The organism is Streptomyces sp. NPDC036815 (assembly GCF_055609205.1).
The window spans coordinates 1-55,007 of sequence record NZ_JBVJPW010000025.1; the positions used below are offsets into that span (position 1 = coordinate 1).

At 69.0% G+C, this 55,007-nt stretch carries 57 protein-coding genes and 4 pseudogenes; 27 read left to right on the forward strand and 34 right to left on the reverse strand.

The genetic code is table 11. From position 1 onward, the window contains the following. A pseudogene (locus ACZ69I_RS33715) lies at window positions 1-195 on the forward strand (ABC transporter substrate-binding protein); the annotation flags it as partial. Between the two features lie 538 nt (window positions 196-733). Here the strand turns inward: ACZ69I_RS33715 and ACZ69I_RS33720 are convergent. Next, window positions 734-1,189, reverse strand: a complete 456-nt coding sequence (locus ACZ69I_RS33720; RefSeq protein ID WP_467681655.1) for a hypothetical protein — start codon at window positions 1,187-1,189, stop codon at window positions 734-736. A 110-nt stretch (window positions 1,190-1,299) separates the two neighbouring features. Between ACZ69I_RS33720 and ACZ69I_RS33725 the strand changes: the two genes are divergently transcribed. After that, window positions 1,300-1,503, forward strand: coding sequence for a hypothetical protein (locus ACZ69I_RS33725; RefSeq protein ID WP_470836402.1), 204 nt, complete (start codon window positions 1,300-1,302; stop codon window positions 1,501-1,503). Window positions 1,504-1,615: 112 nt separating this feature from the next. Here the strand turns inward: ACZ69I_RS33725 and ACZ69I_RS33730 are convergent, their stop codons facing one another. The 4 genes from ACZ69I_RS33730 to ACZ69I_RS33745 form a co-directional block, all read right to left on the reverse strand. After that, the gene (locus ACZ69I_RS33730) at window positions 1,616-2,143 is read right to left on the reverse strand and encodes a GNAT family N-acetyltransferase (RefSeq protein WP_467681657.1); all 528 of its coding nucleotides are present in this window, start codon (window positions 2,141-2,143) and stop codon (window positions 1,616-1,618) included. Window positions 2,144-3,429: 1,286 nt separating this feature from the next. Continuing rightward, the gene (locus ACZ69I_RS33735; RefSeq protein WP_470836403.1) at window positions 3,430-4,245 is read right to left on the reverse strand and encodes an RNA polymerase sigma factor; all 816 of its coding nucleotides are present in this window, start codon (window positions 4,243-4,245) and stop codon (window positions 3,430-3,432) included. Between the two features lie 132 nt (window positions 4,246-4,377). After that, window positions 4,378-5,067, reverse strand: a complete 690-nt coding sequence (locus tag ACZ69I_RS33740) for a response regulator (protein WP_467681661.1) — start codon at window positions 5,065-5,067, stop codon at window positions 4,378-4,380. Beyond that, entirely contained in the window at window positions 5,064-5,267 is a 204-nt protein-coding gene (locus ACZ69I_RS33745) for a hypothetical protein (RefSeq protein ID WP_467681663.1), read from the reverse strand. The genes ACZ69I_RS33740 and ACZ69I_RS33745 overlap by 4 nt, the downstream gene beginning before the upstream one ends. Window positions 5,268-6,264: 997 nt before the next feature. Here ACZ69I_RS33745 and ACZ69I_RS33750 point away from each other — a divergent pair. Next, window positions 6,265-7,320, forward strand: coding sequence for a PucR family transcriptional regulator (locus ACZ69I_RS33750; protein WP_467681665.1), 1,056 nt, complete (start codon window positions 6,265-6,267; stop codon window positions 7,318-7,320). Window positions 7,321-7,942: 622 nt separating this feature from the next. Here ACZ69I_RS33750 and ACZ69I_RS33755 read toward each other — a convergent pair. The 3 genes from ACZ69I_RS33755 to ACZ69I_RS33765 all read right to left on the reverse strand — a co-directional run bounded on the left by ACZ69I_RS33755 (window position 7,943) and on the right by ACZ69I_RS33765 (window position 10,367). After that, the gene (locus tag ACZ69I_RS33755) at window positions 7,943-8,731 is read right to left on the reverse strand and encodes a hypothetical protein (protein ID WP_467681667.1); all 789 of its coding nucleotides are present in this window, start codon (window positions 8,729-8,731) and stop codon (window positions 7,943-7,945) included. 290 nt (window positions 8,732-9,021) lie between these two features. Then, window positions 9,022-9,777, reverse strand: a complete 756-nt coding sequence (locus ACZ69I_RS33760; protein ID WP_467681671.1) for a hypothetical protein — start codon at window positions 9,775-9,777, stop codon at window positions 9,022-9,024. A 47-nt stretch (window positions 9,778-9,824) separates the two neighbouring features. Beyond that, a complete protein-coding gene (locus ACZ69I_RS33765) occupies window positions 9,825-10,367 on the reverse strand; it encodes a hypothetical protein (protein WP_467681673.1) in 543 nt (180 codons plus the stop codon). A gap of 350 nt (window positions 10,368-10,717) precedes the next feature. Between ACZ69I_RS33765 and ACZ69I_RS33770 the strand changes: the two genes are divergently transcribed. Continuing rightward, window positions 10,718-11,206, forward strand: coding sequence for a hypothetical protein (locus ACZ69I_RS33770; RefSeq protein WP_470836405.1), 489 nt, complete (start codon window positions 10,718-10,720; stop codon window positions 11,204-11,206). A 47-nt stretch (window positions 11,207-11,253) separates the two neighbouring features. Here ACZ69I_RS33770 and ACZ69I_RS33775 read toward each other — a convergent pair whose 3' ends face one another. Beyond that, complete coding sequence (locus tag ACZ69I_RS33775; protein ID WP_467681677.1) at window positions 11,254-11,544, reverse strand: hypothetical protein; 291 nt, start codon at window positions 11,542-11,544, stop codon at window positions 11,254-11,256. A gap of 112 nt (window positions 11,545-11,656) precedes the next feature. Beyond that, complete coding sequence (locus ACZ69I_RS33780) at window positions 11,657-11,905, reverse strand: hypothetical protein (protein WP_467681679.1); 249 nt, start codon at window positions 11,903-11,905, stop codon at window positions 11,657-11,659. Window positions 11,906-12,524: 619 nt separating this feature from the next. Here ACZ69I_RS33780 and ACZ69I_RS33785 point away from each other — a divergent pair. Both ACZ69I_RS33785 and ACZ69I_RS33790 read left to right on the forward strand, forming a co-directional pair. Continuing rightward, on the forward strand, window positions 12,525-12,839 hold the full coding sequence (locus ACZ69I_RS33785) for a DUF6907 domain-containing protein (protein WP_467681681.1): 315 nt from the start codon (window positions 12,525-12,527) through the stop codon (window positions 12,837-12,839). A 166-nt stretch (window positions 12,840-13,005) separates the two neighbouring features. Then, complete coding sequence (locus ACZ69I_RS33790) at window positions 13,006-13,188, forward strand: hypothetical protein (RefSeq protein ID WP_467681683.1); 183 nt, start codon at window positions 13,006-13,008, stop codon at window positions 13,186-13,188. Window positions 13,189-13,405: 217 nt separating this feature from the next. On the opposite strand, the gene ACZ69I_RS33795 is transcribed toward ACZ69I_RS33790, so the two are convergent. The 5 genes and pseudogenes from ACZ69I_RS33795 to ACZ69I_RS33815 all read right to left on the reverse strand — a co-directional run. Next, window positions 13,406-13,795 carry a hypothetical protein gene (locus ACZ69I_RS33795; RefSeq protein ID WP_467681685.1) on the reverse strand — a complete coding sequence of 130 codons (390 nt, stop codon included), beginning with the start codon at window positions 13,793-13,795 and terminating at the stop codon, window positions 13,406-13,408. A 9-nt stretch (window positions 13,796-13,804) separates the two neighbouring features. Next, window positions 13,805-13,987, reverse strand: coding sequence for a hypothetical protein (locus tag ACZ69I_RS33800; protein WP_467681687.1), 183 nt, complete (start codon window positions 13,985-13,987; stop codon window positions 13,805-13,807). Window positions 13,988-14,110: 123 nt separating this feature from the next. After that, window positions 14,111-14,416, reverse strand: coding sequence for a hypothetical protein (locus tag ACZ69I_RS33805; protein WP_467681689.1), 306 nt, complete (start codon window positions 14,414-14,416; stop codon window positions 14,111-14,113). A gap of 237 nt (window positions 14,417-14,653) precedes the next feature. After that, the gene (locus ACZ69I_RS33810; protein ID WP_467681691.1) at window positions 14,654-14,905 is read right to left on the reverse strand and encodes a hypothetical protein; all 252 of its coding nucleotides are present in this window, start codon (window positions 14,903-14,905) and stop codon (window positions 14,654-14,656) included. Window positions 14,906-15,071: 166 nt separating this feature from the next. Then, window positions 15,072-15,881: pseudogene (locus ACZ69I_RS33815) on the reverse strand (glycosyltransferase family 2 protein); the annotation flags it as partial. Window positions 15,882-16,854: 973 nt separating this feature from the next. Here ACZ69I_RS33815 and ACZ69I_RS33820 point away from each other — a divergent pair. The 9 genes and pseudogenes from ACZ69I_RS33820 (at window position 16,855) to ACZ69I_RS33860 (ending at window position 21,257) form a co-directional block, all read left to right on the forward strand. Further along, a complete protein-coding gene (locus ACZ69I_RS33820) occupies window positions 16,855-17,097 on the forward strand; it encodes a hypothetical protein (protein ID WP_467681693.1) in 243 nt (80 codons plus the stop codon). Then, complete coding sequence (locus tag ACZ69I_RS33825; RefSeq protein WP_470836406.1) at window positions 17,094-17,570, forward strand: aminotransferase class III-fold pyridoxal phosphate-dependent enzyme; 477 nt, start codon at window positions 17,094-17,096, stop codon at window positions 17,568-17,570. The genes ACZ69I_RS33820 and ACZ69I_RS33825 overlap by 4 nt, the downstream gene beginning before the upstream one ends. Beyond that, on the forward strand, window positions 17,570-17,725 hold the full coding sequence (locus ACZ69I_RS33830; protein WP_467681697.1) for an aminotransferase class III-fold pyridoxal phosphate-dependent enzyme: 156 nt from the start codon (window positions 17,570-17,572) through the stop codon (window positions 17,723-17,725). Before ACZ69I_RS33825 ends, ACZ69I_RS33830 begins: the two co-directional genes overlap by 1 nt. Next, window positions 17,706-17,831 (forward strand): annotated as a pseudogene (locus ACZ69I_RS33835) (hypothetical protein); the annotation flags it as partial. The gene ACZ69I_RS33830 and the pseudogene ACZ69I_RS33835, both read left to right, overlap by 20 nt. A 145-nt stretch (window positions 17,832-17,976) precedes the next feature. Beyond that, the gene (locus tag ACZ69I_RS33840) at window positions 17,977-18,240 is read left to right on the forward strand and encodes an aminotransferase class III-fold pyridoxal phosphate-dependent enzyme (protein WP_467681877.1); all 264 of its coding nucleotides are present in this window, start codon (window positions 17,977-17,979) and stop codon (window positions 18,238-18,240) included. Continuing rightward, complete coding sequence (locus tag ACZ69I_RS33845; protein ID WP_467681879.1) at window positions 18,237-18,983, forward strand: hypothetical protein; 747 nt, start codon at window positions 18,237-18,239, stop codon at window positions 18,981-18,983. The genes ACZ69I_RS33840 and ACZ69I_RS33845 overlap by 4 nt, the downstream gene beginning before the upstream one ends. A 48-nt stretch (window positions 18,984-19,031) precedes the next feature. Then, window positions 19,032-20,213: a glycosyltransferase family protein gene (locus ACZ69I_RS33850; RefSeq protein WP_467681699.1), complete on the forward strand. Its 1,182-nt coding sequence runs from the start codon at window positions 19,032-19,034 to the stop codon at window positions 20,211-20,213. 18 nt (window positions 20,214-20,231) lie between these two features. Further along, on the forward strand, window positions 20,232-20,966 hold the full coding sequence (locus ACZ69I_RS33855) for a TauD/TfdA family dioxygenase (protein ID WP_467681701.1): 735 nt from the start codon (window positions 20,232-20,234) through the stop codon (window positions 20,964-20,966). Between the two features lie 51 nt (window positions 20,967-21,017). Further along, complete coding sequence (locus ACZ69I_RS33860) at window positions 21,018-21,257, forward strand: hypothetical protein (protein WP_467681703.1); 240 nt, start codon at window positions 21,018-21,020, stop codon at window positions 21,255-21,257. A gap of 134 nt (window positions 21,258-21,391) precedes the next feature. Here the strand turns inward: ACZ69I_RS33860 and ACZ69I_RS33865 are convergent, their stop codons facing one another. The 5 genes from ACZ69I_RS33865 to ACZ69I_RS33885 form a co-directional block, all read right to left on the reverse strand. Next, complete coding sequence (locus ACZ69I_RS33865) at window positions 21,392-21,895, reverse strand: hypothetical protein (RefSeq protein WP_467681705.1); 504 nt, start codon at window positions 21,893-21,895, stop codon at window positions 21,392-21,394. A 240-nt stretch (window positions 21,896-22,135) separates the two neighbouring features. Then, window positions 22,136-22,711, reverse strand: coding sequence for a hypothetical protein (locus ACZ69I_RS33870; protein WP_470836408.1), 576 nt, complete (start codon window positions 22,709-22,711; stop codon window positions 22,136-22,138). A 778-nt stretch (window positions 22,712-23,489) separates the two neighbouring features. Next, on the reverse strand, window positions 23,490-23,642 hold the full coding sequence (locus ACZ69I_RS33875; RefSeq protein WP_467681709.1) for a hypothetical protein: 153 nt from the start codon (window positions 23,640-23,642) through the stop codon (window positions 23,490-23,492). A 531-nt stretch (window positions 23,643-24,173) separates the two neighbouring features. Next, a complete protein-coding gene (locus ACZ69I_RS33880; RefSeq protein WP_467681711.1) occupies window positions 24,174-24,413 on the reverse strand; it encodes a hypothetical protein in 240 nt (79 codons plus the stop codon). A 269-nt stretch (window positions 24,414-24,682) separates the two neighbouring features. Then, complete coding sequence (locus ACZ69I_RS33885; RefSeq protein ID WP_467681713.1) at window positions 24,683-25,174, reverse strand: hypothetical protein; 492 nt, start codon at window positions 25,172-25,174, stop codon at window positions 24,683-24,685. Window positions 25,175-25,631: 457 nt separating this feature from the next. On the opposite strand from ACZ69I_RS33885, the gene ACZ69I_RS33890 reads away from it, so the two are divergent. Further along, window positions 25,632-26,315, forward strand: a complete 684-nt coding sequence (locus tag ACZ69I_RS33890; RefSeq protein ID WP_467681715.1) for a hypothetical protein — start codon at window positions 25,632-25,634, stop codon at window positions 26,313-26,315. Window positions 26,316-26,382: 67 nt separating this feature from the next. Here the strand turns inward: ACZ69I_RS33890 and ACZ69I_RS33895 are convergent, their stop codons facing one another. The 4 genes from ACZ69I_RS33895 to ACZ69I_RS33910 all read right to left on the reverse strand — a co-directional run bounded on the left by ACZ69I_RS33895 (window position 26,383) and on the right by ACZ69I_RS33910 (window position 31,611). Then, window positions 26,383-28,686 (reverse strand): hypothetical protein, encoded by a 2,304-nt coding sequence (locus ACZ69I_RS33895; protein ID WP_467681717.1) that lies wholly within the window; start codon window positions 28,684-28,686, stop codon window positions 26,383-26,385. A 1,032-nt stretch (window positions 28,687-29,718) separates the two neighbouring features. Further along, a complete protein-coding gene (locus tag ACZ69I_RS33900) occupies window positions 29,719-30,492 on the reverse strand; it encodes a DUF998 domain-containing protein (RefSeq protein ID WP_467681719.1) in 774 nt (257 codons plus the stop codon). 151 nt (window positions 30,493-30,643) lie between these two features. Further along, complete coding sequence (locus tag ACZ69I_RS33905; protein WP_467681721.1) at window positions 30,644-31,090, reverse strand: hypothetical protein; 447 nt, start codon at window positions 31,088-31,090, stop codon at window positions 30,644-30,646. Continuing rightward, window positions 30,979-31,611 (reverse strand): hypothetical protein, encoded by a 633-nt coding sequence (locus tag ACZ69I_RS33910; protein WP_467681723.1) that lies wholly within the window; start codon window positions 31,609-31,611, stop codon window positions 30,979-30,981. Before ACZ69I_RS33910 ends, ACZ69I_RS33905 begins: the two co-directional genes overlap by 112 nt. A 486-nt stretch (window positions 31,612-32,097) precedes the next feature. On the opposite strand from ACZ69I_RS33910, the gene ACZ69I_RS33915 reads away from it, so the two are divergent. The 3 genes from ACZ69I_RS33915 (at window position 32,098) to ACZ69I_RS33925 (ending at window position 35,316) form a co-directional block, all read left to right on the forward strand. After that, on the forward strand, window positions 32,098-32,676 hold the full coding sequence (locus ACZ69I_RS33915) for an HPP family protein (protein ID WP_467681725.1): 579 nt from the start codon (window positions 32,098-32,100) through the stop codon (window positions 32,674-32,676). A gap of 87 nt (window positions 32,677-32,763) precedes the next feature. After that, window positions 32,764-33,804: an NAD(P)/FAD-dependent oxidoreductase gene (locus ACZ69I_RS33920; RefSeq protein WP_467681727.1), complete on the forward strand. Its 1,041-nt coding sequence runs from the start codon at window positions 32,764-32,766 to the stop codon at window positions 33,802-33,804. Window positions 33,805-34,059: 255 nt separating this feature from the next. Continuing rightward, window positions 34,060-35,316: an alanine--tRNA ligase-related protein gene (locus ACZ69I_RS33925; protein ID WP_467681729.1), complete on the forward strand. Its 1,257-nt coding sequence runs from the start codon at window positions 34,060-34,062 to the stop codon at window positions 35,314-35,316. A 35-nt stretch (window positions 35,317-35,351) separates the two neighbouring features. On the opposite strand, the gene ACZ69I_RS33930 is transcribed toward ACZ69I_RS33925, so the two are convergent. Next, window positions 35,352-36,191: a helix-turn-helix domain-containing protein gene (locus ACZ69I_RS33930; protein ID WP_467681731.1), complete on the reverse strand. Its 840-nt coding sequence runs from the start codon at window positions 36,189-36,191 to the stop codon at window positions 35,352-35,354. Window positions 36,192-36,332: 141 nt separating this feature from the next. Between ACZ69I_RS33930 and ACZ69I_RS33935 the strand changes: the two genes are divergently transcribed. Together ACZ69I_RS33935 and ACZ69I_RS33940 are read left to right on the forward strand one after the other, a co-directional pair. Next, complete coding sequence (locus ACZ69I_RS33935; RefSeq protein ID WP_467681733.1) at window positions 36,333-36,569, forward strand: Atu4866 domain-containing protein; 237 nt, start codon at window positions 36,333-36,335, stop codon at window positions 36,567-36,569. 65 nt (window positions 36,570-36,634) lie between these two features. Then, window positions 36,635-37,393 carry an SDR family NAD(P)-dependent oxidoreductase gene (locus tag ACZ69I_RS33940; protein WP_467681735.1) on the forward strand — a complete coding sequence of 253 codons (759 nt, stop codon included), beginning with the start codon at window positions 36,635-36,637 and terminating at the stop codon, window positions 37,391-37,393. Window positions 37,394-37,457: 64 nt separating this feature from the next. Here the strand turns inward: ACZ69I_RS33940 and ACZ69I_RS33945 are convergent, their stop codons facing one another. Further along, on the reverse strand, window positions 37,458-38,105 hold the full coding sequence (locus tag ACZ69I_RS33945; RefSeq protein WP_467681737.1) for a TOPRIM nucleotidyl transferase/hydrolase domain-containing protein: 648 nt from the start codon (window positions 38,103-38,105) through the stop codon (window positions 37,458-37,460). Window positions 38,106-38,214: 109 nt separating this feature from the next. After that, window positions 38,215-38,751 carry a putative immunity protein gene (locus ACZ69I_RS33950; protein WP_470836410.1) on the reverse strand — a complete coding sequence of 179 codons (537 nt, stop codon included), beginning with the start codon at window positions 38,749-38,751 and terminating at the stop codon, window positions 38,215-38,217. A 212-nt stretch (window positions 38,752-38,963) separates the two neighbouring features. Here ACZ69I_RS33950 and ACZ69I_RS33955 point away from each other — a divergent pair, with 212 nt between their 5' ends. Beyond that, window positions 38,964-39,293, forward strand: a complete 330-nt coding sequence (locus ACZ69I_RS33955; protein ID WP_467681741.1) for a hypothetical protein — start codon at window positions 38,964-38,966, stop codon at window positions 39,291-39,293. Window positions 39,294-39,324: 31 nt separating this feature from the next. On the opposite strand, the pseudogene ACZ69I_RS33960 reads toward ACZ69I_RS33955, so the two are convergent. The 4 genes and pseudogenes from ACZ69I_RS33960 to ACZ69I_RS33975 form a co-directional block, all read right to left on the reverse strand. Beyond that, window positions 39,325-39,490, reverse strand: a pseudogene (locus tag ACZ69I_RS33960) (IS5/IS1182 family transposase); the annotation flags it as partial. A gap of 55 nt (window positions 39,491-39,545) precedes the next feature. Continuing rightward, entirely contained in the window at window positions 39,546-40,358 is an 813-nt protein-coding gene (locus tag ACZ69I_RS33965) for a class I SAM-dependent methyltransferase (protein ID WP_470836411.1), read from the reverse strand. Between the two features lie 481 nt (window positions 40,359-40,839). Then, a complete protein-coding gene (locus tag ACZ69I_RS33970; protein WP_467681745.1) occupies window positions 40,840-41,619 on the reverse strand; it encodes a DJ-1/PfpI family protein in 780 nt (259 codons plus the stop codon). Window positions 41,620-41,712: 93 nt separating this feature from the next. After that, entirely contained in the window at window positions 41,713-42,222 is a 510-nt protein-coding gene (locus ACZ69I_RS33975; RefSeq protein WP_467681747.1) for an RICIN domain-containing protein, read from the reverse strand. Window positions 42,223-42,572: 350 nt separating this feature from the next. On the opposite strand from ACZ69I_RS33975, the gene ACZ69I_RS33980 reads away from it, so the two are divergent. Next, on the forward strand, window positions 42,573-43,394 hold the full coding sequence (locus tag ACZ69I_RS33980) for an alpha/beta fold hydrolase (RefSeq protein ID WP_467681749.1): 822 nt from the start codon (window positions 42,573-42,575) through the stop codon (window positions 43,392-43,394). A gap of 122 nt (window positions 43,395-43,516) precedes the next feature. Here the strand turns inward: ACZ69I_RS33980 and ACZ69I_RS33985 are convergent, their stop codons facing one another. Further along, on the reverse strand, window positions 43,517-44,278 hold the full coding sequence (locus ACZ69I_RS33985) for a MerR family transcriptional regulator (protein ID WP_467681751.1): 762 nt from the start codon (window positions 44,276-44,278) through the stop codon (window positions 43,517-43,519). A gap of 295 nt (window positions 44,279-44,573) precedes the next feature. On the opposite strand from ACZ69I_RS33985, the gene ACZ69I_RS33990 reads away from it, so the two are divergent. Then, entirely contained in the window at window positions 44,574-45,194 is a 621-nt protein-coding gene (locus tag ACZ69I_RS33990) for an L-threonylcarbamoyladenylate synthase (RefSeq protein ID WP_467681753.1), read from the forward strand. Window positions 45,195-45,279: 85 nt separating this feature from the next. Here ACZ69I_RS33990 and ACZ69I_RS33995 read toward each other — a convergent pair whose 3' ends face one another. Continuing rightward, window positions 45,280-48,495, reverse strand: coding sequence for an amidohydrolase family protein (locus tag ACZ69I_RS33995; RefSeq protein WP_467681755.1), 3,216 nt, complete (start codon window positions 48,493-48,495; stop codon window positions 45,280-45,282). 236 nt (window positions 48,496-48,731) lie between these two features. Between ACZ69I_RS33995 and ACZ69I_RS34000 the strand changes: the two genes are divergently transcribed. Together ACZ69I_RS34000 and ACZ69I_RS34005 are read left to right on the forward strand one after the other, a co-directional pair. Then, window positions 48,732-49,940 (forward strand): alpha/beta hydrolase family protein, encoded by a 1,209-nt coding sequence (locus ACZ69I_RS34000; protein WP_467681757.1) that lies wholly within the window; start codon window positions 48,732-48,734, stop codon window positions 49,938-49,940. Window positions 49,941-50,117: 177 nt separating this feature from the next. Next, on the forward strand, window positions 50,118-51,707 hold the full coding sequence (locus ACZ69I_RS34005; protein ID WP_470836413.1) for a sigma-70 family RNA polymerase sigma factor: 1,590 nt from the start codon (window positions 50,118-50,120) through the stop codon (window positions 51,705-51,707). Window positions 51,708-51,716: 9 nt separating this feature from the next. Here the strand turns inward: ACZ69I_RS34005 and ACZ69I_RS34010 are convergent, their stop codons facing one another. Next, on the reverse strand, window positions 51,717-52,829 hold the full coding sequence (locus ACZ69I_RS34010; protein ID WP_470836414.1) for a hypothetical protein: 1,113 nt from the start codon (window positions 52,827-52,829) through the stop codon (window positions 51,717-51,719). Window positions 52,830-53,124: 295 nt separating this feature from the next. Between ACZ69I_RS34010 and ACZ69I_RS34015 the strand changes: the two genes are divergently transcribed. Then, window positions 53,125-54,747: a PucR family transcriptional regulator gene (locus tag ACZ69I_RS34015; protein WP_470836415.1), complete on the forward strand. Its 1,623-nt coding sequence runs from the start codon at window positions 53,125-53,127 to the stop codon at window positions 54,745-54,747. Window positions 54,748-55,007 lie beyond the last annotated feature (260 nt).

The window sequence follows — 55,007 nt, forward strand, 5'->3', positions numbered from 1 at the left end:
ACCGCCACGGAGAGCGACCGCACCAAGACCGACAAGCAGTACGGCGAGCTGCAGGACATCGTGGCTCAGCAGCTGCCCGTCCTGCCGGTCTGGCAAGCCAAGCAGTACGCGGTCGTCCGCGACAGCGTCTACGGCCTGGAGTCCTGCCTCGACGCGTCGACGGTCTTCCGCTTCTGGGAGATCAGCAAGGGCTGACACGTCGACCGACGGCGAAGGGCGGCTGCCCTCCGTTTCTGCCTTCGTGGCCCCGCAACGGAGTTACCAGCCTTCGGAGTTGGCATTCCCTAATTCCCCTTGTCGAGTGCATGACCTGGGGATGGTGTAACCAGCTCCTAAGGCGCTATCAGACCGCTGATAGGCCGCAGATCCAGCATGCCAGGAAACCAACAGGCCCGCCCCATGCGGTCCTTACTCGTATCCCGGATGGGTGCAGCTCCTTTGGAGGGACGACCTTGCCTGCATGAAATGCGGCTTCAGGCGTGCCCGTGCGATCGACTTGACCCCCGCAGCGGGTCACGCCGTGACCCACACCGCCTGCGCTGTCGATCTTGATTCGACGAATGGGCGTGACTTGTCAGTAGGCAAATCTGTTTCCGTGGTCGTGCCCATGCCGGTGTGCGACATCCCGAAGCTGCCACGAAGTGACAAGTAGCTCCGGCGTGACCACTTTCGGCTCTACTGTTGCGGCAGGGGATTCCGCGGTGACGCGCTCCAGCCTCTGTGACGCATGGGCTTACGCGTAGGGGGGGAGGGCTGCTGCCAGGCGGCGGGCCGCCGCATAGGGAGGATTCTCCAAGCCGGGGAATTCTGTATCGAGCCAGGCGAAGTACTTCTGAACCTCGGGGTTATTCAAGACCTGCGGCATATCCATTTGGAGCATGGTCATGTGGGCAGGTCGGAGCAGACCGGACTCGACGAAGCGCTGGACCATGTCGAAGGTGTGGAGCAGCCGATCGAGCAGCTCTTCTTCGGGGCTAAGCCTGAAGGTGTCGGGATCGAACGTCCACCTGTTGTAGTCGAGGCGGTAGTAGAAGGCACGGACGGCTGGGTCGGAGAGTAACCAAACGTTGGTGTCGAAGAGGAACTGCGCTTGCCGCTCGCGGCGGTTCAGCACCAACTGGTAGCCGGCGAACGCAACGGAGGCGGCGGTCAGGAGCGATCCGGAGATCGTGAGGATGTTGATCAGCATGAATGACTCCTATAAATTCCGCTCTGATGCTCCCCAAAGAGTCCCGCTCCAGAACCCTGAAACGATACGGGTGCGTCTTTTCTGCAGTGAGCTGGTGATGCCGTGCGCCGTTGCCGTTCGTGCTCGGAGGGCGGATCGTCGTGTCCCAGGACGTGGTCTTGGAGGCGGCAATGGTGTCGTGGCTAGAGGAGCTCGACCGGCGGGAGGCCGCTGCACGGGAGGAGATCGTCCAACTGCGCGACCAGATCGAGGAATTAATCAGGCGTCTCGCTGACCGGGAGGAGGTGTTGTCCCGGCTGGAGATCACGCGGTAAACGATGACCGAGATCTTGTCCGGCGATGAGGCGGTCTCGGTCACTGGGGCGGACGCGGGCGAGGCGGGTGTGGAGGAGGACTCGTCCCCGGCGGGATCACCGGTGGGGGTGCCTACGCCCCTGTGGCGGTCAGGGATAGCTCGTAGCGCACCTCTGGTACGAAGGTTCCGTCGATGTCGGAGCTCTCCTCGTTGCCATCGAGGCGGAAGCCCTTCCACTCGTAGAAGCGCCGTGCGGGGGCGTTTCTCTGGAGGACCCAGAGCCTTACCCAGAGCAGGCCACGGCGGTGGGCCTCGGAGACGACCTTGTCCATCAGCGCCGTACCGACCCCTGTGGATTGCTGCTCAGGCAGCACGTACATGGCGTACAACTCGCCGCCGCGCGGCGGCCCTTCGGGCTCCGAGTGAGGCCCGAAGCAGGCCCACCCCACGACCTGACCCGCACGTTCGGCGACCCAGTTGGCCATGGCACCGGTGCCGCGTTCCAGGAACACACGGCGCTGCTTGGCGTCTTCCGTCACGGACATCGAATCCAGATAGGGCTGCGGCATTAGTCCCGTATAGGCAGCCTGCCAGCCGCGCACCCGCACTTCGGCCACTGCGTCGACATCGTCCAGTGTCATCTCGCGTATGAGAAGCATGCGGCGATGTTAACGAATGCTTCACCATCTGCCGCAATGCAGGTGCCGGGATCCCCCAGCCCAACCCGACAGGAACCTTCAGGTTCGCCTTTCATAATTATGAAACTTTGCCACAACAGAAGAAGTTGACATGCGCCTTGAAGGGAGGGCAAGGCGATCATGGATGCCGGATTCCGTGAAAAGAAAATGCGACCCCGTTCGCGCAAATCGAGAGGAATGCCCATGGATGCTCAGCTGCGAGAGAATGATGCACGCGCCAAGGGGCAATTAAAGGAGTCTCTTCGGAATTTGAGCTGGAGCTTTCCGAGATCCATCCTATTGCAGCCCTGAAGCAAGGCTGTGTGTGCCCGCCCGAGGGGATGCTCCTGAAGCAGAGCTGCCTGCGCCTGCATGGGCAGCCCTGATGGAGTCGGACAATAATCCGGGCCCCAGTCTTCCGGTGCAACCCCCTCGGCATCCCTCATTCCTTACAGCATCTGTTCGGGCGTACTTCTCCTTGGGTGATGCGGATGACATATAGAGAATCCGGAGCTTCCCGGAACGACTGGGACCATGGCTTTTCAGAGAGTACGCGGAATGCGAATACGACGATCCTTATCCGGCTATTCAGTCGACGAGCGTGCCGTCGCTTCGAAAATCGGTAACGCGCGGCTGCTCAACCCTGCTATGGCCTTCATTCTTTTGTCTTGAGGGCCCGGAAGAGACTCGCCGGTGAAGTATTCACTCAATGAGTTCATGCGCATCCGGCTGGAGGAACGGCCAGTATGCGACCTCCTGTTGGAAGGGCGGACGTTCCGGCTGCCCGACGCGCGCTGCCTCCCTGTGCTCACCGGCATCGAGGAGCCGGTGGACCGAAACTGGCTGGTTGCCCGCTTCGCGCGGGAACTGTCCCGGGACACTGATGATGCGGCCGAGTTCGTCGACCGGCTCGTCGAGACCCGTATTCTGCGGCCCGCGGACAGCCTGGTGCCGTTGGTGAAAGCCCCGGCCCGCACGACCGTGCCGAACACGCGGCTCTCCAAGCTCAGCCAGACCGGCTACCCGGCCGGCCCGTGGGCACTGGTCTCCCGGCGGACCAGAATGCGGTTGGCGGGGTCGGCCAGCCAGGAACGGACCTGCGCATCCGGGTCCGCAGGCCGCCGGTTGCGGACCCGGACGGACCGAGGGATATCGCCGAGTGCCGCCCGGCTCTCACTGGCCGTGATGGGACGCATCCGGTCGGCATCCACCAGCCGCTGCACCCTGTTCGGACAGCGCAGACATGGGAGGCGACCCGCCTCAACCGCCTACCAGTCGCCCCGGCTGCTTTGGCTCGGCAGCTCAGCGTTGATGTCGTACAAATGCAGACGCCCCTCTCGGCACGCCGCGCAGCCACGGAGGTGCAGGGCAACGGCCGTGGCATGCCGCCGTGGTGAACGTCCCCGCAGGACCGCCACGACCCGGTCCATGATGTCCGCGCATTCCGCGCTCGCGGGGCTCACATGACGGCGCAAAAACTCTGCACGTAATACCTCTTTGGACCGATAGATAAGAGAGGACGCAGCGGACGAAGTGATACCAAACCAGTCACCGACCCGACCCGCCTTCTCCCCTTCCAGGGCAAACAGCCGTATCACGGTGCGACGCTGTTCGGGGAGCACGAGATAAGCCTCCCATGCACAGGCAGCGTCGAAGTATGCAGTCTCCCAGCTGCTGTTGTCACTAGGCCGTTCGGGAAGTTCGGCGACGGGAACCTCGCGGTGTCGCTGTTCGGTGACACGGGCGGCCGCACGGCGGACGGAGACCCTCACATAGGCCGCGACGTGCCCCTCAGGGCCGTGACCGCGACGCAGTGCCAGCAACAGGCCGAGCATGGCCTCGGAAACGGCATCGTCGGCATCGGCTGTATTACCGCGCGTACAGCGCAGAGCGCATTGGTTCGCCGTTCGCAGATGCCGCTCCCACAGTGCGTGGAATGCATTCGGATCTCCGTGGCGAACCAGGTCGCATAATTCGCTGTCTCCCATGGTCTCGGTGGCTCCTGGGTCTTCGCAGTTGCCGAGCTCGACGGCTTCGTTGGCGTCCGCGACTCCTTGAACCTTCCCGACGCTCTCGACATGCACGGCAGCTCCCTTCGGTTGTACGGAACTGGCCCCCCGATTCAGCGTTCCGCTCACCGAACAACCCCAGGCTCCACCAAGGGAGACAGCCCACCTCAAAGGGAGACAGTCACCGTCAACTTTTGTCCGGCCCGATCAGCGCGGGAGCCACCCTCGCCGCGCCCCCTCCTCCGTGAGCCCCAGCTCATACGCGAGGATCGCGGCTTGTGTCCGATTGTCGAGCCCGAGCCGCCGCAGGATCCGCGACACGTACGTCTTGACACTGGTCAGCGACAGGTGCAACGCATCGGATATCTCCTTGTTGCTCATCCCCGCCCCGACCAGCGCGAGGACCTTCGCCTCGCCCTCGCCGAACGACGCAACTTTCGCGGCCAGTTCCGTCGCCATTGGAATCCGCGCGCCCACCGCGGGGCGGCTCACGAAGCGCTTCATCACGGCGTACGAGAGAACACTTGTACCGGCTGCCACGGAGCGCACAGATGAGATGATTTCCCGGGGCGTCGACGTCTTCAGGAGAAGCCCTGCCGCACCGGCCTGCAATGCACCGAGCACTAACTCGTCGGAGTCATAGTTCGTCAGCACGAGGACCCGCGTGGAAGACACAGTGCGGGTCAATTGAAGCGTGGCATCAATTCCGCCGACCCCCGGCATACACAGATCGAGAAGAACCACGTCGGGAGCGAGCTCCCGAGCCATCGCGACCGCTTCAGCACCACCAGCGGCCTCCCCCACAACCACCAGGTCCTCGACCGAGCCGAGCATTGCCCGCAGGCCGACAAGGATCACCGGATGGTCATCCACCAACAGCACGCGAACCGTATTCATCGCAGCCTTGACGTCTTCGCCCTCGCCGCCCGACGTACACACCACTCCGCGGCGAACACGTCCTCCAAGCGGTACATCGAGCGCCGCCCCTGCCGCCCGGCTGCCTCGAGGTGGCCAAGCTGGACCCACTTGCGGATGGTGGCGGCCGAGACGTCGGCCTCAGTGGCGGCGAGGTCACTCGTGATCAGCTGCGCGTTCACGTCGTCTCCTCCTCGTCCTCGAGCACGTGCCGGCAGGGGGATTCACGCACTCGATAGGGCTGCCATGTACTTGATGGTACAGATCATCGATTGATGATTCTTTAATTCCAACGCGATTCGAGTCGAACCCTCAAAGTTTAGCAATGGTCGTTATTATTGCTGAATTCAATTCGCCTTCCCACATCAGGTATTTGCCCCTAATACCCAGGTAGGGACAGCAGCTGTTGCGGTCACCACGGCTCGAATTCCCGAAATTCGGCCAGTCGCATTTGGAGGCCTCTCCGTTTCGACAGACGCCCTCTGCTCCTGAATTCTTGGCGCCACGCCACCTTACTTAACTCTACGCGAGCGACTCCGAGACCACTTACATGGTTGAGAGCTTACATACCACTCGCGGATGCCGCCATGAGGAATTTCCGTTAGGGCGATAGGAGGAACCTTCAGCCTTAAGCGCCGGGCGTCAGTCGGTTTATGGTGGACCTTGAAGCGATGCAGCATCAGTGCTTTGATCACGACGGGAATTGGCGCCGAGGCTGCACTGCAACTGCAGTTCACGCCACCCGGCGCAACTAGTTCCGCATCCCCGGCCTGCTGTTGCGGAAGCATGTCCACCCAGCTGCAGGTGAAAGGATGACTGGTTCTATCCGTGATGTCGGACGGGCTGCTGAGATTTCGCGGTCGCGCATCGTCCAAGGAAGACCAAAGAGGTCGGCCTCATCTTTTCATGAGCGCTCATCCCTGCCGCAGCGGTGAGGGAATGAAGAAATTTCTGAACCAACGAACTGCCCAATACTGCCGGCCCATAGAGGCGGTTATTGGTTCACCCCTCTCTCGCGGCTGCTCCCCCCGAACAACACTGCCTGCTCGCACATCGACGGATGCTCTCTGTAGGCTCCGCCGAATGCGCTTCCCACCACAGCCTTACGCCTCCGCGTGGCGGATATAACCAGTCCTCGAAATCCATACGTAAAGTACGTACCCGATTAAGGAAGCACTCATGGCCAAGGAGCCGAACCCTCGGCACCTGCTCGACGGATACACTGAAACCCTCATTCGTGCCGCCGCGTCCGGACGTCGCCTGAGTCGTGAGGAACTCACCTCGTGCCGGGCGTTGGGCGCTCAGGCGGAGAGGGCCGGATACTCATGGCGCGTCCTCGTAAACGAGTATTTCGATACCTTCCGCACTCGCATCACGCCCCAGTGCGACATATACCAGTTTCTCGTTATGTCAGGGCAAGCGATGGACGCGTTCGCCGAGGGTTACGAAGCCGCACAGCGCATGGCCGCACACCAGCAGACCTCTGCATGGAACGATTTTATCGAGGATCTGCTTCACGGACGTGAGAATCTCGGGCGGCTCGGCAAACGGGCGGAGCAATTCGGCTTCTTCCTTTCACACGCCCACGCCGTAGCAGTCGCCGAAGGGCCCCTCCCCCACAAAGACAACAACCGAGCACTCCGAAGCGTGGACAATAAACTCGTCGCCCGCTTCGGCGACCGTCATCTCCTGATGACCGCGAAGAACCATCGCTTGGTATGCGTCGCCCCCGCCAACCGGACTGAGATACTCAACTGCTTCGCCAAGCTAGCGCATTCCGCCCTCAAGGGAGGACGAACGGCCATCGGTCAGCCACATCCCGGGGCTTCAGGCGCGGCTCACAGTTATGAGGAAGCGCTCCGAACGCTGGAAGTAGCCGACCGCATGGGCTTCAACTCCACCGTGCTGCGAGCAGCTGATCTCTCGATATTCCTCCTCCTTATGCGCGACCAACAGGCCCTGGCCGACCTTGTTCTCGGCACACTCCAGCCTCTGGAACAAGCCCGCGGTGGAGCAGCTCCTCTGGTCGAAACTCTCGCTCGGTACTTCGATTCCGGGTGTGTCACTGTGCAAGCGGCACGCCAGCTATCCTTGAGCGTTCGAGCCTTGAGGTACCGCCTCAACCGTGCTCAGGCCCTCACCGGAATCGACCCGACCGACCCCATTGGCCGGTACACACTCCAGACCGCGGTCATCGGTGCACGCCTCATCGGATGGCCACAAACGGCTCTTTGACATCCTGCGACCTGGATAAACCGCACGCTCTTGCATCCTGCTCTGAAGGGTCTCCACTTGTTTCAGGACTCACAACATCACGTCGTGCAGGCCGATCAACGCCGCCCTTAATGGCAAACCTGACAAGAGGACAGACAAGCAGCGTAACCTCGAATAGTGGGGCTCAGCCATCGATGGCGGACACCGGGCGAATTTCGGGGTCAAGGCGCGTTGGGCCAAGACAACCGAAGATGATCACTACACTGCCCATGGAAAGAAGGGGAGTGGTTGTCTGAGGTGTCGTCAGGCGCCTTAGACAACCACCTTCCTCCTTGCCGTGTCGCAGCACGGGGGCACGGTCGGGCCAGCACGCCCATACCTCAGCTCCGCCGCCTCCCGCATGAACATGGCGATGTCTCTGACCGAAGAGGCGCGGGAGGTGCATAGACGTACACGCACGAGCCTCTCGCTACCCCGGTCCCGCCCAGCTCCGAACAGACCGGCGATGCGCCCGCATGTTGCAGCACACGCATCACGTGATGCAGCTGATGCGGACCGCGATGCGCGGGGCGAGGAGCTCGCACCTCGGCCGCCCCCGCTGTTGCCTGCTGATGCCTCAAAGAGCGCGCTCATCCTGGCCGCATCATCCACGCTCCAGCCCGGCGTAGCACCAATTGACGTCGCGCATCTCCTGGCGCAAGACGGCCACGCCGTAGACACCGTTTACATCCGCATCACCCTGTCCCGCAATGCGCAGGGAGACGAGGACGGGGTCGGCAAGGGCGGTGGCTACCGCGTGACCGCCGTTGGCAGGCTGTTCCTCGCCCTCGTCTGCATCGCCACCGTCGGCCTCGCTCCGGGCGCATCGACATCGGTACGACGACCGCAGCACCGTGCGGACCCTCGCCTTGTAGCGGGCCTCGTTCGCCGCAGCCTCCGCCGCCAGCGCCTTCAGCGTCTTCTCCCCGCCGACCACCGGATAGATCACCCGCCGCACGGTGTCGGACGGCTCGGACAGCGCTGCCTCCGCGGCCCGCAGCAGCATCCGCTCCTTGCCCCGGACCTTCTTCAGCTCGGCGTTCAACCCCTTGTCGACCTTCCGCTCCGCCCGGGTGTTGATCTTCAGCACCAGCTGGATGAACAGGTCCACCAGCGCGTCGGAGATCTCCGTCTGCCGCACATGACACAGCGCCGCCAGCAGTGCCAGGCGCCGCGGCGGCTTCATCCGCTCCAGGTTCGCCGGGTCCTCCTTCGACGCCCGCGCCCGCCACGCGTCCACCAGCTTCTCCGACACGTGCGCGAACATGTCCGCGGGCAACTCCAGCCGCCGCATCCACTGAAGCTTGTTCACCTCCGCCAGCAGGCTCTCCAGGCCCGGCGCCCCCGGGCCGGCCTTCAGCTCGCCGAAATGCGAACGCCCGCTGGCCGACACCGCATCCTGGCCTCCGCTCCCTCGCCCGTCTCGTCCTGGCTGCCGGCGACCAGGTCCTCCAGGCGCGACCGCGTCGCGTGTGAGATCCGCTCCATCCTGCTGCGGCAGAACTGGTCCTCGAAGTCCTGGACCGCCTTGCCCACCAGCCGCCCGACCCGGCCTGGGGCCGACGGCTCGATGTAGTCGTTACGGCAGCGGGCCACCACCCCTGCCGCCAGAGAAACGAGGGCTACGGAAGTTACTCAGTGCGTACTGAGCTAAGCGCTCGTGCACGGCGCCTGCGCGCGGGGCTATCGCTGTGCGGTGGGGTTGCCATAGGGGTAGATGACGTTGCCGTCCATGTAGGGGGTGTCGGGACGGCGTCGGCGAGGTGGGGTTTCCTTGAGGGCTTGGCCGTCGGTGAACAGGTCGTCGAGGTGGAAGGCAAGGTTGTACAGGGGGCCGATTGTGTGGTCGCCGGGCTCGGGCCAGACCAGTGGCAGGCGTACTCGCCAGTGGCGGGTCTGGTAGGACATCAGCAGGTCGGCTGTGTCGTTGGCGGGGGTGGTCTCGCAGCCGTGGAGTAGGGGCAGATCGCCCTGTGCGCCGGCGAAGCGGGCTGTCTGTTTCAAGGCCCAGGCGAGGTGTGCGTGCACGGGTGCGGCGGCGGGCGGCGGGTTCCCGGGGTCGTACCAGTCGGCTGGGGGCTGGGTGGGCAGGGCGGGCGGGGTGAAGTCGGCAATGCGTTCGCCGATGTCAAGGAGGCGCAGGCGGTGCCCTTGGGGGCCTGTGGCGTGCACCTGGTCGGCGCTGTGGGCGGTGAAGGCGATGGCCTGGAGTTCCTCGGGTGTGGCGGTGACTGGCTGCTTGCGTCCTTCCTTGAGGCGCCGGTAGGGGATGTCCAGCCAAGTCTTTGCGTCCGGGGCGTCCGGGGCGGGAGCGAGTTCCCCGGGTGCGTACCCGCCGCTGCTGTCCTCGAAGTCGACCAGGATGTCGTCGTGGGCGGTAATCATGACTACTTGGCCCACGAGGTTGCCCGGGTTGTCGGTGGGGACGGTGGAAATCACCCGGTCGCCTTCTTGCCATGGATTCACTCTGCGCGCCCCTGCCCTGGTCAGCCCTTCTTGCAGCCCTTCCAGCCTACGTGCCCCTTGACCCAGTAGGCGGTCCAGATGCCTGTTTTGCCGTAGTTCTTGCCCTCGTGGTTAAGGTTGCGGTGCATCGTGACTACACACATGGTGCGCTTCTTCTTCCCGCGCCCGAACTTATAGGTGTGGGTGGTGGACACTGCGTTGACGCTGCCCTTGCTACCCCTGGCGTAGTTGTTGATCGCCTTGTCCCACAGGCTCATCGCGTAGCCGTTATAGGGGTGGTTGGCCTTGTTGCCGGTGGAGCCACCGCGCTTGATGTGCTCGAGCCCGTACTTGCGGTTGCCCACGCGGATCAGTGTGTGTTCAAAGTCAGCGAGGAACCAGCGATACACCTTAGCCGATCCGGGCCCACTGCGGGTGTTTTTCGTGCAGGCCTGGTCGAACTCGCAATGCCATGACTTGGGCTTGCTCTTGTGGATGGAGGCGTCAGCGGGGGCTGCGGTGAAGACAACGGCTACCGCTGCGGTGGCAGCCAGTTTAGCTGTGAACGCTCGGTTGGGACGCACGCGAATACACCCTTCTCCCGATTTAGTTTGCGAGATCTCAGATTGAGACCCTTCCACTATTCCGGGGCCCTACATGCATTTCCATTCCAAGATCCACAAGAAATTTCCGATATAGCGATACGGGAATCCTTCTAGCGCACCGCCTTCGCTTTTTGGGCAGCAGAGAAATCGACCCCACTCCTTACCCCACCCCCGCCGGGACGCACCCCACACCGGCCCGCACGTGCGGGCCGGTGTGGGGGTACCTGGCGCCGCCTTCTCGGTCTTCCTGGCGTACCGATGCCCCCGCACCGATCCGGTGCGGGGGCATCTCGCTGTTAAGGCTCGTCTCGGTCGTCGTCTGCTTGTGCTTGGTCGTCGATGGTGATGCGGACGGATGTGCCGATGGTGCGGGGGCGGTCGATGATGGCCTGCACCGACCGGGTGATCTTGTTTTGGATGTGTCCGGCGATGGCACGGGTGACGGGGCTGTCGGTGTTGCGGGTGACGTGGGCGAGGCTGATGATCGCGGCGACGAGGCTGGGTCCGGAGAGGCGGACTTCGACGAAGCCGTCCTCGTCATTGACGGCGTCTGGGATGTGGAAGTGCTCGGCATTCCCAGCGGTCTAGACAAGGAATGCCCAGGTGTCTCGGTGGGCTTCGAGGGTGGCGTGGGCGACGACGGCTGCGGCTGCGGCTGCGGCTGCGGCTGCGGCTGCGGCTGCGGCTGCGGCTGTAAGGATCTCGTCGTCGGGCATGGCAGGGTCGTAGTCGACGGGCTCGGCGAAGCCGATGACGCGCTCATTGTCGGCGTCCTCGACGGGTTCCGAAGGCTGTGTCGGAGTCGGCTCTGGCGCTGACTCAGGAGTCGACCGCGGGACCGGCGGCACATGCTCTGCCCGCGCGTTCAACTGGCCGTCGAGTCCGTTGACGCTGCTGCGGATAGCGACGAGTTCGGTGCTGATGCGGGTGAGCGGGTCGCCGATCGTGTCGCGGGCGCGAGCCCGTCGCGGCTCACGGCTCGGTTCTCGGTGAGCCCGGTGTTGATGGCGGCGGTCGCGTCCTGCCGGATCTGGTCAATGGCGAGTTGCTGGTCTGCGGCTTGCTGTTTGAGTGCGGCCAGGTCTGTACTGATCCGTCCGAGCTGGTCGATCATCTGCCGTAGCAGTTCCGAGTTGTCGTTGCCGAAGATCGCCATGGGCCCCCTGTGGTCGTCAGCTGACGTCGCCAGGGTGGGGCCCGGTTGAAGGGTCGACCAGCGTGTGAACCGGCCAACGGGGGCACGTGAATGGCGCACGCGCCTGCACTCGCTACCGCCCGCCGGCCTGTCCGTCGTCTTCGTTGTCGACCATTGTCTCGACTTCTCCGCTGCCGCCGCACGCATCGCACTCGACGGTGGTCTCGTTCCCATCGGCGTCCACCACGGTGATGGCCCCGTCGGCGCAGTTCCCGCAGGCGGGCATCCGGGCCTCCAGGAGTCGCTTCGTCAGGTTGAGGAGCCGCGCGTACCGCCAGTCCTGCTCGAGGGCGGGGATGTGCTGCCGGTCGACCCAGGCCATAGCGGTCCTCCTCGTTGCCACGCCCAGCGTCCCGCGGCCACCTGGGTGCGGCAATCCGCTTCGCGTACTCCAGTCGGGCGTCGCTTCGTGTCTACGCGCGCGAGGGGTGATCCGGGCTTAGCGTCCCAACGTCGAGCACTTCCGGCCAAGTTGGATACGTCGTGGAGGGGTGTGCGTGTAGGTGCTGTCTCGGGTGTTTACGTTTTGCGCCGGGGAGCGCGAGGCCAGACCAGCCTTCTGAAAGGGCATCTCTACATCCACTTCCGCGTCTGTGCTGGGCTTCGTGTAGATCGGCCCTGCCGGGCCCCGCCGCAATCGTTGTGTCTTTATACCTGACGTCCAGGTAGGTTCCGAGAACGCGAAACGGCCGGACTTCCGCCCGGCCGCCGCAACCAGCGGGTGCAACCGCTGATCAGTTCAACCCGCTCCGTATCAGAGAGAAGGCTTCATCAATGACCTTAGTACATATGGGAGTGCGAGTAAGCAACGCTGACGCGGCTTCGCCGCCGCCTCCGGCATCCCCTGGGAGTGTTCCGGAGGCGCCCGACACGGCCTCTCCCGAGCCTCGTCTCCGACCGGCCCTGGTCGACGGTCAGCGCTGCGACGTGTACTGCCCAGAATGGTATGTCACCGATCATGTGGCAAAGAACGAGCGGTTCAGCGGTTCCTCGTCGACGTGTCGCATGCGTCTACCGCGGTGGATCTGCTGGTGCCGCGGCAAGGCGGCTCCTTGCAGCTGTTGGCGTCGACGCAGGTGATCGCGTCGGACAGTGGCACGGTAGAGGAGCGGGCGCCGTTCGTCGCAGTCGACTTTGAGGATGTGCAGGCGCTGTACCTGTCGCCCGCCGAGGCGGATGCGGCAACCGGCCGGGTGGCCGCCTTCGAGGCGCAGCTGCAGGCGCTCGGTCGGGTGGCGGGTGGTCGTCGTGACTGAGGACTTCGATCCCCTGTTCACTAATCCGCATATCCCCCGCCCGCCCGGACCTGACGGCGGAGTCCATGCGCGCCGCCGCCGAGCGGCTGGATCCCTCCCGGCTGGTGGAGTTCGACACTGACGCCCGGCGGGGGAGCCGACGTTCCTGCCCGTGTGGTCGCTGCGGGTGGAGTGTAATCGCTTCCCGGAGGTCATATGGCGCGGCCACGAGCTGGAGGTCGCCATGGGCCAGGAGCACACCCTGGAGGGAGGCCGTGCGATCGCCGGGGAGATGAACGAGCTGCTGTACACGGTGTCGGATCGGCTGCCGTGGGCGCGGAAGTCGGTGCGGCGAATCGACGGCGAATAGGCGCCTGGATTAAACGTCGACCTTGCCCGCCGGGAACTGCCAGACCAGAGCGGCCGCAATTCTATGTGGCGCAAGGAGTCCATTTGCGGGGTGAGAGCGCCAGGGAGGCCGGGGTTGTAGTGAAGCCGCTGTCGATGGTTGGTGAGTGGGGGCATACGGTGTCAGAAGGAATGCCCCAGCTGGCTCCGTCAGTGCGGGAACAGCTGGGGCATCCTCCCTACCAGCCTGTCGTGACGGCTCCGAGTGCTATGGGTGCGGCGACGAGTGCTAGTAGGTTAATCCACGTGGCGCGGTCGGTTCTTTTCACTGTGAGTCGGGTCGCGACGACTGCGGCAACGACGCCTAGCGGGAAGAGGATCGTGAGGCATTCTTCCGTACCAGGGGGTGATCCTCCGATGTGTTCCGCGACCCGCGAACCGAAGTACCCGGCGAAAATAGCGAGGAGAGCCTTTTCAGCGCTGAGCCACTTGTTCTCTATATGGGCGATGATCGTGCCCCAGCTTGCTCCTTCGGACCGCTTCCGGGTGGCTGTGGTGATGCATGCGACCAGGAGAACGACTGTTCCGCATATGAATGCCCAACGCAAAGCCTCTGCCAGCGTGTTCACCGGCTCCCCTTACCAGCAGTTCTTGATGACGCCGTCGACTCCCAAGAATCCGATGGATATGGCGCCCAGCCCAGCTCCGGCCTCTTCAAAGACCTCCGTAATACCCTTCTTGAATGTTTTGCCCTTCTTCTTGTCGCGGATCTTTTTGACGACCTTTTTGATGCCGCCGAGCTGATCGATCACCTTCTTCATCTTGTAGATCTTGACGACGGCGAAGATGTTGGAACCGATGGCTTGAAGGATTCCCGCCGCGCACTTGGTGCCGCTGAATTTTCGGCTTGCCGAGGCTTCACCGTCGGTGGCCGCCAGCTCCTTCTACAGCCACTGCTCCACGGCCTCCTGCCCCTTCTCCAGGACATCAGCGGGGATGGCGTCGATGACAGCGAAGGCATTCTCGATTCCTACGAAGACTTCATCTTCGGAGCCGAGCTGTTCCAGTTGCTCGTCTTCCAAGCTGAGCCTGTTGGTGGCCAGCGGGGAGGTCTGAGCGTTCGGCGCCTTCGCCCGGCTGCCGTCGAGGGCTGCTGCAGCGTTTGCCGCGCCGACGCCGGGTACGGCTACGGCACCTGCGACGGCTGCCGAGATGACGGCGGTGCGGATACGCCAGCTCTTACGATTCACGTAGCCTTCCGTACGAATGTGCGCGCGGTGGGTTCTGGTGAAGAGACTGGGTCCACAACCGGTGTGGCTTCACAGAGTTCCCCTCTCGCACTCGAAGTTCCCCTCAGACAAGCAAGTTTGCATCACCGAGGGAGAGCAGAACGCAGAGATTAGCGCGCTTTAAAGGGAGCAAAGCCTCAAGGAATGTCCTATCAACAGCTACTTGACGCCGCATCACTTAGTGCTAGGAATTCCCTATCACCGAGGTTTGTCGGCTATCGTCACGCTGCGGATCGTGTTCTGCAGGGCACGCTGTCCAGCCGCCTGCCGGCCGTCTCTGCTGGCGTGGAACTCCAGGCGGTCCAGGGAGGGTTGGGGAATGCTCGTCCATGGCGAGCGGTAGCGGAAGTAGTACGACCAGGACCAGAAGGGCTCGTCCACAACATCCACTCCGGCGGCACAGTCGCGGCAGTAGAAGTAGGCGGTGTCCGGGCAGTAGGCGGTGGCCATGAAATGGCTGGGAGCGTGGCAGGCCGCGCAGGTGTAGCGCCAGTGCAGCGAGGGGCGGGGGATCCCAGATCTGCGGCAGCGTCGCGTACCGGGTAGCCGTTCCCTGCCTCGGCGATACGTCGGCAGTAGACACAGGCGGTACCGCCCGCGGGTGTCGGCGTGGCGGTCATGCGGGCTCCTGGAAGTAACGGGGTATGAGCCGGTGGTCCGGCTCCCTGCCCTCCGTGAACCAACTGTGGAGGTCCCGCAGGATCGCATCGAACAGGTGGTGCGGGATGGGGATGTCGTTCTTGATGTTGTGGTTGCGCCGGTCCTCGCAGGCGGTCATCCAGTTCCTGAACGCGAGCAAGCGCGGGTCCTTGGTGGGCCAGGCTGCGTGGAGCCGTTCCCTGACCACGGTGAAGGGGCTCGGCACGGTGAGTTGGGCCGAGGCCACCAGCCCGTCGCTGTCATGCAGTTGGTGGTAGATCGAGGTCACCTCGTTGACGAAGCGAACCCGGTAGCCGAGGCGGCGCCGTAGGGTCAGCCACATATCCCAGTCCTCGCAATGGGTCAGTGCCTCGTCGAACCGGACACCGGCACCCCGGAAGCTGCGCACCACCACGGACCCCGTGTGGATGTAGTTGGCCACCAGCAGGAAGTCGTCGTCGAAGTCGTACGCCTTGAGCGTCGCGCCGGACATGTCGTCGGGAAGGCCACTCAGCCGCCGGCCGGACACCAGCGCGCCCAGATAGACGAAATCGGCGGGTTCCGAGAAAAGTGCCTTGTGGGCGGTCTCCAAGTGCGTGGGGGTGAACAGGTCGTCGTCATCCAGGAATGCGACGTACTCCCCGGAGGCGCGGTTGACGCCCTCGTTGCGTGCCCGGAACACTCCGCCGTGCTCGGGCAGTTCCACGAGGGTCAGGTTCAGTCTTCGCTGCCACGGACGCAGCGTCCTGGCCAAGTTGTGGCCGCCGTCATTGACGACGACTGCCTCGAAGTCCTGCCCCCGTCTGGCCGGCCAGGCTCGTCAGGGCTTCCTGAAGGAGGGCGGGCCGGTTGCGCGTGGGATGACCACGCTGATCACGCCGGGCTCCCAGGAGCCGCGGGGCCGTGGCTCCGGAGCCCCTCGCCGATCGCGCCGGAAACTCCTGCCAGCCGGTAGAGCGTCACGCGACTGGTCCCGGTGGCACTGGGCACCTTCTCGGTGTACCACTCCCAGGTGACGGCCCCAGCACGGGTGATCTCTAAGCCGCGGCCCGCCAGGCCGCCCGTCTGGTCGGCGCGCCCTTCGCCATCCGTACGCAACGCGCACCCTCACGATGAGCGGCGTGCACTGTGAGCCTCCCGTTCGACCGCACAGCGGCGCCACTGCCCCCGCTTCCTCTCCCGCACTTCCAGTCCCCGCCGACCAGGCCCCGTTCTCCTTGGAGTTCGCATGTACCCGGCGTCGCCCGTGCCTCGGCACCCTCCTCGCGTGTCCGAGCTGCTGGCTGCTGCGCGCCGCACGCAGCGGTCGCGTTCGCCGCGTAGAGCGCGCGTCCTGGTGGACGGTGTCGATCTGGCGGGCAATACCACCCTCGTTCACGCGCTGGTCGACGAGCTGGCGGTCCGCGGCGTTCTAGCCGTCCGGCACCGCGGAATGCTGTGTCCGCGTCATCCGCTGGAACGCTGGCTGCGCCGTCTGTCCTCTGCCCGGCAGCCGGACAGTTGGTGGACCACCACCGCCTACCTGTTGGGCGGGTTCTACCTCGACGCGCTGCTCTTACCCGTCGTTCCGCCGCGGCCGAACGACGCGATGATCATTCAGGACAGCTACGGAGACCGAACGGTGGCGTTCGGCATGGCCGGCGGCCGCGCTGACGCTGCGCTGGCCAAAGGCCCTGGCCCCGTTCGACCTGGCCGTCTACCTGCACGCCTCGCCGGAGGCGCGCGCTGCGCGGCGGCGTCAAGGCCGAGAGCACATCGACGTGAGGGACGAGCGGACCGTCGCCGAGCAGGACTTCACCGACCGTTTCCACGCCTTCCACGTCCAGGGGATGGGCCGCCGCCATGAGCGCCTGCTGGTCCTGGACAGCACCGAACGAGCCCCCGCCGAGCTGGCCAAGGAGATCGCCGACCGGCTCTTCGAAGCCGCGCTCGTGCCGCTCAGCGGCCGGCGCCGCCCCGCTGCCACAGCAGCGGATCCCACTCAGCCCCCTCCGGAGCGATGATGACGATCACCGAGTCCCGTGCTGCGTTACGGGCGGCCGACACGGCGCACCTGGGGCATCCCTGGCGCACCGTGCACGGTGCGCTGGAGCAACTGGTTCTGGTGGAGGGGCGCGGGTGCTGGGTCAGTGCTGACCGGGACCGCAGTTACCTCGACCTGCGCGCGGGGACGCTGAATGCGATCCTCGGCTACGGGCACCCGGGCGTGACGGAGGCGATCCGCGAGCAGGCGGAGCGTCTGTCGACCTGGGACCTGGCCGAAGCTACCACCGTCCCGGCGGCGCTGCTCGCCGCCAAGATCGCTTCCCTGATGCCGGGGCCGCTGCCTGAGGGCTACGCCCATCTGGCCACCCCGCACTGCACGGTCTGCGCCCCGGGCGAGCCGCACGCCGGTTCCACCTGTGTGATTCCGGGGCGGGCGGTGTGGGAGGAGCGCAGATCCGGGCGATCGGTCCCGAGCGGGTGGCCGCGGTGATGGTGGAGCCCATCCTGAGTGTCGGGGGCGTGCTCGTCCCTCCACCGGGACGGTTGGCGGAGCTGCGCGAGCTGTGCGACCGCTACGGGATGCTGCTGATCGTCGACGAGGTCGCCGTTCGGCCGCACCGGGCGGATGTTCGGCTTCGAGCATGACCTCGATGCCCCGGCGGCGCCGGACCTGGTGACCACGGCCATAGGTCTGACGGGCGGGCACGTGCCGCTGTCGGCGGTGACCGTGCGCGAGGACATCTACCGGGCGTTCGCCCGCGGCCCGCTGCTGGGCGGGCTGCGCCACGGGCACACGACCGGGGGCACGCCACGGCCCGCGCCGCCGCGCTCGCGGTGCTGGAGGCGGTGGAGGACTAGAACTTTCGACCGCCGCTGCCGAGCGCGGCGCCCAACTCATGTCACTGCTTCAGTTGTTGACGCAGCAGGCAGGGGTGTGCGCGGTCCGTGGCCGCGGGCTGCTGATCGGCGTGGAGATGTCCACGATCGAGCTGGCTGGCGTCGTCAGCCGGACCGCGCAGGAGCGCGGGGTGCTCGTGCGCGCGTTCGGCCCGGTGATCACCCTCGCCCCTCCCCTGGTCATCAGTGCCGCCGACGTCGCGCTCGGGGCGACGACGCTGATCGGTGCGGTGCGGGACGCGGCCCTGGAGGCGGGGATATGAGCGCGGAGCGCGACACCGTGATCCTGCCGCTGGCCGGGGCCGGGTCCCGCCTGGGGCTGCCGGTCGCCAAGGGGCTGCTGCCGCTCGGCGAGGGCCGCACCGCGCTGGATGCCACGCTGGACCTGCGGGCGCCGCACGCCGACCGGCTGCGGCTGGTCGCGGTGGTCGGCGAGGGCCGGGAGGCCACCGTGCGCCATCTGGTGCGCCGCTGTGCGGAGTTAGGGGTGCCGCTGGCGTTCACCGCCCAGGGCGCGCGGTGCCCGGAGTCCACCAGGGCGGTCATCAGCGCCGGGGACTGGTTCGGCCCGGCCAGCCTGGTGCTCCTGGCCGACCAGGTCCTGTACGCCGACGAGCCGGAAGCGATCGGGCAGATCCTGGACCTGATTCACGCCGGTCACCCGGCGGCGTTTCTCGCCGCCTGGGAGAAGGACCGCGAGCGCCTGGCGGTCGACGGCGCGCTGCTGCTGGAGGACTCACCCACCGGGCTGCACGTGGTGGACTTCGCCGACAAGCCGGGGCTCGAGGCGGCTAAGCGGTTCAACGCAGTGTGGTTCGGCTACGCCTTCTCCCGCGCGGCCGCGGCCCCGGTACTGGGGGTGCTGCACCGCGCGACCCTGCGCCTGTCACTGCTGTCCCATCAGCTGAAGTCGCTGCTGGGCGCACCGTTCGTGAAGGTCGGGCCGTTCACCGATCTGGGCACCTGGCCCGCGGTGCGCGCCTACTGGCAGGAGGACCGGTCGTGAGCCGCCGGATCGGCATCCTGTGCGGCCCCTACCGGGTCGAATGACCGCTTGGGCGGAATCGGCCTGCGCCTGTGGGAGATCGCCCAGGTCCTCGCTGACGCCGGGCACCACGTCACCTTCGCCGCCCCCCACCCTTCCGACTTCACCCACCCCGGCGTCCGGATCCTCAGCGGCTCCGCCCAGGGTGTCGTGGACAGCTGCGAGGTGCTCATCAGCACCGACCTGCCCGACACCCGCCTGCTGCTGCGCGCCTGGCAGCAGGGCTGCGTGCTGGTCGTGGAGAACGCGCCGCCCATCGAACACCTGCACTTCGACACGCTCAGCGGCCCCGGCGCCCAGGACCTGTACCAGGACACGGTCGCGCGGTGGCGGCTGCAACTGATGCTCGCGGACCACCTGCTGGTGCGCTCCGAGGCCGAGCGGGCCTCCACGCTCGGGGCGCTGGTTGCCACCGGCCGGCTCTCCGCCGCCCACCACCGGCACAACCCGGCGCTGGGGCATCTGGTGTCGCTGGTCCCGATCGGGTTCAACCAGCACTCGCTGGCCGCCGCCCAGGCCGCGACTGCGGTGGAGGACGGGCAGTGCGATCTGCTGTGGAACGGCGGCGTGTGGGACTACTGCCATCCCGCCCCAGTCCTGGAGGCGCTGGCCCGGCTCGGGCAGCGGGCGCCGGTGCTGCGGCTGCTGTACGAGCCGTCGCCCGAACGGCGGGCCGTGCTGCAGCACCGCTCGGAGGCCCTGGGGGTCGGCGGCCGGCTGCGGTGGCCCACCGGCCCGCTGGCCCACCGGGAGCGGGACGGCTGGGTGAAGGCCGCCCGTGCCCTGGTGATCACCGGGACGCGCACCGCGGAGAACATGACGTGCCACCGGCCGCGGCTGCGGGATGCCGCGCTGTACGGACTGCCCGTGGTGTGCGACAGCTACGGGGCCACCGGCGACCTGGTGTCCGCGCTGGGCATCGGGCCGGTCGTGGACCCCGTCGATCCCGACGCCCTGGCCCGCGCCCTGTCCCAGGCCTGTGGCGACGGGGTCGCCGGCGGCGGCTACCGCAGCGCCCTGCACCGGGCTCGTGGACGCTTCTGTCTCGAGCAGTACCTCGCCCCGCTGCTGGCGCTGCTGGAGGCGGGAGACCGCGCCCTGGACCGTGGCGCCCGTGCGCACCGCGAGGCCATCGACGTGCTGCTCGCCCAGCACCCTGCCCTGCTCCAGCCCGCTCCCGCCGTGATCTGACCACCGAGGAGACCTGCCGTGCCCACTCCCGTGTTTCCCGATACCGCCCGGGCCGCTGCCCAACTACCCTGGTTCACCGTCCAACCGGCCCACCCCATCGCGCCCACCGCGTGGACGCTGCCCGCCGCGCGCGACCGGCGCGCCATCGCCGAGAGCTACCACCAGCGCGGCTACGCTCTCCTCCACGTCCCCGGCCCGGCCCCCACCGCCGCGGAGCTGAGGGCCCTGGCCGACTCCCTGCACCTGGGCGCGGTGTTCACCCCGCCGATGTACACCACCAGCGCCCACACCGCGGGCGGCGTCAGCCACCTGACCGCCTCCGAGGACGACGTGCACCCGTTCCAGAACCGGGCCGGGCAGAACGTGCACTGCGACGGCACGCTCCAGCACCTGGGCGAGGTCCTCACCACCGTCATGCTGTGCGCGGCCCCAGCCGCCGAGGGTGGTGCCTCCTACCTGGTCAACCTCCTGGACGCCTTCACGCAGCTGCGCCGCCTCGACCCGGCGGCGGCCCACCAGCGCATCCACCACGCCGTCTTGAAGCGCATCTCCACCTTCGCGGCCAACGCCTCTTCGGCCGGGCCTGCGTTCGCCGAGGAACGGCCCGGTGTATGGACCACCCACTACAGCGCCCGGTTGGCTCGCCCACTCGATCTTGCCGGTGAGCCGCGGTCACACCGCGGCCGTCCTCATCGCCCGCCAGCTCGCCGGCCGTGCGTGAACGCTCGGGAGTATCCGCTCACGCCCTGGTAGCTGCCGCCGGGGCCGGTGCCTCCTGAGGCGGCGGGTCGCCGGGGTGTCCGGATGTCCGAGGAGAACAGGGCGAAGCCGACCGCGACCAGAACCACGCTCGCGCTGGCGAGGGCGATCACGGCCGGGCCGAAGGCCGCGGCGAGCGGCCCGGCCACAGCCGGGCCGACTGGGGCGACGGCGCGGCAGCCCAGAAGGTCGATCGAGCTCACCCGTGAGATGGCGTCGTCCGGCACCTCCCGCTGCGGACGGGTCCGCCACATCACCATCGTCACGTCCCACATCACGCCGTAGGCCACCATCCTGGCCACAAGGCCCGGTAGCGGCCGACAGATCGCAGTGGTCGGCGTCATGCGGCGGCTGCCGACCGTTGTGAGCCGCAAGGGTCCGTACGGTGCATGTAGTTGACACAACCCGTGAATGCGCCGTCACACCTCTAGCCGCAGGCGCCGCATCCTGCGGATCCTCATCTCGGCGCTGGCGACCGCCACTTCCAGCTGAGGTCGCAGCAGTGCCTGCTCCTCGGAGCGGGACGCCAAGAACTCGACTGTCAGATCGGCCGGTACATCCTCAGCGTGGGAGACGGTCAGGTACGCGGTGCAGACATCGTCCACGGCAGGCGCCGCCGCCGCCACGTACTTGCGGAGTAGCCCCGCGACCGTGCGCAGTTTGGCCTGGAGCTCGCCGCTGCACTGGTCGGCGCCCCGCTCCACCTCCTTGACCAATACTCGTAGTTCGTTGAGCTGCAGGACCGTCGCGGCGCGCTTGAGTTCCTTCAAGTCGCGGACGATCAGGTCGATCTTGCTGAGGACTTCCGCAGTTTTCTCCAGGTCGCGCTTGTCGGTCTTGTGGTTCTCGATCAGGGCCAATACGCACCAGCCGGTGATCGCGACGATCACAGTGACCAGGATCGCGACGATGCCAATGGGCATGCTTCTCTCCGTACTGAGGTGAACAGGACATACGGCACCACGCACTGCGTGTCGTCGGTGACCCGCCCCTAGACTGGAGAGGGCAGGTCTGCAAGCCGGGCGCCGGCTAGCGCCCGGTACTCAAGATCTGCACCGGCAGCAAGGCGGCTACCTTCTGCCGGTCACGGGCTCTGTCCCGTAGATGGAGGGGTCCGCCGTCCGTCATTTCAAGGCATGGTGGCGGCGGACCTCACACTTCGATCATTGGTCCTCCCGCTTCGTCGAGCCGGTGCCACGGCGCGTCCACGAGGGCCTCCAATGCCTCCTCATCGTGACCGAGGAAGCGTCGCGAGGTGGCCAGGTAGACGGCGTTGAGCAGTTGGTCCACGGCCAGGCCGCCCCGCTCCCGGCTGTTGTGTAGGAGCGGTCGATCAGGTTGTCAGCGCGCTCGGTGCCCGTTGTGCCGTTGGCCGCTTCCTGCAGGTGGGCCATGACCATATCGACGAACTGGGGCCGGTCGGGCTCGGGCAGCCGCAGCCGCAGCCGCAGCCGCAGGCAACGGTGTAGGAAGGCCGGGGGGAACTCGCGTTCGCCGTTGGAGGCGATGACGACGACCGGGAAGGTCCGGCATTTGACGACGCCGTTGACGATCTCGGCGCTGTGGCCGGGGTCGCCGGTCATAACCGTCACCCGGGGGTGCAGCCGCCGCGCCTCCACCAGCTCGGCGATCGGGAACTGACCTTCCTCGAACACGCTGAGGAGGTCGTTGGGCAGGTCGTGGTCGCTCTTGTCCAGCTCGTCGACGAGCACCACCCTGGGCAGGTCGTAGGGCAGCAATGCCGTTCCCAGGGGTCCGAGTTGGGGGTAGCCGCCGGTGTCGGGGAGCTGCTCCTCGCCGGTGGCCGGCCGCTCGCGGTGGCGCCGGGCCCGCCTGCCGGGGCCAGGGGCCGGGGCCGTAACGCCGCGGAGTCCTGGACGCGGCCGATCGCGTCGTACTCGTAGAGGCCGAAGTACAGGGTGGTGCGGCCTGTGATGTGCCAGTGCAGTACGCGCCCCAGCCTCAGCTCTCTGCTGATCCGGTAGGCGAGGAAGGACTTGCCGGTCTCCGGGCGTCCCCTGAGCAGCAGCGGACGGCACAGAAGCAGGGCCGCGTTCACCATGTCGGCCTCGCGCCGGACCTGTTCGGAGCCGGGCGGATAACACGCTGATCCGGCCCAGTCGTCGCTCGATCTCCTCGTCGTCCGCCGGGGGCAGCGCCACCGCAGGCCCGCTGGCGAAGCGACGCCATGGCGGGGGAGGCGGCAGCAGCTCACCGAGGTCGATTCCGTATCGATGCATCTCGTCCTGCCCCTGTCCCTGCGCGGAAGCATCCGCCGTCTATTTCTGCCCACCCGGAACGCGGTGCGGGTCGTCCCAGAGCAATGCCGCGTGGCGACCGAGCATGGAGGGGCAACCGTCAGCAGCATCCCCGCCTGGAGGCTCAGTGTGCAACGGCCTTCCTGCGCCAGGTAACGAGCCACGTCCTTGACCGAAGTTCTCGGCGTTGCCGAAACCAGCAGCCAGTCGCTATACAGATCGCCCTGGCGCAGGGCGTCGAGCACGGCAGGCACCGCGCTCATCTCGGACCCACCTGCATACCCACCTGCTCGCCCAGCTCGATCAGCGACTGGACGATCTGGCTCACCTGCTCGGATGCGATCCACCAGATCAGCCGGTACTCGCGGTTGTACCGGTAGGCGTACTCGATGGCGATCTGGGACTTGCCCACGCCGCCCACGCCGTGCAGGGTCTCCGGCAGGAGGCCACGGTGACGCCGTTGCGGAGCCGTTCCTCAGCCCTTCGAGGAGCGCTTCGCGTCCCGTGAAGTTTCAATTTCACTGCGGTACGTTCCCCCAGAGGCGGGGTGGGTCCCAGAGCCCGTTACCCACCCTGACCGATTCGACGAACGCCGCCCCGCGATGGGGCTGGAACCGGCTGCGGAGTACGACCAACGCATGCCCGGTCACCGACCGCCCCGGACTACCTCAAGGGGGCAAGATCGTGAGACAGAAGCCGTGGCCCTTGGATGAGGAAGCGAAGAGAAGCGCAGGTCACTATGCCGGAACAGGTCATTCCGAATGCGGACCTACAACTCCCCGCCCCGGCACCTTCTGGGCCGGAGTCCACCACGCCACCGACCGCCTCACCGTGACCTGCCAGAACCTCACCACACGCTTGGGCAGACGGCCCGACTCGGCGGAGGGCTCCGGCGGAACGGTCCGCCGGAGGCCAACGGCGACCTGCCTCGGTCCCAGTGCAGCTACCCAGTCTCGGTCGGCCAGTGGAAGGACACCAGCAGCTCTACATCCGCGCGGGGCATGCCGGTGCCTCGCATCGTTGCCCACGCGCGCTCCAGAGCCTTGTCCGCGGTTTGATGGGGATTGAGGTAGAGGACTGGTTGTTCACCGGTTGCCTGCAGGAGCGCGGCGTCTACGCCTATGTCGTTCAGTTCAACACGCAGGCTGCTGATGCCCTGCCCAGCGAAGACGAAGGGGTCCATGAGAGCACTGTGAGGTGGAGTGACGCAGACACGTCAGAAACTCCCCGCGCGGATCCCTTGGAGGAGCGCCGCTCCACACAGCGCTGCGGGGCTCAGCCGTGGCGTTCGTCGCAGGTCCCTCGCGGGTGATCACGAAATTCGCTGCACAACGCCCGGACCATGCGTCGGGCCGGTAGCGCCCGGTCCGACATCCCGCCGCTGCCCCATCAGCGGTGTACCCGTCGGCAAGACCTCCGCTGCAGCACCTCATCTCCGTCCCCGAACACGGCTTATGCGGGGTCGAGTTGCGGCAACGTCGGCGTGACCACGACGGCGCCACCGCTGATGGTGCGCGTGCGGGCGACGACAGCCTGGACGCTCCCCAGCGGGAGAGCCGCGGCGGCGAGGCTGAAGGCGGAGGCGGCGAGGATCTGGCGGCGGTTCACGTCGGCGGCTCCCACGGCGGGCAGCGTCTCAATGGGGTCGAGGTCCAGCGTCAACCCGATGCTTTCATCTTCGCCGCCGGGCGGGGAGCCAAGTCCGAGGTCGGTGCCGGTGATCCGGCGGCCCAGGCGGCGGGACAGCGCCTCGGCCAGGTATCCGGGGGTCAGCACGGAGGGCTCGGCGCCGCCGATCCAGTGGTGCACCGCCGACCTGTTGGTCCCCAGGCATTGTCCGCTCTCGGCGGCGACCGCGCGCACCGCGCGGGCAACCCCGTCGTAGGGCAGCCCGGATTCGTCGACGAGCTGCTTGAGCTGGTGGTTCGCAGTGCGCTGGGTCATGGTGTCCCCGCCCTCGCCGGGTAGCGCGTATACGGGATATACGGCCTCGCGCGCTCCATACGGTGCTCGCGAACCAGGAGTACCGTTCCGTCGCCGTGCCCAGGAGATCACCGTTCACCTGCGCGCCGCCTGGACCGGCTGCGAGGTCAAACACCGGCACATCGACCGGCCGTACGCGCCCGGGACTGTCGGTAGCGGCCCCGGACGCTCAACCCAGAACACCAACACCGAGCACAGGCCCGCCCCCCAGGGCGGGGCCTGTGCAGGCCTCAGCACGCCGGCCCGGACGCACAGCACCTCGCAGGAGCGCAGGAGCGGTTCAGGTTGCGCGGCTCGATGGGTGTGCCGTTCTTGGTGGTGGAGACCAGGGCGTGGCCGCTGCCTTTCCAGGCGTGGCCTGCGGCCTTCCTGTCGGTGAGCTGATTCTCTGACCCGGACCGGCGGATACCGTGGGGGGATGCACAACGATCACCATGACCTCTCCTGGATCGGCGAGCACGCCTACGCCGACACGCCGTCTCGCGACACACCAGGTATGCGTGACGGGATCTCGTTGACCGCGATACGCGGCATTGACACGTCCGCGTGGCTCGACCGTCTGGGCGCTGTCACGACCGGGATGCCGGTCGCCTACCGGGACTACACCGTCCCGGACGACGTCGAAGGGTCGCTCGCCATGGTCGGAACCAGTGGCGACTGGTCCTTTGTCCTGGAGGACGGGGACGCGGCCACTGTGTTCCTGTCCCAGTTCGACAACGATGACGTTCTGTCCCGTGAAGGAGAGGAGATGGTGTGCGTGACGCTCAACCGCCACGATGCGCCTGCCATGATCCTCTACTCCTCTCCGGCCGATGACCGGATGGCATGGTCGGCTGATTTCGGCACGGCCTTCCTGGACGGATACTCCGCGCTTCCCGAAGACACCGCGGCCCGCCTGTCCGTTCTTGACGACAGGCTCGCTGCTTACGGTGCCGTCCATGCCCGGCTCGCTCCTCCGGCCCCTCCCTGGTCGGAGATGGGCCTGTCGGACTGGGCGCCGGCCGTGTACCGGGCCGTCGGCTGCCTGTTCGGCATCCGGATCGACCGGGACGACGTCGAACAGGGCCAGCTGCCCGCGGTGGTACTGCCGGAGCCCGTGTAGGGACACAAAGAGGGGAGGGGCGGCACGCCTGGCTGGTGTGCCGCCCCTCCCCTGTGCTGTTACAGGGTCAGCTCGTCTTCATGGTGCACTTGAAGACGCCGTTCTTGTCCTCGCAGTCGCCGCTCATGCCGGTCTCGAGCCAGTACGCATCGCGGTCGTCGAGACGGAGCTTCTTCGCGAAGCCCGCGGAGAAGGCGGACATGGACCCGGAGTTGTGCTTTCCGGAGATCGCCGAGCGTCCGCAGACCTCCTTCCAGGTCGGCTTCATCCCGTCGATGTTGAGCAGGTGCACGCCGTCGGCCTGCTTCTTCGCAAAGGTCTGCACGCACTCGGCGCCGGAAGCCACGGGGTTGAGGCCGTCCTCGCTCTTGGGCTGGCCGGCGCTGTTGTAGGAGGCGTTGAACGCGAACTCGTCGCAGTTCGGCTTGTCGGTCGCATCCTGCATCGCGCCCAGGTCGCCGTACTTGTTGGCCCAGCCGTCTTCGTCGCAGACCACGGCACGGTTCTTGCCGTTGCGGCCACCTGGCAGGTAGTAGAGCGGCGTGTTGCGGGTCTTCACGCCCATGGTGTTGGGCAGCTTCTCCTGCAGCAGCCAGGCGTGGGCTGCGGCCTGCGGGAACTTGGCCGCGTTGAACGTGTACGTGGGGGCGACATTGACGAAGACGCAGCCGCTCTTGCCGAAGGTCTTCTTCGTGTCGCAGCGGATCATTTCGAGGTCGGACGGGTCGTCCATGCTCCACTGGTAGCCGACGTCCTGGACGCCGGGCGTGTTACCGGCCTGGAGGATTCCGGCGATGCGGAAATCGGTGCGGAAGTCGAAGGTCCGCTCCTTCTCCGTGTCGTCCCAGGTGAACGTGGTCTTGAGGTTGGCTTCGTGGGTGTCGGCGGCCGACGTCCACAGCGCCTTGCCGTCCCAGTCCTCGTAGGGCGCCTTGCCGGGGTCCTTGCACTGCGTATGGCCGGTGCAGGACTGGTCCGCCATGACCATCTCGATGGCACGGAACAGCGGCGAGATGAGGATGGGCTTGATGTTGACGCGCTGCGTCCAGGTGGTGGTGCCGTCCAGCGAGATTTCGCGGGTCATGCTGAAGTACGCGGTGGCGTACGGCTTGCCGTCCATCTTGTAGTAGGCGGGGAGCGTCTTGCTCTCGCACTCGACAGTGCGGGTCGCGAAGGCGGCCCTGCTCTCACCCGATGGGTTGGTGGCGCACCAGTCGGTCATGCCGTTGGCGGCTCGGGCTCCCGGCGCGCGTGCGGCCTTCTCCTTGACCCGCTTCTGCTGTTCCTTCAGCTTCTGCTGGACCTCGGGGGGCAGTTCGTCGAACGTGAGGGACGGGCCGAAACATGCCTGGGCGCCGTTCTTGTCAACCGGGCCGCACTGCTCCTTGAGCGGGGTCTTCCTCGCGATCGGGCCGTTGGAGACGGGGGCTCCGAGGGGTCGGGTGATCAGGCCGGTGGGAACCTGTGCCGACTGGTCCGGGTTCGGGCTGTTCGTATCCGCATCGGGGAGCTTGAGATCGACGGAGTAATCGCCACCGGTGCTGGTGCCGTTTCCGCTGAACGCCACGCTGACGGCGTCGGATGCTCCGCCATCGTTGGCGGTGCGGACGTTCAGTGTGTGCGAGGCGCGGGCGACCGTTGAATGCAGGCCGGTGTCGGCGGAACGCAGGCTGGTGTCGAACGTCACCGACGTCTTACCGACGGCGTCAACACGCTTCCACGCGGCACCGTCGAGCTGCCATTCCACCCACTTCGCCGTGTGGCCAGCGGGCAGGTTGACGGTGAACTCGCCCGGTTTACCGTTGTTGGCAACACTGGTCGGCTTGGCCGGCTTCTCCACGACCGGCCCTGCGACCTTGAACTTGGACCACGGTGACCAGTCCGACTCGTATGCCTTGCCGTCGTAGGCGGAGGAGCGGACGAGGTAGGAGACGCCGTTCTTCAGCTTGCCCTTGGGGACGTTGACCGAGGTGGGCTTGCCGGATGCCACGTAGTCGGAAACGAGGACGCCGTACTGGTTGGTGTCGCTCAGCTTGACCTTGGAGACCGGCTTCCACGCGGCGTCTGCGGTCCACACTTCGAACGTGGAGGTCGTGGCATCGCCGTCCGGGTCGATGACCGTGTTACGCAGGGCGGGTGTTTCAGTGTTGGTCTGCCACACGCCGGAGGTCTGCGTGAACGGCGGCCCGACCTCGGGTCCCTTGGGGGTGTTCGGTATCCCGTTTGCGGCCCGCCCTGCTGCGCCGGGAGCGCCGAACACGTGGGGCGGTGTCGCCGACGGCTTCTCGTCGGCTGCGGTCGCGCTGACGGTGTCGAGGGCGATCGCCGTCTCTGCTCCGGTACCGAGGAGCATTGCTATGGCTATGGTCACGGCTAGGGAGGTGCGCCTCATGGTGAAGGCGCCCGATACCCGGTACTTCACTGTGCTGTTTTCCTGTTCGGTTGTCCTGATGCCGAACTTATGTCCGGCACCAGGCATGGGACTCTACCCCCTGGTCTGGACCAATCCGCGGTCGGGTGAACCCGGGCAACTACCTGATCGCCGGGCAGCGTTCCTCGTATCTGCATGAGGTGACGAAGCGTCTCGCCACGGGTGCCCCGCAGGCGGCAGGCCGGGTGAGCCGCGCAGGGCGGTCGCCCATCTCGCTCCCGCTGATCTGGTCGGCATCCCGCGAAACGGTGGTACTGCGCCGGACTCCGCCGAGCCAGCCGCTATCACCCCGTGAGCCACGTTCAGACAGAGTTCGTCGACGGCGGCTCATTCACCGTTGCTCTCCTTCTCGCCGTCCAGCGCGGTGCGCAGGACGGCGGCCTGCGCGCGCATGCCGACGCTCGCCGTCGGGGACGTCCGGGTGGAAGGTCCTCCGCGGCAGCTCGCTCACCGGGGCGCCCCCTATGGTGATCTTCATGCGTGCTTCATGAACTCTGGTGCTGGTACGGAGGCCCGGTGGGCGTGGCTGTCAGTCGGTCACGATGCTGAGGGGACTGTTGAGGCGGCGGTGTGAGCTCCGCAGACGGCCTGAGGCGAACCGCGTCCGATCACCCCCGCAGACCTTCTACCCTCAGCACAGGGGCAGTTGAATAGGGTCGGCCCCCATCACTTCCGGCTCCCGGCCCCCGAGTCATCGACAACTCAGAAGGCCGGCTGGAGCCGCATCGCCGACAACACGGCTCCAGTCCTTGCCCTCCGGGTGTGACGGCCACCGGGCAACTCCCGCGGCCTCGATCGCCCTGCCACCAGGAGGGCGCCCCGCGCGAGGGCCGTTCGAGGGGGAGCCTCGGCCCCTCGCCCCCCGGTCGCCGCCGCGCAATCGGCGGCGACCGGACATGCCAGGTCCCACCGCTCCGGGTCCCTGTCCGCACGACAGCACATCTATCTGCCAAGCCCGAAGAACCAGACCCGTCAGGAGCGCTCGACGCTCCCATGTCGGCTGCAGCAGCGGCCTCTCAGCTGTCGGCGGGCCGCGGCTTCTTCGTCCAACTCGGGGTGCGCCCATTGCGGGTCAGGCGCCGGGTCATGAGCGAGATGAACGCCCGCCTTGCACCTACGGGTTGCTTGATCGTAAAGGCCACGGGCGCCGACGGCCAGCGTCCACAGCAGGAGAGGAAACGCCGCGACCCGCTCCATGCCTCCCATGCCGAGTCCCAGGTAGTGGTGGGAAAAGAAGAGCCCCAAGGCGATAATCGCCGTGATGCCCAGCAGGCTGGTGGCCCACCGCAGTAGACCTGGAACATGGTCTGTCAGGCTGGCTCCCGCCAGCAGAAGGCCGATGTTGCCCGTTCCCATGATGAGCAGGGCACCCAGGACGTGCTGGTTCTCGTGGACGTCCGCAGGCGCCAGCCCGGCGAGTGCAAATCCCAAACCGCCACCAGCCAGTAGAAACCGGGCCACGGTGGCGATCGCGCCTCGGCGCCACATAGGACCGGTCAGAGCGACGCCGACGACGAGCAGCGTTCCCAGGGCGACGAACGAGACATTCATCAGGCCGTGTTCGGGTGAACAGATATACCGAGGCTCGGGCTCCTGCTGCACGGCGCAATGAGCATTACCTAAGTCACTGATGTTGTTCCGCGCCCAACTGTACGGTCTCGCCCAGGCTGACTCCACGATCGCGTGGATCACAAAGAACTGCACTACACCCGCGATCCATGCGGAATAGCCGATCCGAGCCTTCATCTGTCCGCCTTCTGTCGCATGATCTCCGTACGACCTAGCGGATCATGCGGCTCCCGCCTCCGGCACTCCAGTGAGCCCCCGAAGCGGGGTGGGGCAGACCCTACGAACAGGCGCGTCGCATGGGATCCACGGAGCTGCGGCCGAGCCGATTTCACAGATCCTCATCACCTTCCCCTCTCCTTGTAGTTGGCGCGCGGATGCGGCACACCGGGAGGTGCGGCGCGTCTTGTGGGGCGGCCAGTCCGGCGGTTGGGCCCGTTGGGGCTAACGGGCCCAACCGGGGGCCGATCAGCCTTCGGTGAAGAGGGCGTTGAGCCCGGGCCTGCCACAGGAAGGCATCGACGTTGCCCTGCTTGGGCTTGTGCGAGGTAGAGCCGCCGTCGCCGAGCAGCACGGTGACACCGGCCTCGCGCAGGAAATCCACGTGCCGGGTGACGGCCGGGTGGGCGGCCTGCGCGTCGTTGAAGTGGGGCAGAGCGACGATCTTCAGGCCCAGCCCGATGCCCTCGGTGAGCAGTCCGCCCCACCAGCGGGCGTCCTTTTGCAGGCGCGCTCCGTGGGCGTAGCCGACCGCCTGACCGTCGCCGTCGTAGCCCACGGCGCAGCTCCAGCCGGGCCGCTGCGACCATCCGTCGAGGCCCTCGGCCAACCGGCGGACAGCCCGGTGATCTCGGCGGCGTCCAGGAAGCGGAGCCAGGGCGGCGCCGGTTCGGCCGTGTCGAAGCGGTCGTGCGCACTATCGGCGGCGAGCACGGAGCGCGCGGCCGCGAGGCAGTCGCCGGCGCGGGCGTGGCCGATGGCCAGGCGCGAGTGGAGCAGGACGGCGACGCGCGGGTCCTGGCGAGCCTGGCGGGAGTCGAGGGCGGCACGGTTGATCTGCAGAGGCTCGCGGTGGCGGCCTTCGGCGCGGGCCTGCATGGCGAGATCGGACCAGGCGCGGGCCTGGCCGCGCTTGTCGCTGGCGAGGATCGCGCTCCGCAGGGCGGCGGCGTGATGCAGGCGGGCCGCCTCGTCATGGCCGTCGTCGTGCGCGTCCAGGCGTCCGATCGCGATATTGATGCGGCCGATGTCGGTGAAGGTGAGCCGCCCGCTGACCGGTGTCTCGTCCAGCCCGAGCACCAGGGGCAACGGTCGCGGCCGTGGACCCGACAACGAAGGTGCGGCGCCTCACACCGTCCTCCTGCCTGTCGGCGGCCCGGGGCGGAGGGACGGGCAGACGGCTGGAAGCGCCGCGGGGCACGAATCCCATGGCCTCGGGAGGCCGGTCGAAAATCTCTGCGAGAGGCAGAAGGTAACGCGTCGTTGGCCAGCGGACTTTGCCGGATACCCAGCACCGTACGTGCCGGTCGGTGGCCTCTCCGGGGCGGCCGAAGATGCGAGCGCTGATGCGGAGGATGAAACGACCTCTCAGCTCGACAGCACCCTGACCTGCGGCTACGAGACCGCGCCTCGTAGAATGCGGGGCGAGTACGCGGATATCCCGACCCCCGGACCGCCGCCGGTGCCCACGTTCCCTGCCGACCGCGAGGGAAGCCGGGCCGACTCCCGTCCTTCTGCCTTCGCCGTCCGGTACTCCCGTCGGCCCTGCCCCGGAACAGCACTGTCTTGAGCACCGACGAAATCATCGAGGCCCAGCCCTCGTCCGCCGACTCCCGCGTTCTCGTCCCCGTCTCCGCCCGGTCCCGCCTGCGCACTCGCCTCGCCGGTCGCGCCCCCGCGCCGCCGTCGCCGGGCGCCGCCGCGCACAACGTCAGCGCGGCCACCGCCGTCCTGCTGGCCCTGGTCGCCATAGGCTCCTTCATCCACGAGCCCGTGCTGATACCGCCGCTGGCCGCGTCCGCCGCGATCATCCACGGCGCCCCCGGCCTGCCGCTCGCCCAGCCGCGCAGTGTGATCGTGGGCCATCTGCTCTGTGCCGCCATCGGGTACGGGGTTCTCGCGTCGGCCGGGAGTACGTCCTGGGCGGCGGCGCTGGCCGCCGGGATCAGTCTGGCCGTGATGACGGTGGCCCGGACCCCGCACTCCCCCGCGTGCGCGACGGCCGTCGTCATCGTCCTGAACACTCCGCGGCCCACGACCTTCGTTCCGCTGCTGGTGGGGTCGAGCGCGCTGCTCGTCCTCGCGGGCTGGGCCGCGTCGTGCGCCCGCCCGGGTGCGGCGCGCTATCCCGCCTACTGGTGGTGAGAGCGGGCCCGGGGGACGACGACGGGCCGAAGGAGGGCTGCGGAAAAGTCCGTTGCGCCGCCGCCGCGATGGCCCGACCGTGGCCTCATGTCAACCGTTGTCGTCGTCGGTGCGGGGATCGTCGGTTCGTCTGTGGCGTACCACTTGGCCCGTCGGGGCGTGCCGGTCACCCTGATCGAACAAGGACCCGTACCGGCCTGCGGGGTCACACGGAACTCCTTCGCCTGGATCGGTGAGGCGGGACGCCACTGGCCCGGGGGCGCGAAGGACCTTCGTGAGTACGTCCTGGCCGACCACCTGCGCCTGGAAACCGAGCTGCCGGGCGTGGCCGTACGCCGGACCGGCTCGCTCACCTTGGCCGACGTACCGGATGGGGGCCTACGCCCGGCGTCGGGCCAGTTCCTCGTCGGGCCCAGCGACATCGCGGCCCTGGAGCCCCACCTGCGGACCCCACCCCGTCAGGCCCTTCACACGCCGAGCGATGCGGGCGTCGACCCGTCGGCCTTGGCCCGCGCCCTGGTGGACTCCGCTCGTGCCCACGGGGCGACTGTGCTCCCCGACACCGCCATCTCCGCTCTGCGGGTGACCGGCGGCCGGGTCGACGGAGTGCTGTCGTCGGCCGGGTTCCACGCCGCCGCAACCGTCGTACTCACTGCCGGAACCAGCGTCCCCAAACTCTGCGAACCGCTCTGCGTCGACCTTCCCGTCGCCGCGTCCCCAGCCACCCTCGCGCGGATCACAGCGCCGCCCGGTCTGCTCAGGACCATCGTGGCGAGCCACGACTTCGAGGTCCGCGAGGTGCGGGAGGGCGACCTTCTGATGGTCGTCCCGTACACCGCAGGCGGAACAGCGCCGCCCGAGGAAGCGGGGCACATCGCGCTCCGGCGGTTCCGGAGTGCCTTCCGCGGGAGCGAGCAGTGCCACATGTGGGACTGCCGCACCAGCGAACGGCCCATGCCCGCGCACGGCCCGGTCGTCGGATACGCGACGCGCGACCGGTCCGTCTACGTGGCGGTCATGCACTCCGCCATCGCGCTCGCCCCCACCGTCGGCCGACTCGTCGCGGACGAAGTCACGACCGGCAGGCCGGTGCCCGAGCTCCAGCGCTGCCGCCCGCGTACCCGCTGAGGAGGCCTCGGCGAAAAGCGGGTGACGCGGTGGGGCGGGCGCGTTATCGTCGGCCGCATGAACGTCATCGGCCCAGGCCTGACCGCGACCGCGCGAGCGACCAGCTCGCCGGTTGCCGCCGTCTGACGTCTTTCCCTTTTTCCATCGGCGACCGGAAACGGCCCGCCGATGGCTCTGTGGCTTCGCGTCGCGACACCCCTTCGTGCGGACCCGTTGTCCGGTGCCTCCCCGCTGTATCCGCGAAGGAGCCACCCAATGAACACCGACAGCACGGCCACGGACCGGCTGCCCTCTGACCGTCCGGCCAGCTCCCGGTTGACCAGCGACCGGTTGACCAGTGACCGGTTGACCACCGACCTCGTCCGGAGCACGTTCGTCGAGTACTTCGAGGAGCGCGGGCACCAGCGGATCACCGGATCGACCCTGGTGCCGCCGTCCGGCGACTCCGTTCTGTTCACCACCTCGGGCATGCACCCCCTCACCCCCTACCTGGAGGGGCGCCCGCACCCCCTCGGCAACCGGCTGGTCAATGTGCAGCGCTGCCTGCGCACCACGGACCTGGACGAGGTGGGTGATCCGACGCATCTCACCGTCTTCGAGATGCTCGGCAGCTGGTCACTCGGCGACTACGAAGGGCCGCAGAGCCTGCGCTGGGGATACGACCTGCTCACCGAGGGCTTCGGCGTCGATCCGCGGCACATGTATGCCACGGTCTTCGGCGGCGACGACCGGACCGGTCCGGACACCGCCTCCTCACACGTGTGGGAGGAGCTCGGAGTCCCGGTGGAGCCCACGACCGAGGACAACTGGTGGGACAACGGCCCGACCGGCCCGTGCGGCCCCGACTCGGAGATCTTCCTGTGGACGGGCGACACCCCGCCGCGGTCGACGCCCACCCGGGACGACCGCTGGGTGGAGGTCTGGAACCACGTGACGATGCGCTACCACAGGCTCGACGACGGTTCGCTCGTGCCGCTGCCTCAGCGCAATGTCGACACCGGAATGGGCCTGGAGCGCCTGGTCTCACGGCTTCAGGGCAAGCAGTCGGTCTTCGAGAGCGACGTCTTCGCCCCCTGGCGACGGCTCGTACCGGGACTGTGGCGACTGGACGTTCCGTCCCTGCGGCTGGTCTGCGACCATCTCCGGTCGGCCGTGGTGGTGATCGGCGACGGGGTGCGGCCCGCCAACACCGGCCGCGGGTACGTGCTGCGACGGCTGGTACGACGGCTGCTCACGGTCCTGTGGCGCGACGATCCCACACGCGGGATCGGCGACCTGCCGGGCGAGCTGGTCCTGCACACACTGGATCACTTCCGTCAGGACATGGACCCCGTGGTCGTACGCGAGATCCTGCTCAAGGAGGAGCAGCGCTTCCGTCGGCTTCTGGAGCGCGGACGGCGCATCCTGTCCCGGCCCCGTTTCCAGGGCCCGCTCGGCGAGGAGGACTTGTTCTATCTCCACGACACGCACGGGCTGCCGCGCGAACTCGTCCTGAGCCTGCGGCCGGAGTGAGGGGCGGGCATGTTCCGGGGGCGGGCCGGTCGGGGCTACGTCGTCCGGCTGAGGCGTGTCGCGTGGATCGAGCCGAGCAGGTGGAGCGCTTCCTCGGTGCTGCTGCCTGGTGCGGCGTGGTAGATGACGAGTTGCTGCCCGGGGGCGTCGCGTACGTCGAAGGCCTGGTAGGTGAGGGTGAGCGGGCCGACGTCGGGGTGGTGGAGGTGCTTGGCGTCCTTCGTCTTGCCGCGCACGGCGTGGGCGTTCCAGAGGCGGGCGAACTCCGGACTGCGCGCGGTGAGTTCGCGGACGAGGTCGCGCAGGCGCGGGTGGTCCGGGTCGAGGCCCGCCGCCTGGCGCAGGTTGGCGACGGTGGCCTGGGCCGCCCGGTCCCAGTCCCCGTGGAACGTTCGCCCCGCGGGGTCGAGGAAGGTCATGCGGGCCAGGTTGTCCGCCGGGTCGAAGGCCGCGTACAGGGCGTCCGCCAGGGCGTTGGTGGCCAGGAGGTCCAGGGTGGGGCCGAGGACGAAGGCCGGCGTGTTCGGGTAGCCGTCCATCAACTGACGCAGCGCCGGGCTGACCCGCTCGGGGGTCGCGGTGCGGGAACGGTCGCGCGAGGAGGCGCCGGCCAGTCGGTACAGGTGTGTCCGGGCGTCGGCGTCGAGCCGCAGCGCCCGGCCGAGCGCGTCGAGCACCTGGGCCGAAGGGTTGCGCTCCCGCCCTTGTTCCAGGCGGGTGTAGTAGTCGGAGTTCACTCCGGCGAGCACGGCGACCTCCTCGCGGCGCAGTCCCGCGACCCGGCGGGGGCCGTGGCTCGCGATGCCGACGTCCCCGGGCCGCAGTCCGGCCCGGCGTGCGCGGAGGAAGTCCCCCAGGTGGTTGTCGTCGTCCATGCGTTTCAGGCTAAGTCGCGACGTGGCGCGCTGCCTGGGTGTGCCGCACCCAGGCAAGGCGCGTCCTGGCTGACCGGCGCCAGCCCGCGCAGACTCGGTGCGGCAAACAGGAGACGCAGCAACCGGGGAAAGGACCTCGCCATGGACAGGACCGACGGGGAAGAGAACGTCGACGTGGTCGGGATGTGGGTGACCGCGGACGGCCGCTACGACGAGGCCCGGGGCGGGCGGCGCAGTGCGTACACCGGCCGGTACACGGTGACCGGAAGTCATCTGGACTACGTCGACGACACCGGGTTCACCGCGACCGGCGACCTCCGTGACGGAGTCCTCCACCACGAGCACCTGGTGCTGTACCGGGAGCGGACGTCGCCGTGAGGGGGGGCCTGTCCGACGACGTCCGCCCGACGACTTCCCGCCCGACCCGACGTAAGGACCCTTCGATGACAGAACAACGACTCGCCGGCAAGGTCGCGCTGATCACCGGTGCGACGGGCGGCATCGGCACGGCCACCGCCGAGCTCTTCGCCCGCGAGGGCGCCCGGCTGGTGATCACCGATGTCGCGGACGGCCCCCTGCGGGCCCTGGCCCACCGGATCGAGGCCCTGGGCACGGAGGTCGTCGCGGCCCGCCTCGATGTCTCCTCCGCGCGGGAATGGGCGGACGTGATCGATGTCGTACGCGACCGCTTCGGCGCCCTGGACGTGCTCGTGAATCTCGCCGGGATCGTGGACTGGCCGGGTATCGAGGACACGCGGGAGGAGGCCTGGGACCGCGTCATCGACGTGAACCAGAAGGGCACCTGGCTCGGCATGCGGGCGGCGATGCCGCTCCTGCGGGCGGGCGGGAACGGCTCGGTGATCAATACGTCGTCGGTGCTCGGGCTCGTGGGCAGCGGTGCGGCCGCGGCCTACCAGGCGTCCAAGGGCGCTGTGCGCCTGCTGAGCAAGACCGCCGCGGTCGAGTACGCCCGGCAGGGAGTGCGGGTCAACTCTCTGCATCCCGGGGTGATCGCCACGCCGATGATCCAGGAACTCCTGGACGACCAGGGCGACCGGCAGCCGGACATCCAGCGGACGCCGATGCGCCGGGCCGGTCGCGCCGACGAGATCGCCCCGGCCATCCTCTTCCTCGCCTGCGACGAGTCCTCGTTCGTCACCGGCTCGGAACTCGTCGTCGACGGCGGCCTGACGGCGCACTGAGTGGCCGCCGCATCCGGGCCCGTCGTCTGCCGGTGCTCTTCGAGACGGGGCAGGAGCGCCCCGGTCACAGGCTCGCGAGGAGGTCGTCGAGCGGAGCCGGTACTTGGTCGGAGGCCAGGGACTCGACGAGGAGGCGGCCGTAACGGATCTTGCGGCCCTTCTTCGTGCCGAGGAAGCGCCTCAACTGCTGGTCCTTGGGTCCGCCGCGCTGTGCGGGCTGGCGCAGGAACGTCTGCCAGGCGCGGAGGTCGCCCTCGGCGCGGACGATCTCCTCGACCCGCGCCGTACCCAGCGCGCGGATCAGTTCGTCCTCCAGGTCCGCCACGCACACGAAGAAGCCCTTCCGCGAGGCTCCCGCCCGCTCCAGGCCCTGGTCGTAGAAGCGCTGCTCGCCCTTGTCGCACAGGCCTGTCAGACGCAGGCCGAGGCCGGGCGGGCCGAGCAGGCCGGCGTAGCGGCCGACGCTCATCGCTCCGCCCATCGGTATGACGCACACCCCTTCGGCGGCCAGGTCCCGGCCGCGCCGCGCGGCCAGCGCCTCGACGGCCTCGAAGTCGCTCGGCCCCTCCAGCAGCACCGCCGTCCGCACCCCGAGACGCGCCGCCAGCTCGCTCGCCGTCCCGCCGGAACCGCCCTTCGCCCAACCGCCGTTGACCCTGCCGCCGCGGGCCCAGCAGCCAACCGCATCCCGGAACGACCTCATGTCCGCCATGCAGTGAGTCTGCGCCTCCAGCGGCGGCACGGCACGTGATATTCCGACCGCTTGCCTGCTGGGCCGCGACGCGCGGGGCGACCGGTGCGCACCCCGAGGGGTGGGGCGGTCAGCGGTTGCGCAGGACGTCGTCCAGCATCCGGATCAGCTCGCCGGTGCGTCCCCCGCCACCCGGCGCCGCGGGGAACCGTTTGAGCACGTCGACCACGACGGGGCTCGCCCGGCGCCCCGCCTGCGCGACGCGTTCGGCGCCGACGGACCGGTCGTCACCGGCGAGCAGTTCGGCCGCTCTGGCGGCGTGGGCGCCCGCGCCGAGGATGTGCTTGACCTGCGTGGCCTTCGCCAACGGGTGCAGGTAGGCGGCGCCTGCGGCGGCCATCGCCGCCCGGGCGGCCTCGCACCCGGCCGCCGTGTCCGCGCTCTTGGCCGCCTTGAGCGCCGCCCACGCCGTGTCGCGCAACGCCTTCCCGCGCTCGCCACCCCGGGCGAACTCCCAGGCGGCGCCGATGGCGTCCCGGGGCCGCGGGTCGTCCGGCCGGACGGCCTCGAAGACGCCGATCACAGCCTCCGCGCACGCCGCGGCGAACGCGGTGACCTCGCGGAGATCCTGCTTGCTCAGGACGATCTCGTCCGCTTCCCCTGCCATGGCTCCATCTTCGGCCACGTGCCGAGTGGGGTGGTGGGGTGTTAGGGGGTGTCCGACGGGTCGCGTGATCGTGCTACGGGCGACGGCTCCGCGGTTTGGGGTAATGCCCCTCTTGTGGGTGATTCTCCCTCAGTGATGAGTGAGAGACGCTTGGTCAGCCGGAGGCGCCTTCTCCGGACCAGCAGCCCCTTCGGGGGAAAGGAGATCTGACCATGCATGCACTGAGGTGCTCGGCAAGGATCGTCGCCATCACTGGTGCGGCGGCGCTGATGGCGGTGACCGGTATGGCCACGTCCGCCCAGGCAGCGACAGGTACATTCTTTTACACACGCGGCGATACGGGGGCCGAGACCTTCCTCGGTTCGACGCCGACGGGCCCGTGCCTTTCCCTCCCGGGCGGCGCCCGCCAGGCGACCAACGACACCGACGCGGATGCCCACCTGTACACGAACAGCAGTTGCACGTCGTCCAGCAAGTACCTCGGATCCCGGCAATCGGACGACTACACGGCCCCGTACCCGACGTACGTCAAGTTCGGCTGAAGCTCCTTCGGCAGGGCCGCACCGGAGCCGGAGCCGGATCGCCGCAGACGTGGTCCGGGCGCGTCTCGGGCGCCCGCCACCTGGCCGCGGGACACGGATGCGGTCCAGGACCGGGGTCATCTGCGGAGCGTCGCCCCACGGCCGGGGGTGACCAGGATGGCCGGCGGCCGACAGCCGCCGTCGCTCGGCAGATGAATCGTGGAATCAGAACGACGTCAGCGCGGCTCAGGCACGCGATCCGTCGGACACGCCTTACGGTCTGCGCCCCCACGCGGAGATCATCGGCGCGGTGGCGAGGTCGAGACGGCCGGTGAGGACGTTCGAAAGGTGGCGGTCGATCTCCTCCTCGGTGGCGAGCCCCTCCGCCACCAGGAGCGGGCGGATCTGCCGTACGGTCGCGGCTTCCAGGACGACGCAGGCCGGTGAGGTGATCGGGAAGTACGCATCGGCCCGCACGTCGTCGAGACCCGACTCGCGCAGCAGTCTCGGCAGGGTGCGTCCATAGGCGAGGTCCGCGCCGCGCGACGCCATCAAGGTACGGAAACCGGCACGCAAACGGTTGGCGAGCCGCTCCTCGGGTCCCGACTCGTCCGGGCACAGCAGAGGTTGCAGCCCCGGATCGGCGTCCTCCACGAGCAACCACCCGCCCGGGCGCAGCGCCTGGACCATTCTTCGCAGGGCCTCGGCGCGGTCGGCCACGTGCACGAGGACCAGCCGGGCGTGGACGAGATCGAAGCCGCCGGGCGGCGGCGGATCGGCGGCGACGTCGTGGCGCAGCACCTCGATCACGTCGTCCGCGATCCCGCGGGTCCAGGAGACGTCGATGTCGGTGGCGGTCACCGTGCCCGTGGGGCCGACACGTTCAGCCAGTCCGAGTGGTACGGACGGGCCGCCGGCGCCGATCTCCCAGCACCGCATGCCTGCCGTGAGTCCGAGCCGGTCGATGTGGCGGAACGTCACCGGATCGAACAGCTCGCTGAGGGCCGTGAACCGGGTTCCTGCCTCCGCTTGCCGGTTGTCCAGCAGGTATCCGTGTTCCTGATCCGCTTCGTGGTCGTCGGCCATGGGGCGATTCTGGCAGAGGGGGGCGGGGGTCCGGTCCGCGGCGCGAGTGCTGCGTATGCGGGGCGGTTCGTGCGGTGGCAGCGGGGTCGGCAAGCCTGCTCGTCCGCCTCCGCTGCCCGCCGCGATGCACCCTGAACCCGCGCCGCGCACCCGGGCGGGGAGGGCCTGCGGCATGTGGTCTGCGGCCTCCGGGAACCGGCTTATGCCCCCTGTGTCACATGTCACCCCGTATGTAGCGGTCAGTCCGGAACAACCCGGAGTGGGGCGTCGTTCTTTCCAGTGTGGCTGCGGAGGGGACAGTGTCCCCGGGCCTCACCTATAGCCCATGGGGACGATCGTTCGGCTGAAGCCCCATGGAGCCTTTCGCCGAGAGGCGACCGCCCTCCGCTTGCCACCCCTTACGGCCCCGGCTGGTCTCCCCCGTCCAGTCGGGGCTCCTTCTTTTCCCGCCTCGGACTCTTCCCGCCTCAAACCACCGCTCTCAGACCGCCGAGTCGGCCAGCAGCTTCAGGGCGAGAGCCTGCGTCCGGGCGTCGGCCTTCTCGGGGCTTCCCGTGTCGTAGGGCGGGTCGGGGTCGTATTCGACCGCGAGCTGCATGGCCTGCGCCACCTCCGTGTCGGAGAGGCGGGCGGCGAGGTGGAGTCCCATGTCGATTCCGGCGGACACCCCCGCGGCAGTGATGATCTTGCCTGCCTCGACATAGCGCCCCGGTGTGTACGTCGCACCGACCTTGGCCAGGTACGGGCGGGCCGCCCAGTACGTCGTGGCGGGCAAGCCACGCAGCAAGCCGGCGGCCCCCAGGATCAGCGAGCCGGTGCACACGGACGTCGTCCAGACCGTACGGCGGTGGATACGGCGGATCCACTCGTGGACCCCGGTGTCGTCCATCATGGCCGTGACACCCCGGTCGCCGCCCCCGGGCACGAGCAGGACATCGGCGCGGCGCACGTCCCGCATCGCCCGTTCCGCCACCAGACTCAGCTCTCCGGTGTCCGTGCTCACCGGCCCCGCCTCGCGGGCGACCATCGTCACGCGCACGCCCGGGACGCGGCACAGCACCTCGAACGGGCCGACCGCGTCCAGCGCCGTGAACCCGTCGTAGAGCAGCACCGCCACGCTCAGGCGGCCGTCACCCGACGCCGCCTCCGCGGAACCACCCGTACCGACGGCCATGGCGACGCCCGCCCCGACCGCTCCCGAGACGGCACCGCGCAACACTCCGCGACGACTCGGCTCCCGCCCGGCCACACTCCGGCTCATGTCCCACCAACGCCCCTCGTCCATACAGCAGTTGTCGCTCAAGTAGTCGTACGGGAGGGAGTGGGAGTTCCGGCGCGGCAGGAAACGTTCTCCCTACTGCTGATGCCACCTGTCGTACTGGTCGGAGGGGTCGCAGACCGTCGTCTGCACGAGGGTGCCGTTGCGTACGCTGGGCGTCGACAGGCAGTACCCGCTCGACGCGTTCTGCCACACGTCGTACCAGCCGGACGGCGGCCCGTTGGGGTTGTCCGCGAAGAAGACGCGCCACTGCTGGCTGCGGTCGGCCGCGTTGCAGAACTCCATCGTGACCGTCCCCGAGCCGGACGACGGTGCGGTGATGCAGCGTCCCGTGCGCTGGTTGGTGAAGGTGAACAGGCCGGTCTGTGTGTTGAAACCTTCGAGCCACTTCTGTTCGGAGCCGCTGCCGCACGACCACATCTGGAGCTTCACGGCGTTCTCGGTGGCGTTGTCGAGGCAGTGGGTGGAGTTCCAGACGTTGATCGGGGTGAAGCCCGCGGCCCGCGCGGGCACGCCGGCCACGGCCATGGCCACCATCGTCAGTACCGCCATGACGAGCGCGGACAGGCTGCGTCGAGTAGACATCGATCTTCTCCGGGTTTCCCGACTGGAAGTGCTGGAGAGCCCGAACGACATCCGGGGTGCAGAGGAAGGTCCGAGCGCGGCGAGTCCGAGGGCTACTCGCATGGCGAGTCAGAGGGCTACTCGCTCGAGGCGGCGGCTGACTGCTCCGGTCAGGTGCACCGGCGAGGGGCGATTCTTCCACCGGGCCCGGTCCCCGACAACGCACGGTGTGCGGCTTTTACCTACCGCGGGGCGGGGCTTTTACTTCCAGAGTAATCGACCCTTGGATCTCCGGTGAGCCACAGTCGTCATCGCGCGAGGACAACGAGCGCGAGCACGATTCATCGCCCCCTGCCGGAAGGGCTCACTCCATGCCGTACTTCGAAGGATCCGACGGGACAAGCCTGTTCTTCACCGACTGGGGACGGGGCAAACCGGTGGTGTTCGTGGCCGGGGCGTGGCTGAGCAGCGGTTCGTGGGAGTTCCAGATGCTGCCGCTGACCGACGAAGGCCTGCGCTGCGTCGCGTACGACCGGCGCGGGCACGGCCGTTCCGACTGGGTCGGGCACGGCTACGACTACGACACCCTCGCCGACGACCTCGCGGCGCTGCTCACGCGGCTCGACCTGCACGACGTGACTCTCGTGGCGCACTCGATGGGTGGCGGGGAGGCGATCCGTTATCTCACCCGGCACGGTTACGACCGGGTGAGCCGGTTGGTGCTCGTCGGGGCCACGGCGCCGTTGATGCTGCGGACGCCGGACAACCCGGAGGGCATCGACCAGGAGATCCTCGACCTCATGGCGGCCGACCGCGCCAAGGACCGGCCGCGGTGGATGGCCCAGAACGCGCAGGCGTTCTTCGCCACGCACCTGGGCAACGGCATCTCCGCGGAACTCATGGAGTGGATGGTGCGGCAGTGCCTCGACTGTTCGGCCAAGGCCGCCCACGAGGTGGTGCGGACCGGCCTCTGCACCGACCTGCGCGAGGAGGCCACGGCGATACGGGTGCCGACCTTGATTCTGCACGGCGACGCCGACGCCTCGGCTCCCGTAGCCCTCTGCGGGCGGCGCATGGCCGAGTTGGTGCCGGGAAGCGTCTGCAAGGAGTACCCCTTGGCGGGCCACGGCTTCTTCATCACCCACGCCGATGCGGTCAACCGGGAGCTGCTCGACTTCATCGACGCGTCTTGACCGCACGTCGCTGGGCAGAGGGGGGTCTCCCCCGACGACTGTGGACCCTTTGTCGGCGGAACCGGCAAGTGACCCCACCCGACAGGGCCGCCGCACCCCCGTGGCGGCGGCCCTGTCCCCGCTCAGCGCAGCCGGGTCGCGGCGTACACCTCGATGGCGGCCCGCTGGAACACGGCCAGGCCCGGCGCGATCGACTCGTACGCCGCGCGCCAGTGCTCGTTCTCCACGCAGGTACGCCCGATCGCGCGGTACTCCTCGGCGGTCGCCGTCCGGCTCCGGGACAGCGTCCGGTACTGGGCGTCGATCTCGGCCTGCACCGCGTCGGCGTCGGCGGGCAGGCCGGTGGCCAGCAGCTCCGCCAGCCGGATCATCTGCGCCGTGCGCTCGCGCTCGTCGGCCTCGATCTCGGCCTCGCTCGACACCGAGGCGTGCCGCTCGATGGCGCCGACCAGCTCAGGGAAACCGCGCAGGGCCTTCATGCACTGGACGGGCCGGACGCCTTCGAACAGGTTCTCCGGCCGGCTGATGCTGATCATGTCTGTGCCGTCCTTCCTGGACTGCTCCAGTTCGGTGATCGTGCGGGCGACGGTGCCGGCCAGGCCGTTCAGCCGGTCCCGCTCGGCGAGCAGCCGACGGTAGTGGCCCCGCAGGGCCTCCAGCTCGTCGACCTGCGTGGCCAGGATCCGGCCGATCTCAGGCAGCCCCAGGCCCAGTGCACGCAGTACGAGAACCTGCTGCAGCCGCAGCAGTTGACGCCCCTCGTAGTAACGGTGGCCGTTGGCCCCGACCCGGGCCGGCGGCAGCAGGCCGATCTCGTCGTAGTGCCGCAGGGTCCGAGCCGTCACACCCGACATCCGGGCGACCTCCGCGATCGGCCAGGCCATCGCCGCCTCCCTCACACGTGTTTCACGGGCCGGAATCCCCGACCCTTCTCAGGACGGTAGAGGCTTCCGCTACGTCAGCCTCAAGCCCCGCCTTCGGGTTTCTACGTGTTACGCGCGGATCCAGGCCGCCGATGACTTCCCACGTCCCGGCGAAGGCGCTGCAACACACGCTGGAGAGACGCACCTCTGACGCCCGGCCCCGCCGCTGGGCCCCACACGTCCGCCGGTCACCCCGTTCGCCACACAGGTGTCGGGGAGTCCCGGCAGTCCCGGGCCGGTCGCCTAGACTCGCCGAATGGCCAAGTACTTCGACGTGCACCCCGACAACCCCCAGCGGCGCAGCATCAGCAGCGTGGTCGACGGGATCCGGTCCGGCGCGCTCGTCGCCTATCCGACGGACTCCTGCTACGCGCTGGGATGTCAGCTCGGCAGTCGCGACGGCATGGACCGCATCCGGTCGATCCGCCGGCTCGACGACCGCCACCACTTCACCCTGATGTGCGAGAGCTTCGCGCAGATGGGGCAGTTCGTGCACCTCGACAACGACGTGTTCCGGGCGATCAAAGCGGCCACCCCCGGCAGCTACACCTTCATCCTGCCCGCCACCAAAGAGGTGCCGCGCCAGATGATGCACCCGAAGAAGCGGACCGTCGGTGTGCGCATCCCCGATCACACCGTCACCCAGGCCCTGCTCGGCGAGCTCGGCGAACCGCTGCTGTCCAGCACGCTGCTCCTGCCCGACCAGGAGGAACCGTTGACCCAGGGCTGGGACATCAAGGAGCGCCTCGACCACCTCGTCGACTCGGTCATCGACTCCGGTGACTGCGGCACCGAGCCCACCACCGTCATCGACTTCTCCGGTGGCGAGGCGGAGATCGTCCGTCGCGGGGCGGGCGACACCTCGCGGTTCGAGTAGCGGGCCGCCGGAGAGTGGCGGCCCGCAGTACGGTCCGGCGCCGAGCGGCAGTCGTCCTCGGGCCCGCGCCGAGCGGCGGTCGTCTTCAGAGGTGCGGTGCGCAGCAGCCGTCCCTGCGCATCAGGTGCCCCGCTTCGAGCCAGTACGTCTCGTCCTCGCCGCCCGCACCGGCCCCGCTCTTCGACCGGGGTTCGAAGGCGTCCGTCAGGTCCTCGGTCCGGTACGGAGTGCCTCCCCGTAGCACCGATACCGTCCGCACCATCGTGTCGAAGTCCGTGAACGGGTCGCCGTCCACGATCGTCACGTCGGCGACCTTGCCGGCCTCGACAGTGCCCAGGTGACGGTCGAGGCCGAACACCCTGGCAGGCAGGACGGTCGCGGTGCGCAGAGCCGCCGCCGGGGACAGGCCTCCCCGGTGCAGGGCGCGCAGCCCCAGGTGGAGCGAGAGGCCCACCGGGACGAGGGGCTGGTCGGTGCCGAGGGCCACCTGGCCGCCGGCGGCGAGGACGCGCCGGTAGATGTCGGTCTCCCTGCGGAGCGTGGCCAGCTGTGCCGCGCTGGGCGGCACGCCTGCCCCGGCCTTCACCGCGGCGGCGTCCCACGGCGGCATCACCACGGTGACCCGCGGGTCGTCCGCGAGGCCCGGGTCCGCGCCGAGCAGCGGCGCCGAGGTGAAGGGCGTGGCGATCAGCGAGAAGGCGGCGCCGTGCGCGCTGTAGATCTCGATGACGTCGTCCCAGGCGCGTCCGGTGGCGGTGACGGCGTGCCCGAACTCCGCGCGCTGGGTGGCCTGCAGATGGGTCGTCAGGTCCTGGCCGAGCTGGATGCCGGGCGAGAGCAGATGACTCCCGGCCCGTACGCCGAGCTTCTCGTGCGCGAACCGCGCCGCCTCTTCCATCACCCAGCCCGGCGCGCGCACATAGGTCTTGACGAAGTCCCAGTCGAGTGCGGCGCCGCGGTCCAGGGAGCGCCGCAGGGCCGCCCTGCTCCGGTGCGCGCGGCCCATGCTGTATGCCACACGGCCGCCGTCGAGGAGTTCACCCGTGGTGAGCAGGCGGGGTCCGGCCAGTTCGCCCGCGGCCACGGCTTCGCGGATGCGGGCCTGTTCGTACGCGAAGCCGCCCAGCGACACCGCCGTGGTGATGCCGTACGTGAGTTGGCCCACCGTCTGGCGACCGCCGTACGTCGTCTGCCACGGGTGGGTGTGCGTGTCCCAGAGGCCGGGGACGACGGTGTGCCGGGAGGCGTCGACATGCCGGGCCGCGGGGGTACCGCCCGCAGGCCGGTGCGGCCGCACGGAGGCGAAGCGGCCGCCGCGGACGACGAGGTCGACGTCCTCGCGCACTTCGTCCCCGGTGCCGTCCCACAGCCGGCCGGCGTGCACCACCAGGTCGGCGGGCTCGGGCCTGCGCTGGTCCAGGGGCACGCGCACGGTACGGGGGCGGCCGCCTTCGGCTCCGATCAGGCGCAGGCGGCCGCTGGACAGGTAGAGGAGTGTCTTCGAGTCGCCCGACCACGACGGGTGGTCGGCCGGTTCGGCGGAGAGCATCCGCGGGGCGCCGCGTGGCGTGCCGTCGGGGGTGACGGGCAGCAGGTGCAGCGCGGATTCGACGATCACCGCGAGCCTGCGGCCGTCGGGGGACCAGACGGGCCCGGAGTCGTACCGGTCGGAGAGCGAGGCGTGCGGGGCGACGGCGTGCAGGCGGTCCGCTCCGGTGGCGGTGTCGACGATCCGGATGAGGTTGTAGCCCTCCCGGAAGCGGTGGTTGAGACGGTTGCGGTCGCAGAGCGCGAGGTAGCGGCCGTCCGGCGACCAGCTCGGTCTGCCCGGCAGTCCGCCGCCGCCGAGCGGTTCCACCAGGACGCGTTCGGTGCCCTGGGCGAGCTCGCGCACGACGAGACGTCCGGTCATGTCCAGACAGGCGAGCCGCGTGCCGTCGGGCGAGAGGGCCGGGTGGACCCGGCCGCCGGTGGCCAGTGCGGTCTCGGTGCCGGTCGCGAGGTCGCGGCGGTAGACGCCGAGCAGCCCGTCGCGGTCGTCGGCGTAGACCAGTGACTTTCCGTCCCGTGACCAGGTAGGGCCGAGCAGGTAGCCGGTGGTCGCCGCCCGGCGCGCCCTGCGCGGCGGACGGCCGCCGGATGTGCTCGCCAGCCAGAGCGAGTTGAGGGCGGCGAAGGCGATCTGTCGTCCGTCCGGCGACAGCGCGGGCAAGTGGATGCCGCGCGTGGGCCGCGCCCGCCCGAGGCCCAGGTCGTACTCCTTGATCCGGTACTGGGGGCGGTCCACCGGCAAGGTCGCCTCGAAGGGGATCACCTCGGGCCCGCCCGGCCCGCCGGAACGCACGCCGGGACGTACGAGGGTGAAGCGGCCGTCCAGGGTGAGCAGGAGCTTCCCGTCCGCCGTCCAGCGGGGTGGCACGGGAGCCAGGTCGCCGGTCAGGTCGACGGGTTCGCCGTCGACGACGAGCGTGCAGGAGGCGCGGGGTGCGGCCGTGGTCCTGAGGTAGGCGACGCGGTGTCCGTCGGGGGCCAGAGCAGGCGTCATGACCTGCGCGGACGCGGTCTCGGTGCGGATGACGGTGACAGGGCCCGGCCCTTCGGCGGGGACGGCAGCGATGGTCCTGGCCTCGAGCGAGGAGCCTTGCGGGGTGGTGACGGGCCTCCCGCGCACGAACAGGATCCGCTCGCCGTCGGGCGACCAGGTCGGGTCGAAGTCCTCCCACGGCCCGTCCTGGTGCGGCCCGTCCTGGCCGGGCAGTCCGGTCACGCGGGTGAGTTCGCCGCTCTCGACGTCGAGGACGTGGATGCGGTACGAGCCTCCCCGCACTGGGTCGCCGCCGCGCTCGGACGCGAAGGCGATACGGGTGCCGTCCGGTGACCAGGCGGGGCCCCGGTCGTCCCAGGGCCCTTCGGTGCGCTGTCGCAGCCGGGAGCCGTCGGCGCGCATCGTCCAGAGGTGGAATCCGCCGCCCTGATAGGCGCAGAACGCGATGGACGTGCCGTCCGGGGCGTACACCGGCCGGTTGGGCTCAAGGCCCGCCGGTGTCAGCGGCACCGCCTCACCGCCGCCCCGGGGCAGCGACCAGAGGGTGGCCTGCGCCTCGACGACCAGCCGGTCGGCGGCGGGCGAGAGAGTGGCGGCGCCGTTCGTGACCCGGGTGAACGAGAGGGGGACTGTGGTGCGCGGCCGGGCCGGTGCGGGGGCGGCCCCCAGGGCGGCGACGGCCCCGGAAACGCCTGCGGCGACGAACAGTTGACGTCTGGTCAGCGGGAGCACGGTGTCGTGTTGGTCACAGTCCATGACACGGAACACTCGCCCATCCCGGTACGCGTGGACAACACCATGGGGCGACAACACGCCGGTGATCCATGTCGGAATCCGACGACCACGGAAGCGCACGCGATGGCGCGGGATTCGGCCGGGGCGCCGTCATACCGAAAGCTGACGCCCCGATCCCGCGTACCCCTGGAGTCTGCCCGCCCGTGCTACCGCAGGCTGACGCCTTGCCATCTCCCCTTGTCATAGCGTCCCTTGACATGACAGTCATCCGAACATCCGTACACAGACGCACCCTTGTCGCCGCCGTCGCCCTCGCCGTCGTGCTGCCGGTCGCGGGCGGGTCGGTGGCGTCCGCCGCTGGGCCCGGCGGGGCCGGTGCCACGCGCGTCGGTGCCTCCGCGAGTGATCCGGCGGCGGCCGAGTTCCGTCTGCCGCGCCCCACCGGGCCGTTCGGGGTGGGGCGTGACAGCCTGCATCTCGTCGACAAGAGCCGCCGTGATCCGTGGGTGCCCTCGGCGGGTGCGCGCGAGTTGATGGTTTCCGTGTATTACCCCGGGCGGCACGGGGGCGGCGCCCCCACCTCGTACACCTCCGAGGAGGAGGCCCGGCTCCTGCTGGAGTGGTGGAAGGTGGACGCGCGGATCTCCGCGGGTGCGTACAGCTCCACGCGCACCTTCGCGCGTGCCGGGGCGAAGCCCGCGGCCGGGCGGTTCCCGTTGATCGTGCTCTCCCCCGGGTTCACCGCTCCCCGTACCACCTTGACCCACCTCGCCGAGGATCTGGCGAGCCGTGGCTTCGTGGTGGCCACCGTCGATCACGCCTACGAGTCCGTCGGCACGGCCTTCCCCGGCGGCCGGATGCTGACCTGCCGGGCCTGCGCCCCCGTCGAGGAGCCCGGTGGCGGCGAGATCGCCACCGAGGGGCGGGCCAAGGACCTCTCGTACGTCATCGACCGGTTGGCCGGCCGCACAGCGTCCTGGCGGCTTGCCCGCATGATCGATCCCGGGCGGATCGGCGCGGGCGGGCACTCCATCGGCGGTTCCGCCGCGCTCGCCACGATGGCCGCCGATTCCCGGGTACGGGCCGGCCTGAACATGGACGGTCATTTCCACGTCAGGCCCGACTCGATCGGCGGCCGTCCCTTCCTGATGCTGGGGACCGAGGCGCAGCACACGCCGGGGGTCGAGGACGGCAAGAACTGGGACGAGGCGTGGCAGGGGCTCGACGGCTGGAGGCGCTGGCTCACCGTCAGGGGTTCCGGGCACTTCACGTTCACCGACGTGCCCGTGCTGGCGGGACAGGCCGGTGTGGAGGACCCCGAGGTGCCGCTGTCCGGTGAGCGTTCCGAGCGGATCACGCGGGCGTACGTCGGAGCCTTCTTCGAGCAGCAGCTGCGCGGTGTCCCGCAGCCGCTGCTCGACGGGCCGACGCCGGGGAACCCGGAGGTCACCTTCCGGCGGCGTTGAGCGGTCAGCGGGCGGGGGACGGTTCCGCCATCGTGGCCTCGACCTCACGTCGAGGGTGGGACTTCACTCGATAAGGTCAGCAGACTCCGCCCTGCGGTTTCTGTTATCGAGGGGGGCGCGGGGCGTCTCCTCTACGTCGGAGGAGACAGCCCCCCACACACAGAAAGTGGTCACAGCGTGAGCAGCGAACGCCACATCGCGATGATCAGAGCGGCGCAGGACGGGAACCAGCGGGCGCAGGACGCACTGGTCGCGGAGTACCTGCCCCTCGTCTACAACATCGTCGGACGGGCCCTGAACGGTCATGCGGACGTGGACGACGTGGTGCAGGAGACCATGCTCCGTGTCCTCGGCGGCCTGGACGGGCTGCGCGGTCCGGAGAACTTCCGCAGCTGGCTCGTCGCCATCACCATGAACCAGATACGCGGCCACTGGCGGGAGCGCGCCTCGTCCGCGATACCCACCGGCGCCGGGCCCGCGGACGGGTACGACGTGGTGGATCCGGGTGCGGATTTCGTGGATCTGACCATCACGCGGCTGGGGCTCTCGGGGCAGCGCCGGGAGACCGCCGAGGCCACCCGGTGGCTGGACGAGGACGACCGGGCCCTGCTGTCGCTGTGGTGGCTGGAGTCCGCGGGCGAGCTCACGCGGGCGGAGGTCGCCGAGGCTCTCGAGCTGTCCTCCCAGCACGCGGCGGTGCGGGTCCAGCGGATGAAGGCTCAGCTGGAGACGGCTCGTGTCGTCGTCCGCGCCCTGGCGGCCACCCCGCCGTGCCCGGTGCTGCGGCAGATCACGGCCGGCTGGGACGGCGTGCCCTCGGCGCTGTGGCGCAAGCGGCTGGCCCGTCACGCCCGGGACTGCGCGGCCTGCGAGGGCCACTGGTCGAATCTGGTCCCCGCCGAGGGTCTGCTGGTCGGGCTCGGTCTGGTCCCGGTGGGCGCCGCGCTCGCCGGTCTGGTCGCCCCGCCCGACCTCGTCCGGGTCGGACACGCCGCTCCCGCTCCCGGCGAGGAGGCTCCGGTCGCGGCACGGACGCAGGCCCGCCGCGACCGCGCAAGACGCCGACGCCGTACGACCGGGGCGGCCGCCGCGGTCCTCGCGCTCGGGATCGGCGGCGCAGCGGTGCATCTGCTCACCGGACCGGAGACGGACGACAGCGCGCCGTCCACCGCCGCCGCCCCTGCCTCCGCCGCGCCCCCCGCGGCATCGAAGAGCGCCTCCCCCTCACGGTCCGCGTCCCCCAGCGCGAAGCCGTCGCCCAGCAAGTCGAAGAAGAAAGCCAGGCCCTCCCCGAGCCACAGCGCCGTCAAGCCCGAACCCAAGCCCAAGCCGACACCGAAGAAGCCCACGGCCAAGGCGCCCGAACCCGCGCCCTCGAAGCCGAGCGGCGCTGCCGCGCAGGTGGTCGCGCTGGTCAACACCGAGCGCGCCAAGGCGGGTTGCGGCCCGGTCCGGTCCAACGGGAAGCTCGCCACGGCGGCCGCCAAGCACTCCGCCGACATGGCGGCCCGCGACTACTTCGACCACACCAGCCCCGACGGCACGGACCCCGGCGACCGCATCACCGCGGCCGGATACCGCTGGAGCACGTACGGGGAGAACATCGCCCGCGGGCAGCAGTCCCCGGCGTCGGTGATGGACTCGTGGATGAACAGCCCCGGCCACCGCGCGAACATCCTCAACTGCGACTTCAAGGAGCTCGGTGTGGGCATCCACAACGGCTCCGGCGGCCCCTGGTGGACCCAGGCCTTCGGCACGGCCCTCTGACAGAGGCTCTCAGCCGACCTGCTGGGTGTGGAACTGTTCGAGGCGCCGCTGCGCGAGCAGCAGCGTGCCGCGCTGGCGTCCCGGCACCCGGCGGCGCAGGGTGACCAGGGCGGGCCCGAGGCCGCGGACGGCCTCGGGGTCGCGTACGCGGTCCCACAGGTGATGGGCGCGGTCCGCCGCGGCCTCCACCTCCGGGGAGTCGGGGGCCTGTCCCGCCGCGAGACGGGCCGACGCCACCGCGAGCCAGGTCTCGCAGCTGCGCGCCGGGTCCCCGGCGAACCTCGCCAGGTCCGCCCGTACTTCCATCCAGTGGATGGCCTCCTTCGAGCCCGGCCCGTGCATCCGCAGCGCGCTCTGCTCCCACGAGGCCGCGAGGGCCGACGCCTCGCCGTGCCGGCCCGCCTCGACGGCCGCGGTGATCGCCGCGTGCGGGTCCATGCCCGCGTCGGCCTGCTGCGGGGGATGCGGGACGGGTTCGGCGGCCGGATGCGCGCCCGGGTCGTGGACCGGCAGGAGGTCCTTGGCGTCCTCGCCGAGGCTCTGGGCGGCGGCGTGCTGGTGGAGTTGGAGCAGGGGCGGGCGGTGTCCGCTGCGCAGGATGGTCGCGAGGGCCTTCATGTACGCGGGGGTCGCGGGCGTGCGGCGCCGGGCGGGCGGCGCGATGCGGCCGTAGAGCGCGACGTCCGGGCCCGCGTCGAGGGGGTGCGCGGTGAGGGCCTGCCAGCTCTCGGGGTCGGCGTGCAGATCGGCGAGGACCGTGGTGGTGCCCGCCGGGCGCAGCCGCAGCTCCTGCGTGATCCAGTGCCAGGGGAACCCGGTGTAGCGCACGGTCGCCGTGGTGGTCCTGGCGAGCGCGACGTGCAACTGCCGCTGGCGCCGGTCGAGATGGACCTGACCGATGAGGTAGATCGTCAGGGGCCCGGGGGCCATGGCCGCCGCGCGCAGCCGGGTGAGGACGGTCTGCGGGTCCAGGGGGTCGGCCAGCTCCACGATGCTCGCGGTCGGCGTTCCGGCGAGCGTCTGGGGCGGCACCGCGGCGAGGACGGGAAGCACGGAGGCCGCGTCCACCAGTCGTCCCTTGCCCACCGGGGCAGCCGCGACGAGCAGCACCGTTCCAGGCATGGGCCCCTCCTTCTCGATCAGCACGTCAGCACCGTATCCGCATCTCACGCCGGGCGCGCCCGTCGGACGGACTTCACCGCCGACTCAGGCTCTGGGGCAGACCGTAAGGCGGGGCCGGGGCGCAGGTCCCAAGTGGGGCCGCTCGGCCGAGGTGGTGGGACCGAGCCCTGGGCCGGTTGTGGTGACCGTCTCAGCGGGTGTTCGTTCCCCGGGACGAGAACGGCCGCGTAACCTCGTACGTTCATACGGATGCGCACGACCGCGCCAGTCCTCACCTGCGGAGATGATCAGGCACATGTCGACGCCCCCCGCCCGCGGTCTGAACAGGGTGCTGGAGGACTTCGGCCGCACCCTCCTCGACCTGGTCCACGGCGACCCTTCGGCCGCGGCGGAGCTCGGCGGCGTCGGCATCCACGATCCGCACGACGAGCAGCACTACCCGGAGCGGGCCATCGTGCTCGGCGTCGGGGTCCACGGGGCCGCGGAGATCGCCGGGCTGATGCGGCGGCTCACCGGGGCGGGCGCGGCGGCGCTCGTCGTGCGCGCGCCCGTCGACGCCGCCGCACTCGAAGCCGTGTCCGCCGAGACCGGCATCGCCCTGCTGACGCTCACGCGCGGGGCCTCCTGGGCCCAACTCGCCGCGATGCTGCGGACCTTGCTGTCCGAGGGAGATGTGGGCGAGGCGGGCGACCAGACGCTGGGCGGCGTGCCCTCGGGGGACCTTTTCGCGCTGGCGAACGCGATCGCGACGCTGCTGGACGCGCCGATCACCATCGAGGACCGCCGCTCACGCATCCTTGCCTTCTCCGGGCGCCAGGACGAGGCGGACCCGGCGCGGGTGGCGAGCATTCTGGCCCGGCGGGTGCCCGAGCGCTATCTGCGCATCCACGAGGAGCACGGAGTCTTCAAGGAGCTCTACCGCAGCGAGCGGCCGGTGCACATCCCGCCGCCCGCGCTGGGCGACGAGGTCGCGCTGCCGCGCATGGCGATCGCCGTACGCGCCGGGGAGGAGATCCTCGGCTCGGTGTGGGCGGCGCTGCGCGAGCCCCTCACCCAGGAGCGGGAGGAGGCTTTCCAGGAGGCGGCCAAGCTGGTCGCCCTGCACATGCTCCGGCACCGCGCGGGCGCCGACGCCGAGAACCGGCTGCGCGCCGATCTGGTGACGACGGCGCTGGAGGGCGGCTCCGGAGCGGTCGGGGCGCTGGGCCGACTCGGCCTCGCCGACGAGCCCCTCCTCGTCCTCGCCCTGGGGCTCGAACCCGCGGCCGACGAGGACCACGCGCACCTCACGGCGGAGCGCCAACGGCTGACCGGTGCGCTTGCCGTGCATCTGACGGCGGTGCAGCCGCGATCGGCGGTGGCGCTGCTGGGAGACGTGGCCTACGCGCTGTTCCCGGTGCCGGACGACTCGGCGTTCGCGCGGGAGCGGGCCGTGCAGGTGGCGACGGACTTCCTGCAGCGCACCGGGGACCGGACGGGCGCGGTCGTCGGGATCGGCTCGGTGGCCCCCGAGCCAGCGGCTCTCGCCCGGTCACGGACCAACGCGGACCGGGCACTGCGCGTCCTGTTCAGCGGCCGCGCCGCCCGGCGGGTCGCCGCCATCGGGGACGTGTACATCGACGCGCTGCTGATCGAGATGCGGGATCTCGCGGTCGCCAACCGTGATGAACTCTCGGGCCCCATCGCCCGGTTGGCGGCCTACGACCGTGCTCACAACTCCCGGCTGGTCGAGACGCTGCGGGCCTGGCTGGACGCGTTCGGCGACGTGATCGCCGCCTCGGCGAGCATGTTCGTCCACCCCAACACCTTCCGTTACCGGATCCGCCGCGTCGCTGAGGTCGGGCAGATCGATCTCCAGGACCCCTCCGAGCGGTTCGCCGCGATGCTGCAACTGCGGCTGATGGGTGTGTACGACTGAGGGGTTTCGCGCGGCGGGAGAGTCGCCGCGCCCGGCGACGTCCAGGGCCGCTGGTGTGTCGGGAAGTCCTCGGCGGCGATCTGCTGCCAGTGATGGGCGTGCACTCGGGCTGGTCTCGAACGGCGCTACGGGCGCGGTTCGGTTCCCCGTACGAATCCGCGCCGGATGTTGTCACCTGCGTACGAACTCCGTGCCCGGCGGCCTGGCTAGCGTGGCGGTCACCCCACCACCTGGAGGAATCCCCCCGTGCAGGCCGCTCA

Bases quoted from the DNA above. Each gene is read 5' to 3' on its own strand.
- ACZ69I_RS33890 (WP_467681715.1), top strand. From the start codon at position 25,632: ATGCACAACGATCACCATGACCTCTCCTGGATCGGCGAGCACGCCTAC.
- ACZ69I_RS33975 (WP_467681747.1), bottom strand. From the start codon at position 42,222: ATGTCTACTCGACGCAGCCTGTCCGCGCTCGTCATGGCGGTACTGACG.
- ACZ69I_RS33800 (WP_467681687.1), bottom strand. From the start codon at position 13,987: ATGAAGAAGGTGATCGATCAGCTCGGCGGCATCAAAAAGGTCGTCAAA.
- ACZ69I_RS33810 (WP_467681691.1), bottom strand. From the start codon at position 14,905: ATGGCCACCGCCTACTGCCCGGACACCGCCTACTTCTACTGCCGCGAC.
- ACZ69I_RS33720 (WP_467681655.1), bottom strand. From the start codon at position 1,189: ATGCTGATCAACATCCTCACGATCTCCGGATCGCTCCTGACCGCCGCC.
- ACZ69I_RS33885 (WP_467681713.1), bottom strand. From the start codon at position 25,174: ATGACCCAGCGCACTGCGAACCACCAGCTCAAGCAGCTCGTCGACGAA.
- ACZ69I_RS33860 (WP_467681703.1), top strand. From the start codon at position 21,018: ATGTCCGAGGAGAACAGGGCGAAGCCGACCGCGACCAGAACCACGCTC.
- ACZ69I_RS33990 (WP_467681753.1), top strand. From the start codon at position 44,574: ATGGCCAAGTACTTCGACGTGCACCCCGACAACCCCCAGCGGCGCAGC.
- ACZ69I_RS33925 (WP_467681729.1), top strand. From the start codon at position 34,060: ATGAACACCGACAGCACGGCCACGGACCGGCTGCCCTCTGACCGTCCG.
- ACZ69I_RS33830 (WP_467681697.1), top strand. From the start codon at position 17,570: ATGGTGGAGCCCATCCTGAGTGTCGGGGGCGTGCTCGTCCCTCCACCG.
- ACZ69I_RS34000 (WP_467681757.1), top strand. From the start codon at position 48,732: ATGACAGTCATCCGAACATCCGTACACAGACGCACCCTTGTCGCCGCC.
- ACZ69I_RS33750 (WP_467681665.1), top strand. From the start codon at position 6,265: ATGGCCAAGGAGCCGAACCCTCGGCACCTGCTCGACGGATACACTGAA.
- ACZ69I_RS33840 (WP_467681877.1), top strand. From the start codon at position 17,977: ATGTCACTGCTTCAGTTGTTGACGCAGCAGGCAGGGGTGTGCGCGGTC.
- ACZ69I_RS33865 (WP_467681705.1), bottom strand. From the start codon at position 21,895: ATGCCCATTGGCATCGTCGCGATCCTGGTCACTGTGATCGTCGCGATC.
- ACZ69I_RS33935 (WP_467681733.1), top strand. From the start codon at position 36,333: ATGGACAGGACCGACGGGGAAGAGAACGTCGACGTGGTCGGGATGTGG.
- ACZ69I_RS33845 (WP_467681879.1), top strand. From the start codon at position 18,237: ATGAGCGCGGAGCGCGACACCGTGATCCTGCCGCTGGCCGGGGCCGGG.
- ACZ69I_RS33955 (WP_467681741.1), top strand. From the start codon at position 38,964: ATGCATGCACTGAGGTGCTCGGCAAGGATCGTCGCCATCACTGGTGCG.
- ACZ69I_RS33995 (WP_467681755.1), bottom strand. From the start codon at position 48,495: ATGGACTGTGACCAACACGACACCGTGCTCCCGCTGACCAGACGTCAA.
- ACZ69I_RS33930 (WP_467681731.1), bottom strand. From the start codon at position 36,191: ATGGACGACGACAACCACCTGGGGGACTTCCTCCGCGCACGCCGGGCC.
- ACZ69I_RS33775 (WP_467681677.1), bottom strand. From the start codon at position 11,544: ATGGCGATCTTCGGCAACGACAACTCGGAACTGCTACGGCAGATGATC.
- ACZ69I_RS33950 (WP_470836410.1), bottom strand. From the start codon at position 38,751: ATGGCAGGGGAAGCGGACGAGATCGTCCTGAGCAAGCAGGATCTCCGC.
- ACZ69I_RS34010 (WP_470836414.1), bottom strand. From the start codon at position 52,829: ATGCCTGGAACGGTGCTGCTCGTCGCGGCTGCCCCGGTGGGCAAGGGA.
- ACZ69I_RS33920 (WP_467681727.1), top strand. From the start codon at position 32,764: ATGTCAACCGTTGTCGTCGTCGGTGCGGGGATCGTCGGTTCGTCTGTG.
- ACZ69I_RS33945 (WP_467681737.1), bottom strand. From the start codon at position 38,105: ATGGCGGACATGAGGTCGTTCCGGGATGCGGTTGGCTGCTGGGCCCGC.
- ACZ69I_RS34015 (WP_470836415.1), top strand. From the start codon at position 53,125: ATGTCGACGCCCCCCGCCCGCGGTCTGAACAGGGTGCTGGAGGACTTC.
- ACZ69I_RS33900 (WP_467681719.1), bottom strand. From the start codon at position 30,492: ATGAAGGCTCGGATCGGCTATTCCGCATGGATCGCGGGTGTAGTGCAG.
- ACZ69I_RS33965 (WP_470836411.1), bottom strand. From the start codon at position 40,358: ATGGCCGACGACCACGAAGCGGATCAGGAACACGGATACCTGCTGGAC.
- ACZ69I_RS33740 (WP_467681661.1), bottom strand. From the start codon at position 5,067: ATGAATACGGTTCGCGTGCTGTTGGTGGATGACCATCCGGTGATCCTT.
- ACZ69I_RS33785 (WP_467681681.1), top strand. From the start codon at position 12,525: ATGGTATGTCACCGATCATGTGGCAAAGAACGAGCGGTTCAGCGGTTC.
- ACZ69I_RS33970 (WP_467681745.1), bottom strand. From the start codon at position 41,619: ATGAGCCGGAGTGTGGCCGGGCGGGAGCCGAGTCGTCGCGGAGTGTTG.
- ACZ69I_RS33880 (WP_467681711.1), bottom strand. From the start codon at position 24,413: ATGGACCCCTTCGTCTTCGCTGGGCAGGGCATCAGCAGCCTGCGTGTT.
- ACZ69I_RS33940 (WP_467681735.1), top strand. From the start codon at position 36,635: ATGACAGAACAACGACTCGCCGGCAAGGTCGCGCTGATCACCGGTGCG.
- ACZ69I_RS33985 (WP_467681751.1), bottom strand. From the start codon at position 44,278: ATGGCCTGGCCGATCGCGGAGGTCGCCCGGATGTCGGGTGTGACGGCT.
- ACZ69I_RS33780 (WP_467681679.1), bottom strand. From the start codon at position 11,905: ATGGCCTGGGTCGACCGGCAGCACATCCCCGCCCTCGAGCAGGACTGG.
- ACZ69I_RS33730 (WP_467681657.1), bottom strand. From the start codon at position 2,143: ATGCTTCTCATACGCGAGATGACACTGGACGATGTCGACGCAGTGGCC.
- ACZ69I_RS33980 (WP_467681749.1), top strand. From the start codon at position 42,573: ATGCCGTACTTCGAAGGATCCGACGGGACAAGCCTGTTCTTCACCGAC.
- ACZ69I_RS33825 (WP_470836406.1), top strand. From the start codon at position 17,094: ATGATGACGATCACCGAGTCCCGTGCTGCGTTACGGGCGGCCGACACG.